Source organism: Novosphingobium sp. GW821-FHT09E05 (assembly GCF_059416165.1).
Genome location: NZ_JBWKOQ010000004.1, coordinates 288,357 through 345,715 on the forward strand (window position 1 = coordinate 288,357; position 57,359 = coordinate 345,715).

The 57,359-nt window shown below is 65.8% G+C and carries 51 protein-coding genes (2 of these 51 cut by a window edge); 22 read left to right on the top strand and 29 right to left on the bottom strand.

The window, feature by feature from the left end:
• Positions 1-306 carry the 3' end of an L-serine ammonia-lyase gene (locus tag AC07M9_RS17245; RefSeq protein WP_494885364.1) on the top strand. 1,071 nt of this gene lie to the left of the window's left edge, so the window shows 306 of its 1,377 coding nt (coding positions 1,072-1,377); its start codon lies off the left edge, out of view; it ends in the stop codon at positions 304-306.
• Positions 307-727: 421 nt separating this feature from the next.
• Here AC07M9_RS17245 and AC07M9_RS17250 read toward each other — a convergent pair whose 3' ends face one another.
• From AC07M9_RS17250 to AC07M9_RS17295, 10 genes are all read right to left on the bottom strand, one after another.
• Positions 728-1,231: a DUF892 family protein gene (locus tag AC07M9_RS17250; protein ID WP_494885365.1), complete on the bottom strand. Its 504-nt coding sequence runs from the start codon at positions 1,229-1,231 to the stop codon at positions 728-730.
• A 311-nt stretch (positions 1,232-1,542) separates the two neighbouring features.
• Positions 1,543-1,713, bottom strand: a complete 171-nt coding sequence (locus AC07M9_RS17255) for a hypothetical protein (protein WP_494885366.1) — start codon at positions 1,711-1,713, stop codon at positions 1,543-1,545.
• Between the two features lie 134 nt (positions 1,714-1,847).
• On the bottom strand, positions 1,848-2,990 hold the full coding sequence (locus tag AC07M9_RS17260; RefSeq protein ID WP_494885368.1) for a class I SAM-dependent methyltransferase: 1,143 nt from the start codon (positions 2,988-2,990) through the stop codon (positions 1,848-1,850).
• Complete coding sequence (locus tag AC07M9_RS17265) at positions 2,987-3,841, bottom strand: isocitrate lyase/PEP mutase family protein (protein WP_494885369.1); 855 nt, start codon at positions 3,839-3,841, stop codon at positions 2,987-2,989. Before AC07M9_RS17265 ends, AC07M9_RS17260 begins: the two co-directional genes overlap by 4 nt.
• Before the next feature lie 35 nt (positions 3,842-3,876).
• Positions 3,877-4,515, bottom strand: coding sequence for an isochorismatase family protein (locus AC07M9_RS17270; RefSeq protein ID WP_494885371.1), 639 nt, complete (start codon positions 4,513-4,515; stop codon positions 3,877-3,879).
• Entirely contained in the window at positions 4,516-5,115 is a 600-nt protein-coding gene (gene leuD / locus AC07M9_RS17275; protein ID WP_494885373.1) for a 3-isopropylmalate dehydratase small subunit, read from the bottom strand.
• On the bottom strand, positions 5,112-6,521 hold the full coding sequence (leuC, locus tag AC07M9_RS17280) for a 3-isopropylmalate dehydratase large subunit (RefSeq protein WP_494885375.1): 1,410 nt from the start codon (positions 6,519-6,521) through the stop codon (positions 5,112-5,114). The genes leuD and leuC overlap by 4 nt, the downstream gene beginning before the upstream one ends.
• Entirely contained in the window at positions 6,518-7,465 is a 948-nt protein-coding gene (locus AC07M9_RS17285; RefSeq protein ID WP_494885377.1) for a 3-hydroxyacyl-CoA dehydrogenase, read from the bottom strand. Before AC07M9_RS17285 ends, leuC begins: the two co-directional genes overlap by 4 nt.
• Positions 7,466-7,490: 25 nt before the next feature.
• The gene (locus tag AC07M9_RS17290) at positions 7,491-8,930 is read right to left on the bottom strand and encodes an aldehyde dehydrogenase family protein (protein WP_494885379.1); all 1,440 of its coding nucleotides are present in this window, start codon (positions 8,928-8,930) and stop codon (positions 7,491-7,493) included.
• The gene (locus tag AC07M9_RS17295; protein WP_494885381.1) at positions 8,927-10,339 is read right to left on the bottom strand and encodes an MFS transporter; all 1,413 of its coding nucleotides are present in this window, start codon (positions 10,337-10,339) and stop codon (positions 8,927-8,929) included. Before AC07M9_RS17295 ends, AC07M9_RS17290 begins: the two co-directional genes overlap by 4 nt.
• Positions 10,340-10,504: 165 nt before the next feature.
• Between AC07M9_RS17295 and AC07M9_RS17300 the strand changes: the two genes are divergently transcribed.
• Together AC07M9_RS17300 and AC07M9_RS17305 are read left to right on the top strand one after the other, a co-directional pair.
• Entirely contained in the window at positions 10,505-11,941 is a 1,437-nt protein-coding gene (locus tag AC07M9_RS17300; protein WP_494885383.1) for an aldehyde dehydrogenase family protein, read from the top strand.
• A 61-nt stretch (positions 11,942-12,002) separates the two neighbouring features.
• Positions 12,003-12,713, top strand: a complete 711-nt coding sequence (locus AC07M9_RS17305; protein ID WP_494885385.1) for a hypothetical protein — start codon at positions 12,003-12,005, stop codon at positions 12,711-12,713.
• A 77-nt stretch (positions 12,714-12,790) separates the two neighbouring features.
• Here the strand turns inward: AC07M9_RS17305 and AC07M9_RS17310 are convergent, their stop codons facing one another.
• Both AC07M9_RS17310 and AC07M9_RS17315 read right to left on the bottom strand, forming a co-directional pair.
• Positions 12,791-13,504, bottom strand: a complete 714-nt coding sequence (locus tag AC07M9_RS17310) for a hypothetical protein (protein ID WP_494885387.1) — start codon at positions 13,502-13,504, stop codon at positions 12,791-12,793.
• Between the two features lie 62 nt (positions 13,505-13,566).
• A complete protein-coding gene (locus tag AC07M9_RS17315) occupies positions 13,567-14,289 on the bottom strand; it encodes a hypothetical protein (protein WP_494885389.1) in 723 nt (240 codons plus the stop codon).
• A 467-nt stretch (positions 14,290-14,756) separates the two neighbouring features.
• On the opposite strand from AC07M9_RS17315, the gene AC07M9_RS17320 reads away from it, so the two are divergent.
• Positions 14,757-15,737 carry a LysR family transcriptional regulator gene (locus tag AC07M9_RS17320; RefSeq protein WP_494885390.1) on the top strand — a complete coding sequence of 327 codons (981 nt, stop codon included), beginning with the start codon at positions 14,757-14,759 and terminating at the stop codon, positions 15,735-15,737.
• 42 nt (positions 15,738-15,779) lie between these two features.
• On the opposite strand, the gene AC07M9_RS17325 is transcribed toward AC07M9_RS17320, so the two are convergent.
• Complete coding sequence (locus AC07M9_RS17325) at positions 15,780-17,213, bottom strand: FAD-dependent oxidoreductase (RefSeq protein WP_494885391.1); 1,434 nt, start codon at positions 17,211-17,213, stop codon at positions 15,780-15,782.
• Between the two features lie 636 nt (positions 17,214-17,849).
• On the opposite strand from AC07M9_RS17325, the gene AC07M9_RS17330 reads away from it, so the two are divergent.
• From AC07M9_RS17330 to AC07M9_RS17380, 11 genes are all read left to right on the top strand, one after another.
• Positions 17,850-20,186 carry a TonB-dependent receptor gene (locus AC07M9_RS17330; RefSeq protein ID WP_494885476.1) on the top strand — a complete coding sequence of 779 codons (2,337 nt, stop codon included), beginning with the start codon at positions 17,850-17,852 and terminating at the stop codon, positions 20,184-20,186.
• A 301-nt stretch (positions 20,187-20,487) separates the two neighbouring features.
• Complete coding sequence (locus AC07M9_RS17335; RefSeq protein WP_494885393.1) at positions 20,488-22,128, top strand: hydantoinase B/oxoprolinase family protein; 1,641 nt, start codon at positions 20,488-20,490, stop codon at positions 22,126-22,128.
• Positions 22,125-24,320, top strand: coding sequence for a hydantoinase/oxoprolinase family protein (locus AC07M9_RS17340; RefSeq protein WP_494885395.1), 2,196 nt, complete (start codon positions 22,125-22,127; stop codon positions 24,318-24,320). The genes AC07M9_RS17335 and AC07M9_RS17340 overlap by 4 nt, the downstream gene beginning before the upstream one ends.
• A 22-nt stretch (positions 24,321-24,342) precedes the next feature.
• Positions 24,343-24,744 (top strand): RidA family protein, encoded by a 402-nt coding sequence (locus AC07M9_RS17345; RefSeq protein ID WP_494885397.1) that lies wholly within the window; start codon positions 24,343-24,345, stop codon positions 24,742-24,744.
• A 3-nt stretch (positions 24,745-24,747) separates the two neighbouring features.
• Entirely contained in the window at positions 24,748-25,584 is an 837-nt protein-coding gene (locus AC07M9_RS17350; RefSeq protein ID WP_494885399.1) for an SDR family NAD(P)-dependent oxidoreductase, read from the top strand.
• A 17-nt stretch (positions 25,585-25,601) separates the two neighbouring features.
• Positions 25,602-26,015 (top strand): GlcG/HbpS family heme-binding protein, encoded by a 414-nt coding sequence (locus tag AC07M9_RS17355; protein WP_494885401.1) that lies wholly within the window; start codon positions 25,602-25,604, stop codon positions 26,013-26,015.
• A 69-nt stretch (positions 26,016-26,084) separates the two neighbouring features.
• The gene (gene rutA, locus AC07M9_RS17360; protein ID WP_494885403.1) at positions 26,085-27,149 is read left to right on the top strand and encodes a pyrimidine utilization protein A; all 1,065 of its coding nucleotides are present in this window, start codon (positions 26,085-26,087) and stop codon (positions 27,147-27,149) included.
• 35 nt (positions 27,150-27,184) lie between these two features.
• Complete coding sequence (locus AC07M9_RS17365) at positions 27,185-28,150, top strand: 2-hydroxyacid dehydrogenase (protein WP_494885405.1); 966 nt, start codon at positions 27,185-27,187, stop codon at positions 28,148-28,150.
• An 8-nt stretch (positions 28,151-28,158) separates the two neighbouring features.
• Entirely contained in the window at positions 28,159-29,658 is a 1,500-nt protein-coding gene (locus AC07M9_RS17370; RefSeq protein ID WP_494885407.1) for an NAD-dependent succinate-semialdehyde dehydrogenase, read from the top strand.
• A 17-nt stretch (positions 29,659-29,675) separates the two neighbouring features.
• Complete coding sequence (locus AC07M9_RS17375) at positions 29,676-30,425, top strand: SDR family oxidoreductase (protein ID WP_494885408.1); 750 nt, start codon at positions 29,676-29,678, stop codon at positions 30,423-30,425.
• On the top strand, positions 30,422-31,495 hold the full coding sequence (locus tag AC07M9_RS17380) for a tartrate dehydrogenase (protein ID WP_494885409.1): 1,074 nt from the start codon (positions 30,422-30,424) through the stop codon (positions 31,493-31,495). Before AC07M9_RS17375 ends, AC07M9_RS17380 begins: the two co-directional genes overlap by 4 nt.
• 53 nt (positions 31,496-31,548) lie before the next feature.
• Here AC07M9_RS17380 and AC07M9_RS17385 read toward each other — a convergent pair whose 3' ends face one another.
• Positions 31,549-32,721, bottom strand: coding sequence for an FAD-dependent monooxygenase (locus tag AC07M9_RS17385; RefSeq protein ID WP_494885410.1), 1,173 nt, complete (start codon positions 32,719-32,721; stop codon positions 31,549-31,551).
• A 341-nt stretch (positions 32,722-33,062) separates the two neighbouring features.
• Between AC07M9_RS17385 and AC07M9_RS17390 the strand changes: the two genes are divergently transcribed.
• The 3 genes from AC07M9_RS17390 to hisD all read left to right on the top strand — a co-directional run bounded on the left by AC07M9_RS17390 (position 33,063) and on the right by hisD (position 36,001).
• Positions 33,063-34,238, top strand: coding sequence for a class I SAM-dependent methyltransferase (locus AC07M9_RS17390; protein ID WP_494885411.1), 1,176 nt, complete (start codon positions 33,063-33,065; stop codon positions 34,236-34,238).
• A complete protein-coding gene (locus AC07M9_RS17395; RefSeq protein WP_494885412.1) occupies positions 34,235-34,606 on the top strand; it encodes a hypothetical protein in 372 nt (123 codons plus the stop codon). The genes AC07M9_RS17390 and AC07M9_RS17395 overlap by 4 nt, the downstream gene beginning before the upstream one ends.
• Positions 34,607-34,669: 63 nt before the next feature.
• Complete coding sequence (gene hisD, locus AC07M9_RS17400; RefSeq protein ID WP_494885478.1) at positions 34,670-36,001, top strand: histidinol dehydrogenase; 1,332 nt, start codon at positions 34,670-34,672, stop codon at positions 35,999-36,001.
• Between the two features lie 22 nt (positions 36,002-36,023).
• Here the strand turns inward: hisD and AC07M9_RS17405 are convergent, their stop codons facing one another.
• The 12 genes from AC07M9_RS17405 to AC07M9_RS17460 all read right to left on the bottom strand — a co-directional run bounded on the left by AC07M9_RS17405 (position 36,024) and on the right by AC07M9_RS17460 (position 49,900).
• Positions 36,024-36,956, bottom strand: coding sequence for a metallophosphoesterase family protein (locus AC07M9_RS17405; RefSeq protein ID WP_494885413.1), 933 nt, complete (start codon positions 36,954-36,956; stop codon positions 36,024-36,026).
• Positions 36,957-37,013: 57 nt separating this feature from the next.
• Positions 37,014-39,500 (bottom strand): TonB-dependent receptor, encoded by a 2,487-nt coding sequence (locus AC07M9_RS17410; RefSeq protein WP_494885414.1) that lies wholly within the window; start codon positions 39,498-39,500, stop codon positions 37,014-37,016.
• Between the two features lie 94 nt (positions 39,501-39,594).
• Positions 39,595-40,563: a FecR family protein gene (locus AC07M9_RS17415; RefSeq protein ID WP_494885416.1), complete on the bottom strand. Its 969-nt coding sequence runs from the start codon at positions 40,561-40,563 to the stop codon at positions 39,595-39,597.
• On the bottom strand, positions 40,521-41,060 hold the full coding sequence (locus AC07M9_RS17420; protein ID WP_494885418.1) for an RNA polymerase sigma factor: 540 nt from the start codon (positions 41,058-41,060) through the stop codon (positions 40,521-40,523). Before AC07M9_RS17420 ends, AC07M9_RS17415 begins: the two co-directional genes overlap by 43 nt.
• Positions 41,061-41,251: 191 nt before the next feature.
• Positions 41,252-42,097 carry a glycosyltransferase family 2 protein gene (locus tag AC07M9_RS17425; protein WP_494885419.1) on the bottom strand — a complete coding sequence of 282 codons (846 nt, stop codon included), beginning with the start codon at positions 42,095-42,097 and terminating at the stop codon, positions 41,252-41,254.
• Positions 42,094-42,681, bottom strand: a complete 588-nt coding sequence (locus AC07M9_RS17430) for an SAM-dependent methyltransferase (protein ID WP_494885421.1) — start codon at positions 42,679-42,681, stop codon at positions 42,094-42,096. The genes AC07M9_RS17425 and AC07M9_RS17430 overlap by 4 nt, the downstream gene beginning before the upstream one ends.
• A complete protein-coding gene (locus AC07M9_RS17435; RefSeq protein ID WP_494885422.1) occupies positions 42,678-43,352 on the bottom strand; it encodes a PIG-L deacetylase family protein in 675 nt (224 codons plus the stop codon). Before AC07M9_RS17435 ends, AC07M9_RS17430 begins: the two co-directional genes overlap by 4 nt.
• The gene (locus AC07M9_RS17440; RefSeq protein ID WP_494885424.1) at positions 43,352-44,482 is read right to left on the bottom strand and encodes an acyl-CoA dehydrogenase family protein; all 1,131 of its coding nucleotides are present in this window, start codon (positions 44,480-44,482) and stop codon (positions 43,352-43,354) included. The genes AC07M9_RS17435 and AC07M9_RS17440 overlap by 1 nt, the downstream gene beginning before the upstream one ends.
• The gene (locus AC07M9_RS17445) at positions 44,479-45,522 is read right to left on the bottom strand and encodes a glycosyltransferase (protein ID WP_494885426.1); all 1,044 of its coding nucleotides are present in this window, start codon (positions 45,520-45,522) and stop codon (positions 44,479-44,481) included. Before AC07M9_RS17445 ends, AC07M9_RS17440 begins: the two co-directional genes overlap by 4 nt.
• On the bottom strand, positions 45,519-46,451 hold the full coding sequence (locus tag AC07M9_RS17450; protein ID WP_494885428.1) for a glycosyltransferase family 2 protein: 933 nt from the start codon (positions 46,449-46,451) through the stop codon (positions 45,519-45,521). The genes AC07M9_RS17445 and AC07M9_RS17450 overlap by 4 nt, the downstream gene beginning before the upstream one ends.
• Before the next feature lie 10 nt (positions 46,452-46,461).
• Positions 46,462-47,592 carry a glycosyltransferase family 4 protein gene (locus AC07M9_RS17455; protein WP_494885480.1) on the bottom strand — a complete coding sequence of 377 codons (1,131 nt, stop codon included), beginning with the start codon at positions 47,590-47,592 and terminating at the stop codon, positions 46,462-46,464.
• An 85-nt stretch (positions 47,593-47,677) separates the two neighbouring features.
• Entirely contained in the window at positions 47,678-49,900 is a 2,223-nt protein-coding gene (locus AC07M9_RS17460; RefSeq protein WP_494885430.1) for a catalase, read from the bottom strand.
• 243 nt (positions 49,901-50,143) lie between these two features.
• On the opposite strand from AC07M9_RS17460, the gene AC07M9_RS17465 reads away from it, so the two are divergent.
• A complete protein-coding gene (locus AC07M9_RS17465; protein ID WP_494885432.1) occupies positions 50,144-50,911 on the top strand; it encodes a Crp/Fnr family transcriptional regulator in 768 nt (255 codons plus the stop codon).
• 443 nt (positions 50,912-51,354) lie between these two features.
• Here AC07M9_RS17465 and AC07M9_RS17470 read toward each other — a convergent pair whose 3' ends face one another.
• The 3 genes from AC07M9_RS17470 to AC07M9_RS17480 form a co-directional block, all read right to left on the bottom strand.
• Positions 51,355-51,603: a hypothetical protein gene (locus AC07M9_RS17470; RefSeq protein ID WP_494885434.1), complete on the bottom strand. Its 249-nt coding sequence runs from the start codon at positions 51,601-51,603 to the stop codon at positions 51,355-51,357.
• Between the two features lie 202 nt (positions 51,604-51,805).
• On the bottom strand, positions 51,806-52,102 hold the full coding sequence (locus AC07M9_RS17475) for a putative quinol monooxygenase (RefSeq protein ID WP_494885436.1): 297 nt from the start codon (positions 52,100-52,102) through the stop codon (positions 51,806-51,808).
• 70 nt (positions 52,103-52,172) lie between these two features.
• Entirely contained in the window at positions 52,173-52,973 is an 801-nt protein-coding gene (locus AC07M9_RS17480) for a type 1 glutamine amidotransferase domain-containing protein (RefSeq protein WP_494885437.1), read from the bottom strand.
• Positions 52,974-53,088: 115 nt separating this feature from the next.
• On the opposite strand from AC07M9_RS17480, the gene AC07M9_RS17485 reads away from it, so the two are divergent.
• The 3 genes from AC07M9_RS17485 to AC07M9_RS17495 all read left to right on the top strand — a co-directional run.
• Positions 53,089-54,000: a LysR family transcriptional regulator gene (locus tag AC07M9_RS17485; protein ID WP_494885439.1), complete on the top strand. Its 912-nt coding sequence runs from the start codon at positions 53,089-53,091 to the stop codon at positions 53,998-54,000.
• A gap of 424 nt (positions 54,001-54,424) precedes the next feature.
• On the top strand, positions 54,425-56,800 hold the full coding sequence (locus AC07M9_RS17490; protein ID WP_494885441.1) for a TonB-dependent receptor: 2,376 nt from the start codon (positions 54,425-54,427) through the stop codon (positions 56,798-56,800).
• A 19-nt stretch (positions 56,801-56,819) separates the two neighbouring features.
• A protein-coding gene (locus tag AC07M9_RS17495) for an alpha/beta fold hydrolase (RefSeq protein WP_494885443.1) crosses the window boundary here: on the top strand, positions 56,820-57,359 show its 5' portion. It continues 384 nt past the right edge of the window; the window shows 540 of its 924 coding nt (coding positions 1-540); its start codon is at positions 56,820-56,822; the stop codon falls past the right edge of the window.

The window sequence follows — 57,359 nt, forward strand, 5'->3', positions numbered from 1 at the left end:
CTCGCCGCGGTGATGGGCGGCTCGAACGCGCAGATCGAGAACGCGGCGGAAATCGGCATGGAGCATAACCTCGGCCTCACCTGCGACCCCATCGGCGGCCTCGTCCAGATCCCCTGCATCGAACGCAACGCCATGGGCGCGGTCAAGGCGATCGACGCGGCCCGGCTCGCGCTGAGCGGTGACGGGCAGCACTATGTCAGCCTCGATCACGTCATCGACACCATGCGCCGCACCGGACGCGACATGAAGCAAAGCTACAAGGAAACCTCGCTCGGCGGCCTGGCGATCTACGCGCCGGCCTGTTGAGGCAAGCCTCAAAACTCCAGCACATTGCGCCGGAACAATGGCGCTTTTCGAACAAGGCTGCGTCGTGGAGGCCAAGTTGTGCGGTGACGTCGCGCACGGCGTCTGCTCCGTCGACTTCCAAATGACACGTTACGGACTCATACGGCATCTGATGAGCCGCAGCGTGCGCGAGGCCGATCGAGGTCTCGTCCCCGAAGATCGCGATCGGCCCCGAAAGCCGGTCCAGGTCGAGCGACGATCGCGGGCCGAATACGTTGCATGCATTGCCGGGCTCCACGGTGCGCAGCCACGCGCTTCTCGGCCCATCGCCATGCGCATAGCCCAGGATACAGGCGCGGCCGGTCGCGGCACTATCCCAGTTCTCGCCTTTATGCCCCCGCCCCACGCCGTGGGGACGGTGGAGCGGAGGGCGGGAAAGAAGTCAGGCCGTTTCTGCCTGAAGGTTGACCGAACTTTCTGCCAGTTTAGTCATATATTCGTCGCCGCCGTAAATATCCTTGGTGGCGTCGCGCAGCTTGTTATTGTCGTCCTTCAATCCCAGCGCTGCGGCAAAGGCAGCTGCGGTTCCAAACCCAGCTATGCCATAATGGCTCATGCGTTGGTACTGAGCGATGATCAGAACGTCGAGCACTGGCCCTTTGGCAGGCCCTTCCTCGAGGACATGTTTCTTCGCCTCGGTCACGAGACCTTCCATCCCCTTGCAATGCTCCTTGGACACTTTCTCGCCTTGCCCGGCGATCAGCTCCTTCAACACGGCCGTGTGCTGGGTGATACCGACATGCGACTTGGCCAGCATATCCTTGACTGCCGGGTCGCTCGCCTTGGTCGTTAATTTCTTCACGACCTTGAGCATCTGATCGTTGGCAGACCACAAATCTTTCAACTCATCAATGTAAACATCGCTCAGATTTTCAGGGGTCGACATGGCGATTCTCCAATACCAGAGCGGCACGCTCTCAGCTGGCGATGAAAGCCATACACCTTCCGTAAGGTTCCAATTTCCGACCTTCACTATAAAGATAATTATTTTTAAATTTCTTAAACTTAACCTGAATTATTTTATATTATCAATAATAGGCCAATTTAGTACATCGGGAAGAGATCGATGCCGCCGTTACCAGACGATCGCGCGTGCTGTTTTAGGCATCCCCTCCCGCCAGTGCTCGGCCATAATGGCATCGCCTTTAGCTCGTCCGTTCAACGGCTTTTGGGACCGTGGAACGGTGTCGCCGCCATTCAGGCATTTTCTTCAAGGAAAGGCTGCAGGACAGACTGAATCAGTCGCTCGCGATCGATTTTACGTTCCGCCTCCTGAGCCGAGGACAATGCAAGCCGATCTATTTCATCCGCCATGTTTCTCCCCTCGCGCGTCAGAATGATCTCAATCGAGTCGATCCTGTCCCGCATGACGGACATCTCCATCGTGAGAGTAACCACTGCGCGGAGCAGATGGTCAACGGCAGGAGTTTCGAGAAACGTGAGATTGCGCGGCGTGGACGGAGGTCCGGAAGGCCATCGAGGGTCTTGCGTGCCGACCGGTTTCACCATGGCTTGCGGCCTCCGAAGAAGAAGTACGTTGCCGCACCGGAAGATTCGTATGCCGTGAAAAGCGTTTCGCGATCAAACCCGGCTTTGGCCAGTTCGGACGCCATGTCGAGATCGACGAAACCGGTCCAGAATGGCTCGCCATTGTGCTGTACCTGCCAGTCATTCGTCGCCTGCTTCACCAGTTCGGTGCGATGCGCGTGATACGGAATGTCCAGATGCAGAATCAGCCCCCCGGGGCGTAGCAGACGCCAGCATTCCTTCAGGATCGGGCCGACCTGTGCTTCCGAGGTTTCGTGGAACATGATGATGGACGTGACGAGGTCGAAGCTCTCATCGGGAAAACCCGTCGAGGCGGCGTCGCATTCGTGAAATTGGATGGCCAGCCCGGCGCTTTCCGCGCTGCCGTGGGCATAACGCAAAAGCGGCCGGGCGCAGTCTAGGCCCACCACCCGGGCGTCCGGGAACAGGCGCTTGTAGGCCTGGGTCTGGTCGCCCGTCGCGCAGCCCATGTCTAGGATCGCGGACGGGATGAGATCGGGCGCCCGGCGTCGAGCCACCTCGATCATGAAACGGCCCATCGAACCGTCTTCGTTCGCCTTGTTCGCAGACATGCCCTTGGCGCCGCGATACAGCTCGAGCGCGCCGGTGTAATTGAGCCCCTGCTCGATGTCGTCGGCCCTTCTCTCGCGCCAGTATCCGCCGGGTTGACGATGAATTTCGGTCGTGCTGACGGGCGCGCGAACCACCAGGCTTTCAGCGAGATGAAGACTGCCCCCACTGGGGCGGGTGTCGCGCAGGTTCCGGAATGCGGCGAGCCGGTCTTCGAGCAGGCGGTCAGTGGTCTCCTGAACCGCATCCCACATCAGGTTCTGGCTATGGTGGGTAAGCGTCGCCCAGAGCCGGAAAAGCGGATCCTTTTCCAGCGCCGCCACCGCCTCCTCGCGATTGGAAGGCCGGGCGCCCGTCGCAAAGCCATAGGCCGGTGCCGCCACCTGCTCGAATTGCCTGGCCAGGGCAGCTTCCACCTCGAAGTTCACAAACCGCTTGAGGCTCCCGACGAAGGCCTGACGCGCGGCTTCGTCGTGATCGGGCGTGAATGCCAGACGATCGATCCTGCTCGCTTCGAGCGAAGTCATTTGGCCCACTTCCTCTCGAACTCCCAGACCTCCTCGAAGCCGATGAGCGAGCAGAATTCCTTGAAATTGAAGATGTCCGCGGGTTCGCCGATGCCGTTGTGCTTGAGGTCGAGAAGCGCCTTTTCGACCGCACGGCTCGCCACCAGGCTGGTCATCGCCGGATAGATCGCGAAGGCAAAACCGATCTCCGCCAGAACCGACGACACCGGCACCGGGGTCAGTCCCCCATTGGCCATGTTGGCGACGATAGGCACGCCGAACGCGGAACAGGTGGTGCGCATCTCTTCCTCGCTGGTCAGCGCTTCTGGGAACAGCACGTCGGCGCCGGCCTTCGCATAGGCCTCCAGCCGCCGCATGACGCCGTCCATGCCCTCGCTTTGCCGGCAGTCCGTGCGCGCGATGACGAGGAAATCCTCGGAAGTGCGCGCCTCTACCGCGACCTTGATCTTCTCGACCATGTCCTCGGTCGATATCACGCGCTTGTACGGCGTATGCCCGCACTTCTTGGGAAATTCCTGATCCTCGATCTGGATCGCGGTTACGCCCGCCGCTTCATACCCCTTGACCGTGTGATGGACGTTGAGCAGCCCGCCGTAGCCGGTATCGGCATCGGCAATGACCGCCGCGTTGCTCGTGCGCACCAGCGTTTCCATGCGATTGCGCATTTCGGTGAAGGTGGCGATGCCTGCGTCGGGCAGTCCCCAGGCGGACGCGGTGAGCCAATAGCCGGTGCCGTAGACGAGATCGAACTCAACCTTGTTGGCGATGACCGCCGTGATCATGTCCTGGATGCCGGGCACAACGAAGAAATTGCCGCTTGCCAGCTTTTGTCGAAGGATGGGACTTGCCATGGGGACTTCCTGGGATCGTGAATGAGAGGGGCCGGTCAGGCCGGCGGACGCGAAAGTGCCGCGAGGTAGGCGATCGTCTCCGCCTCGCTGACGACGTCGGCGTACTTGGCTTCCATGTCGAAGAGGTTGGCGCGGTGCGGATCGGGATGACGGTCGCCGCAGGCTTCCTCGACCACCATCGTGCGGAAGCCGTGCTGCATCGAATCGACGCAGGTCGCGCGGATGCAGCCGCTGGTGGTCACGCCGGTGAGCAGCACGGTATCGCGGCCCATCGCCGTCAGCGTGGCGGCGAGTGACGTGCCGAAGAAGGCGCTGGCATATTGCTTGGAAACGACGAGTTCTTCCTCGCGGGGTTCGAGCCCGCTGGGCCAGGCGGCCATCGGATTACCCCGCGTGAAATAGCGCATCGGCTTCGACTTCTCGAAGAAGCGGCCGCCGTCGATACCGCTGGGATGCAGCACGACGTTGGTGAGTATGACCGGGATGCCTGCGGCGGCGGCGGCCTCGCGCACGCGGAGCGCCGATGCCAGGGCCTCCTCGACGCCGGCATAGAGATCGCACGATGGATCGAAATAGCCCTGGACGAAATCGACGAGCAGCAGTGCGGGCCGTTCGCCAAAGCCAACACGGCGGCCATAGGCGCGCTTGTAGTTGTCCGTCAGGTCGTCGCTCATTTACAGGTTCTCGTATAGCCAGGGTTGGAGTTGGTGCTGGCGCGCCTCGAAGGTGAGGATCACATCCCGTTCGTTGGCGAGAATGCCGTCGATCTCATCGAGCCCGCTCAGCAGCCGCTGCCGTGTTGCCGGCGGGATGGCCAAGCGGATCGGCAGGTCGGGGCCGCGAATCTCCTGCGCCTCGAGATCGACCGTGACGCTGCCCGCCGCAGCGATCCGCTCGATTTCCGCGCGTGGCAGCGGCAGCGCCAGCATGCCGTTGCGAAGGGCGTTGGCGGCGAATATCTCGCCAAAGGAAACGGCGATCACGCAGCGAATGCCGAAATCGTCCAGCGCCCAGACCGCCTGTTCGCGGCTCGATCCGGTGCCGAAATCCTCTCCGGCAAGCAGGATCTGCGCCCCGGCCAGTGTGGGATCGTCAAAGACCGACCCCGGTATGGGCGCCCCTTCCGCCGTGAACCGGCGATCGCGGAACAGGCAATCGCGCAGTCCTTCGCGCTGCATCAGCAGGAGGAATCGCGCCGGGAAGATCAGGTCGGTGTCGACCCTGTCCTCCATCAGCGGAAGGACCTGCGAAGTTATCCGGCGCAGCGGGGTCATCGGACCAGCTCGCGCACGTCGGTCAGCCGGCCGGTGACGGCGGCGGCAGCAGCCATGCCCGGGCTCATCAGGTGCGTTCGCGCGCGTGGGCCCTGCCGGCCTTCGAAATTGCGATTGGAGGTCGAGGCACAGCGCTCGCCCGGCCCGACCATGTCGCCGTTCATCCCGACGCACATCGAGCACCCCGCTTCGCGCCACTCGAACCCGGCGGACCGGAAGATGTCGTCTAGCCCCTCTTCTTCCGCCTGCTTCTTCACGGCGGTAGAGCCCGGCACGACGATGGCCCGAACACGGGCCGCGACCTGCCGGCCGTGCGCGACCTTTGCCGCCTCCCGCAGATCCTCGATCCGCCCGTTCGTACAAGAACCGATGAAGACGCGGTCGATCGCGATGTCGCCAAGCAGCATGCCAGCGTCCAGCCCCATGTAGTCCAGCGCGCGCGCAATCCGCCTGCGCTCTCCTTTGGTAACAGTGTCCGCCGGATCAGGCACATGCCCGTCGATCGGCAGCGCATCCTGCGGACTGGTGCCCCAAGTGACCTGGGGCGCGAGCGCCGAGACGTCGAACGTCACCGTCCGATCGTAGCGCGCCTCAGGGTCCGACGGCAGGGTCCGCCAATAGGCCAGCGCCTGCGCGAAAGTCTCGCCCTGCGGCGCTCTTTCGGTGTGTTCCAGCCAGGCGAAGGTCGTCTCGTCGGGCGCGACCAGCCCCACCCTAGCCCCTGCCTCGATCGTCATGTTGCACAAGGTCATGCGCGCCGCCATCGACATGGCCGCGATTGCGGGACCTCGGTATTCGACCGCATAACCGGTGGCGAAGCCGATGCCATGCCGCCCGATCAGCGCGAGTGCGATGTCCTTCGCCCCCGCCCCGGGCGGCAGCGTGCCGGCCAGGCGGACCTCCATCGTCGCCGCGCGCTGTTGCACGATCGTCTGCGTGGCCAGCACCGTGGCGCAATCGCTGGCACCGATGCCGAAGGCCAGCGCGCCGAATGCGCCGTGGGTCGAGGTGTGGCTGTCACCGCACACGAGCGTCGTGCCAGGCAGAGTGAAGCCCAGTTCCGGCCCGATGACATGGACGATGCCTTGCCGCCGGTCATCGAGATCGATGTGCTCGATGCCGAAATCGTGCGCGTTGACGCGCAGAGCCTCGATCTGTGCCCGGGCCGCCGGTTCGGCCATGGCGAGGTCGCGCGACGTTGTCGGGACCGCGTGATCGGGCAGCGCGAGGTTCGTCGCGGGACGCCACGGCATCCGTCCGGCCGCGCGCAGACCGGCAAAGGACTGGTGTGTGCTGGTCTCCTGAAGCAGGTGGCGGTCGACATAGATCAGCGCCGTGCCATCGCCGTAGTCGCGCACGACGTGCGTATCCCACAGCTTTTCGTAGAGGGTGCGCGCTTTCGTCATAGAGCTTCCTCCCGGCGCTGCGCCGCCAGTTCCAGCAATCGCCGGTTCCGCCATGCCGACCGCGCGGCCAGTTCGCTTCCGGGCAGCGCCCCCCGCCGCTGCGTCGCGGCGCGCGCAACCGTGCCCTCGGACCAGTCGGGCGCCATCCCGCGCGAGCGGCCGATCGAACTATAGAGCGGCGCCAGCCGCCGCGCATAGTCGGCGATGCCGCCGGGCGCATTGAGGTCGATCGTCTCGAACGGCCCCATGAACGACCACCGCGTTCCCAGACCGTGCGAGACCGCCAGGTCGATGTCCGCGACGTTGGCATAGCCCTCGCCGAACAGCGTCCAGGCCTCGTTGAGCAGCGCGCCCTGCAGGCGGTTGAGAATGAAGCCCTCGATCTCGCGCGTCACCGTGATCGGGGCCTGGCCGATTGCGGTCATCAGGTCACGGATGACCGGCACGAGCGCCATGTCGGACCACGGTGCCGGAACGATCTCGACCAGCGGGACCAGATGGGGCGGATTGACCGGATGAACCACCAAGAAGCGCTCGCGGTTGCGCAGTTCCTCGGTGAAGGCCGAGGCGAGGATGCCGGAGGTGGAACTGCCTACCATGGCATTCGGCGGCAGGCAGGCGTCGATCGCGGCGCAGGCGCCGCGCTTCACGTCGATGCGCTCGAAGACAGACTCCTGCACATATGCGGCCGCGCCGACCGCATCCTCGATCCGTTCGCAGGTGACGATCCGGGTCAGAGCGGCTTCCACGTCGTCACACAGACCTGCCGTTGCCATGGCCGCCAGTTCACACGCAGCAAGATCGAGCGCCCGGACACGCGCTGCGGGGTCGGCGTCGAACAGCCGCACCTCGCGGCCCGAGAGTGCGAAGAGGATCGCCCAGCCCGTGCCGATGAGGCCGCTGCCCACCACGGCAACGGTCTTTATGTCGTCAACCGTCGTCATTCCAGTTCCCCGGCCCATCCGCTCATCACCCGGCCTGCTTAAGGGCGTGGATGACCTGCATGCGCATCGCGCTGCGCACACCGTGGTCCGCATAATCGACGCCCATCCCGGAGGCCTTGATCTGGGGGAAGGGCAATGCGGTGTCGAAGGCGCCGTGCTGGTTCACCCAGCCGGTGCCCACGGCAAGGCGAGCCGCGATCTCGTTGCCCCGCGCGATGTCGGTCGTCCAGATAGATCCCGTCAGCCCATAGGGACCGCCGTTGATGCGCGCGATGACGGTATCGAGATCGTCGTATGCGACGACCGGGATGATCGGCCCGAACTGCTCTTCATCGACGATTCGGGCCCCGTCCGACAGTCCCGCGATCACGGTCGGCGGATAGAAATAGCCCGCGCGATCGAGGGACATGCCACCACACAGTATCTGGCCCCCGGCCGCCCTTGCGTCGTCCACGAAAGCCCGGATTTTTTCAAGCTGCGCCTTGTTCTGGATGGGCCCCATATCGACCTCGGGGTCAAGCCCGGAGCCGATGCGAATGGCCGTCGCGGCGGCCACCAGTTGCGCGCAGACCTCGTCATGCATCGCGGCGGGCACGTAGACCCGCTTGATCGCCGCGCAGAACTGCCCGCGATTGGCCAGCGCCGTGGCGACGATCGCCGCCACGAGCGCCGGCACGGAACCATCAGGCATCAGGATCGCGGCGTCGTTACCGCCCAGTTCGAGCGTGACCGGCCGCAGAAATTCGCTGGACTGCCGGGCGATGGCCACCCCGGTGGCGGTCGATCCCGTGAACGAGACCTTGTCGATGCCTGAATGCGCCACCAGCGCCGCACCGACCGACCGCCCCCCGCCGATGACGTTCAAGACCCCGGCCGGCAGGACATCGCGAGCCAGGCGTCCGATCTCCAGCGTCGTGAGCGGGGTGAATTCCGAGGGTTTGAGCACGACGGTGTTGCCGCCGATCAGGGCATTGGCGACCTTCTGGAAACCGAGCCCGACCGGATAGTTCCAGGGCCCGATCGCGGCGACCACACCCAGCGGGCTCCAGCGCTGGGTGACCATACGCGTCGCATCGTCGATCAGGACCGCGTCTGGAATGCGAACGGAGGCGAGCAGGCGCAGGCTGGCGGCAGCATCGACGATAGCGGGCAGAGCCGCCGCAGCGGTCATGCCCTGCTCCATGGTCAGCAGCGTCGCCAGATAGGGCGCGTTGTCGTCCATCACGGCGGTAAGACGGCGGATGTGGTGTTCGCGCTCATCCCAGCTCAGCGCAGCCCAGGCCGGTTGCGCCTGCCGCGCGGCAGCGATGGCCCGGTCCACGTCTTCCGGCGACGCCACCGGGCTGCGCTGGAACGCCTCCCCGGTCGCAGGATCGATCACGTCCTCGAAAGCCGTGGCGACGGGCTGTCCGTCGATCGTCTGGGTAAAACCGACAGCGCGAATGCGCTCGACGAAGTCGTTCATGTCTGGGGGATCTCTTGCAGGGATTCCATGCCGGCGTGATAAGGGCCGAGGCGCGAGAGCAGGATGCTGGCGACCGCAAAGGTGCCGACGAAGAAATACAGCGCCGGCGCATGGCTGTGGAAGATGTCCGCCGACAATGAGGTCAGCAGCGGCGCAAAGCCGGATCCGGTCGCGAAGAAGGCGTATATCCAGCCGAAATTCTCCGCATAGGCGCGCGTACCCAGATAGCGGGGAATGAGGTAGGCGATGAAGTTGACTTCGGCGCCGACGACCATGCCGATGGTCATCGTGGCGAAGGTCGCCTGCCAGCCGGTGGCGCCCATCGCGAGCATTGTCGTGCCGATCATGGGAAATAGCGCGAAGATAGCAGCGACATAAGGCGCGAACATGCGGTCCATGAGATAGCCGGCCATGGGCGGCCCCAGGATGAGCGCTATGCCCAGCGCGCCCTGCGCGACGACGGCCTCATCCGCCGGGACGCCGTTACTGGTCAGGATGGGGAAGAGCTGGAGCATCACGCCGCCCGTGCCGAGCGACATCACGAAGAACACCAGCGCCATCTTCCAGAAGACGGGCCGCGCTCGCGATTCCCTGGCCGTATAGCCCAGGGCGGGGGAAGCGGGTGCGGCGGCGTTCGGTGCGGAGCGGGTCCCGTCCGCCCCCACCGCCAAGGGACGGCCGTCCTGCGCCAACCCCTTGCTTTCGGGCTTGTCGTGCAGCCACACGAACAGGATCGGCGCGACGACGAAGAGGCTGACCAGACCCAGGCTGGCGAAAGCGGCGCGCCAGCCGAGCCATTCGATCATGTACTGGGTCCAGGCGGAGGCGATCGCGCCGCCGATGCCCACGCCCGCCACCGCCGTGCCGAAGGCCTGCCCGCGAAACTCGGAAAACCACTGACCGATCACCCGGGAGAACGCCACCGACGAGATCCCGGCCCCGGCCAGCTGCATGATGCCGAACAGGACATAGAACCATAGCAGCGAGGCAGGGAGCCAATAGAGACAGAACAGGAAGAGGCCCAGCACCACGGTGGAGGCGATCGCGAACATGCGCACGTTGAAACGGTCGAACAGGCGGCCAGCGAACGGGGAGGTGACGATCACGATCAACGCACCGATCGTGAGCGCGCTCGCATACTGCGTCTGGGTCCAGCCGAATTCCTGCGTGATCGGCCGCTGGAATATCGAGAAGGCGAAGGACATGATGACTGTCGGCCCCCAGGCCAGAGCAGCCATCGCCGCCAGGGTCAGCCCCCGCGTGTTTCTCGGCATCGCGGCGATGACCAGCACGGCCAGCGCGGTTGCAATAACCGCGCTGCGGAGAATCGCCGGCACGAGGAAGACTGTCACCGCGATCGCGAGCGACAAAGCGGCGAGTTTCTTATCGCGTCGGGGACGGTTCTGCATGACCGCGAGTACATCCCACGGCTCGATGCATGTCAAGTTTGTATTGACACTTTTACATAAAAACCAAATTATGTTTGCGTATTTTATGATCCGCAGGCGCGGGCGAGGTGTGGGCAATCCGTTCCATCACCGCCCGCTTCGAACCAGGGACATCGGAAAAACGTCATGAGCGACCATGTGGAAACCATCCTCCGGGCCAGCTTCACGCAGACGATCGGCGGTGCCCCCGTCGCGACCGCGTTCGAAGATGTCCTCGACCCGGCGCGGGGCAAGCCGTTCCAGCAAAGCCCCGTCGCCAGCGATGCCGAAGTGGGCATGGCCGTCGCGGCGGCGCGGCGCGCCCAGCCGGGCTGGGCGGCGCTGAGCTGGGACGAGCGCGCCCGCCTGATCCACGCCCTCGCCGACGTGATCGAGGACAACATCGAATACCTGATGACCCTGCAGACGATGGAGCAGGGCATGCCGCTGGCGACCGCCCGCATCTGCATCACGCTGGGCACGGCGAGCATGCGGACCTTCGCGGCGATCCGGGTCGAGGACCGCGTCTTGGTCGACGATGCAAGCCGGCAGGTGGTCGAGACATGGCATCCGCTGGGCGTGGTCGCGGCGATATCGCCCTGGAACTTTCCCATCGCGCTCGGCTTCCAGAAGGTCGGCAATGCACTGATCGGCGGCAACACGGTGGTGCTCAAGCCATCCGAGCTGACCCCGCTCACGACACTTGAGATCGGCCGCCTGGCCCGCGCGGTGCTTCCGCCCGGGGTGCTCAACGTAATCGGCGGCGGGCGTGCCTCGGGCGCGGCGCTGGTTGCCCATCCCGGCGTGGACAAGGTCTCCTTCACCGGCTCCACCGCGACCGGCGTCGCCATAGCGCGCGAATCCGGCGGCCACCTGCGTCCGGTGACGCTGGAACTGGGCGGCAACGACGCGGCGATCCTGCTCGACGACGGCTCGGTCGACGCGCTCGTCGCGATGATCGTCGAGAAGTCGCTCGCCAATCGCGGGCAGTATTGCGCCGCGGTCAAGCGGGTTTACGTCCCCACCGCCCGGCACGACGAATTCTGCAAGGCCCTGGTCCGCGCGGTGGAAACGATCCGCATCGGCAACGGACTCGATCCCGAAACCGAAATGGGGCCGATCCAGAACAGGATCCAGTTCGACAAGATCTGCCGCTATGTCGACGGCGCGAGGCTCGCCGGCGGGCGCATCCTGACCGGCGGCGCGCCCCTCGAGGGCGAGGGCTATTACTATCCCCCCACCGTGATCGCCGGGCTCTCCGACGGCGCCGAAATCGTCGATGAAGAGCAGTTCGGCCCGATCATGCCCGTCATCGCCTACGACTCCCTCGACGACGTGATCGACCGGGTCAACGCCGGCCCGTACGGCCTGACCGGTTCGTTCTGGACCTCGGATATCCCGCGCGGCATCGCGCTCGCCTCGCGGCTCGCGGTCGGCACGGGGTGGGTCAACCAGCACGGCAATTTCGACCTGAACCTGCCCTTCCCGCTCATCAAGGCGTCGGGCATGGGCTTCGATTTCGCCGACCACGGGGTCAAGGGCGCGATGCGGATGCAGGTCATCCATGCGGTGAAGACCGTCTGATCGCTCGCGCGGCGGCGCCGCCCATTCTCGTCGAAACGGAGTGTCTCGAATGAACGTCAGAATGACGGTAGGATCGTATATCATGCGGCCTTTGGACAATCCCGAAAGCACCCTGTTCTGGGAGACGTTCATCGTGACGTCCAATCCCGACGGCAGCCGTACGGCGCAGACCATGGGGCGTTTTCCCGGCAACATCATGGTGCGCTACGTGACGCAGAGCGTCGCGGCGGATTTCACGCCGATCGACGGTTTCGTGCGGGTTTTCACCGACCGCGTCTATCAGGGCGCGATGGTGCGCCATGTGACCGGCGGCACGGTGACCTCGCTGGTGCTGCCGCCCGACGGCGGGCCGATCGACACCGCCGAGATCGCACTGGACACGCCCGATATGATGCTGAGCTATCACCCCTCGGCCGTCGAAGGGTGGAAGCTGCAGAAGCTCGACCATTCGCACAGCGAGCCGCAGATGCTGCATTATCTGTCCAGTTCATTGACCTGGAACGGCGGCACGATCGGGCACGGCGGGGTGGCGGACATGCCGGTCCGCTATCTGGGCGAGGACGAGGTGACGGTCCCCGCCGGGACGTTCCCGTGCCGCCACTACGTCTGGAGCACCGGCAAGCTCGACGGCGACCTCGAGATATGGTCGACCGGCGAAGACCAGATCGTCGCCAAGATGAACGGCCCGCATCGCGGTTTCTCGTGGGAACTGGACAGCTATTCCATGACCGAGTTCGGCGACGCGATGGAATACCCCTTCCACGACAAATAAGGGCACGTTAGCGCCGCATTAGCGCTGCAACAGGACATGGACGGCGGGGGCGGCCCAACCGGCGCCCCCGCCCCCTGTCAGCACTCGAATTCGCGCACGTCGTCGAATTCGGTCACTTCATAGGTTTCCAGCTCATAGCGCAGCCGCTTGGCGCTGCCGTCCATGCGCACGACGATCTCGTCGATCCCGGTCGTGTAGATGTCGAGGTCGCCGTCGAAGGCGAGCGTGTGCCAGACGTAGTGGTGGCACGGGAAGGTCCCGGCCGGCGTCGTGATCTCCTCCTCGCCGAGATATTCGACCTGGCATTCGAGCGGGATCGCGTGCTCCAGCGTGCCGCCGTTCCAGGTGTGCGAGACCGTCAGCAGATGCATCGTCTGCGGGCCCCTGATCGACCGGTCGATCTTCTGCAGCTTCCAGCTTTCGACCGAGCTGGGGTGATAGCCCAGCACCGTGTCGGGGTGTGCGAACGGGATCGTCGCCTGGTCGATCGGCGCGCCGTTCGGCGGCATCAGCATCGAGGTGAGCGTGCCGTCCACGACGCGGCGCACCAGCATGCCCTGGAACACGTTGTCGATGTAGAGCCGCGAGACGCCGTCGACGGGGGTGAAATCGGCGGACACCGTCTGGGTGACGTGGCGCACGACCTGCGTGCCCGGGAAACGCGACAGCGTCTGCGCCGTCCGGCTGCCGTCGGGATTGTGGCTGATGGTGAAGGTCTCCCAGTCATGCCGCTCCTCGAGCTTGTCGAGCGAGCAGATGATGTGAGTGCCGATGGTCCGTGTCAGGGGCATGGTATGTCCTTTCGAAGTGGGCGCGAGGGACGGCAGCGACGCGCTGGCCGTGCCTTCGCCGGTCAGTCGTGAAGCGCGAGTTCGGGCACGTCGCCGAAGACGGTTTCGGTGTAGCTGGACAGCTCGTAGCGGAACGGCCGGCGATCGCCGTCCATCCGGGCGCAGATCGCGTTGTCGCCGGTCAGCCAGAGCTGCAGGTCGCCGTCCATGTGCGCGCCGGTATGCCAGACGTAGCGGTGGCACCGGAACGTGCCGGCGGCGGTCGTGATCTCTTCCTCGCCCATGTATTCGACCAGCATCTCGCCCTTCTTGCCGTGGTCGAGCGTGTGGCCGTTCCACGTCATCGACACGGTGAACAGGCGCAGTGTCTGCGGACCCTGCACGGTGCGGTCGAGCTTCATCAGCTTCCAGCCCTCGGCCGTGGTCGGATGGTAGCCGAGCACCATGTCGGGGCCGTCGAGGTCGAAGGTCTGGAAATCGACGCCCTCGTCGCCGGCCGGCAGGCGGATCGAGACGAGCTTGTCGCCTTCGACGCGGCGCACGAGCCCGCCCTTGTACACGTTGTCGACGTAGAGGCGGACGAACCCGTCGATCGGGGTGAAGTCCGGGGAGACCGTCTGGGTAACGTGGCGAACGACCGAACAGCCCGGAAACCGCGACATCGTCTGCGAGGTCCGGCTGCCATCGGGGTTGGTCGTGACGATGAAGTCTTCCCAGCTGACCTGCTCGGCCGGATCGTCGAGCGAGCACATTATGTAGGAACCGACTACGCGGGTCAGGGACATGTCGTGATACTCCTTCTGGACTTGAGAGGGACACGCCCGGCCGGTCTGGAAATCGGCGGGCCGTTCGGGCAGGACATCGCGTGGGAAGCCGGTTGGAGATGCGGACGATGCGCAGTGCCGCGCCCGGGGTGGAAGACGATACGGGGCGGGGCGAAGCACCGCCTTTCGGCATCTTATCCATAATTATTTTGTTTTTCTACGGATAAAGCAATATTTTATTGCTTAGACGCAGCCGTCGCCCACAGGGGATAAGCCATGGTCGCCGTCGCCGGCGCGATCGGGATTCGCGTGGGCCGCCCATGCCGATATGCCCCGCGCCGCCGCACCCCTCGCCTGCGGGGAAAATTGCCCCGACGTTGATCGCGGCCGGAATGTCTGGCTTGGGAAGTTCCCGGCTTTGCTGATAGAGATGCCACACAAGCATCGGCCGATCATGATCGCGATCGCTCGAAACAAGGGTGCACGGAATGGATTTTGACAACATTTCCCGGTTTGTCGCGGTTGTCGACAACGGCAGCTTCGCGGCTGCCGCACGGATCCTGGAGATCACGCCGCAGGCGCTTTCCACCTCGATCGCCAAGCTGGAGAAATCGCTGGGCGTGACGCTGTTCGACCGTGAGCGCGGCGGCATCACGCGCCCCACGGAATTCGGCAATGCGTTCCTGCCGCATGCGCGCTTCATGATGGCGGCCGAGCGGCGCGCGGTCGAGGAAGTCCATGCCCGGCGCGACGCGCGCAGCGGCTGGGTCCGGCTCGGCGTCGGCGAAAGCATAGCCGGCGCGCCGATCGCCCGGGCCATCGCCCGCCTGCGCGAGACCGCTCCCGATGCCCGCATCGCCGTCGTCGAGGGCTATACCCAGGACCTGCTCGCGCGGCTCGACGCCGGTGAGTTCGACCTCGTCGCCGGTGCGCCCGACAATGCCCGGACGCCCCGGCAGAACCTCGTGCAGACCCTGCTCTACGGCTCGCGCGACGTCATCATCGCGCGCCGCGAGCATCCGCTGGCCGGCAAGCGCAACGTCACGCTCGAGGACATGCAGGACTATACCTGGATGCTGTCGCATTCCCGCCGCGACAGTTACGAAGTGACGGTGGCGACGTATGCCCAGCACGGCCTGCGCCCGCCCGGCCATGTGCTCTATTCGGACTCGGCGACCGTCGGCCTCGAACTGCTGGCCAACGACGACTACCTGCTGTTCGTCTCGCGCGATATCTGCTGGCCGCGGCTCGGCACCGAGCATGCGCCCTTCGTGATGATCGACGCGCCGCTGCCGCTGATCGAGCGCCAGGCCTGCCTGCTGTACCGTTCCGACTATCCGCTGAGCGCGATGGCCGACCAGCTTCGCGCGCACATCATCGCCGAGATCGCGGCGAGCGAAGGTGACGGCGGCATGCGCCTGCTGCCCCCCGCGCCCAAGGCCAGACGCGTGCGCGCCAAGGTCGCCTGACCGGCCGCGTGACGGGCTGCGGCCAGGCGCCTGCGGCCGGTGTCAGGCGGCGCCGGTCTTCCCGGCCGCAGCCTCGCCGAGCCGGAGGCCCAGCAAGCGCCCGAAGGTCATCGCCGGCGTGACGCTCATCCCGCCGACGAAGGCGTGGCCGCAGGTGGAGCCGAGCCCGACGATCTCGCCCGCCGCATAGAGGTTGGGGATGGGCGCCCCGTCGCCGCCGAGAACGCGCAGCGCCCCGTCGATCCTGAGCCCGGCGAACGAGGTGATGCTCCACCCGACATGCCGCACCGCATGGAACGGCGCCGTGCCGACCGGCAGCGGGCGATGCTCGCGCCCCGTCGGATCGGGCGTGCCGTCGGCAATGCCGGCGTTGTAGGCCGCGATCGCCTGCCCCAGCGTGTCCGGATCGACCTTCATGGCCTCGGCCAGTCCGGCGAGCGTATCGGCCCGGCAATAGCCCGGCAGGCTCTCGAAGCGGTGGGCGACGGCCTCGCCGGGGATCGTGAAGAACGGCGGCGCCTGTGTGCGGATCGCTTCGTCGTACACGGCCCAGAAGGTCATGTCCGGCAATTCGAACAGGGCATGTTCGCGCGCGTCGATGCTCGAATCGTCCTCGCGCATGAAGCGCCGTCCCTTGCTGTCGACATAGACTTCCCAGGGGGCCCGGTCCTGCGGGGTGGTGCGGGTGGCGGGGGCATAGCCGCCGTTGGCTTCGGGGTCCTCGACACCGGCGAAACCGGGCAGAAACTTCTCCTGGTTGACGATCTCGCCCCCCGCTGCGACTGCCGCGAGCAGGCCGTCGCCCTGCCCGTGGCGCCAGCCGCCGCCCCACAACGGCCGGCCCGAACTGAGCTGGCTGAACAGCGGGGCGTTGGCGGTGTAGCCGCCGGTGGCGAGCACGACCGCGCCGGCCGTCACCACGACCTCCTCGCCTTCGCGCAGGATGACGGCGCCGGCGACCGCCCCCTCGCCATCGGTCGACAGGCGCAGCATCCGCGCGTTCAGCCAGGTCTCGACCCGGCCCGAACGCTCCGCATCGGCATAGGGCGGCGCGAGCACGGCAAGGACGGCCTTGCCGCCGTCTTCGGCCCAGTAGGTGCGCGCGACTTGATAGGGTTCGTGGTCCCAGGTAATCACCGGATGGCCGGGCAGCGGCGCGTAGCCCAGGTCGGTCAGCCAGTCGAAGGTCGGCCCGGCATTGTCGACCGCCAGGCGGACGATCTCTGGATTGGCCGTGCCCCTGCTGATGCGCATGACGTCGTCGTAATGCATCTGCGGCGTGTCGTGGATGCCCCTCTCCGCCTGGAGCCGCGTACCCGCGGCGCTCATCTGCCCGCTCGAGAGGTGGAACGAGCCGCCCACCTTGTCGGCGACTTCCACCACGAGAACGCGCGCGCCCTGCTGGCCGGCGAAGATCGCGGCCGGCATCCCGGCCGCGCCGGCACCGAGGATGAGGATGTCGTACTCTGGGGTCATCGCAAGTCTTCCTGCTACGGGGGGCGTCTTCGGCGCGATCTGCCCGCCCGGCGCTTGGCGACAGGGCGGGACCGCGACGGCCACGGCTCGTTCGTTCAAAAAGGCCGGCCGGCGGCAAGCCGTCGCGCCGCGCGTCCAAGATGCCTTTCTAGAGACGGGGGGCGGCCGCTTGCAACAGTCAATTTCTGTTTATGTTCGATCTGTAATCATAATTATTGGATTATCTGCGATTCGTTCGGCGCTGCCGCAGCGCACCGAAAACACCATAGATTTCGTCTATGCCCCTACCCCGGATCGGACCCCCTACCCTGCCGGAAAAGCGGTCACGCCAGACCGCCACTCTGCGCTGAAAGGCGCAGTTTTACGCCGTTCCCCACTGCTTGCCCATCGACGCGAGAACAGGTCGCTGAGCCGATTTTTGGGCGCGTGAGTGGAACAGATTATTTTTGTGTTTAACGATAAACGATCTAGTCGCGTTTGTTTTTGTATGTCATCAATCCTCAACATAGCGCCGCAGAAGCGTGGATCGAAAGTTTCTCGGGGCCACCAGGGCCCGTTTTCTCACATCAGGGGGGTTTCATGACTTGCAGGTCCTATAAGCGGATACTTCTTGCAACTTTGGCGAGCAGCGTGGCCATGCCCGCCTTCGGCACTGCCGCAATGGCTGCGGATGCCGATGCGGCGGTGGCGGACGATGCCGCCGGCCCGGCTGCACGCGGCCCCACCGACAGTCTCGGCGACATCGTCGTCACCGCCCGCAAGCGCAAGGAAAGCGCGCTCGACGTGCCTGTCGCGCTCTCGGCGCTGTCGCAGGAAGATCTCGCCAAGCTCAACGTCAAGACCATCGAGGACCTCGTCCAGGTCTCGCCCGGCGTGGTGATCAACAACGCCACGACCGGCGCCGCGCGCTCCGACCGCAGCAAGAGCGCGGTCATCATCCGCGGCATGGCACCGACCGTGGGCAACCAGACCACCTCGATCTTCGTCAACGGCGTGACCGTCGCCGACGGCGCGGTCACCGGCATCTTCGACCTCGAGCGCAGCGAAGTGCTCAAGGGCCCGCAGAGCGCCTACTTCGGCCGCCAGACCTTCGCCGGCGCGATCAACCTCATCACCGCCGCGCCGACCGACTACTGGCGCGGCTACGTCAGCGGCACGGGCGCCAGCGGCAACTACTTCGACATGAACGGCGCGATCGGCGGCCCGATCGTCGCCAACCTGCTCTCGTTCCGTGCCAGCGCCCGCTACTACACCCGCGACGGCACCTGGAAGAACGAGGCCGAACCCGGCAACACCCTTGGCGACCAGAGCACCCGCAGCGCCTCGCTCACGCTCAAGTTCACGCCCACCGAGACGCTGACGATCACCGGGTTCGTCGCCGGCGCCAACGACCACGACGGCGTCGGCCCGACCGGCGTGATCGACACGTCGCAGTCGAACTGCACCCTGCCGGCGGGCGCCACCTATTTCTGCGGGACCCTTCCGGGCCTGCTTCCCGGCAACCCCTCGGCGATGACCCAGGTGACCGCCGGCATCCAGGACATGCAGGAGAACTACACCTCGCTGCTGCCGCAAAGCCAGACGGCGCACACCTTCGGGCTGAAGCGCATGACCCGGCACTTCCACGCCGCGGTCGACTGGGAAATGCCCGGCGGCCAGACCGTGTCGAGCCTCACCGGCTGGAACAAGAACCACTGGAGCACGCTCTACCCGCTCAACGGCCGCGCTTCGCCCTACGAGGCGGTGAACACCGGCTATCCGTTCCTGCCGATGACCGACTGGCCGATCTCGATCGAGCGCAAGCAGAACGATTTCTCGCAGGAAATTCGCATCGCCTCGGGACAGGACCAGGCGTTCCGCTGGCTCGTCGGCGGCAGCTACCTCTACCAGAAGCAGCATGAGCGCTTTGCCCAGCTCTACTACCTGACCGGCCTGTACGGCGGGGATTCAGGCATCGCCGAAAGCAAGACGGTGGGCGGCTTCCTCGGCCTGCAGTACGATGTCAGCAGCAGCCTGACCATCAACGCCGACGCCCGGTATCAGAGCGACAAGCTCATCAGCCGGGACGGCATCACCAACGAGATCGGCTACCAGAAGTCGTATTCCTCGTTCATGCCGCGCGTCAGCGTCCAGTACAAGCCGAACGCGGACACGATGGTCTACGCCACTTATTCCAAGGGCGTGAACCCGGGCCTGGGCCGCGATCCGCTGCTCTCGGTTCCCGAGGCCCAGCGGCCGGTGCTCGAAGCGATGGGCATCACCCACGGCGTCGAGCCCGAAACGCTCGACAACTTCGAAGTCGGCTTCAAGGGCAAGCTGTTCGACGGCAAGCTCGTGATCTCGGGCGATATCTACTACGATATCTGGACCGACAAGATCACCGAGACCACGCTGCTCATCCCGCAGCCGAACGCCGTGCCGCTGCAGGTGCTGCTCTATACCAACCTCGGCAAGGCGGTGCTGAAAGGCGTCGAACTCGACGCGACCGCGCAGCCGGTCGACAATCTGGTCATCCGTCTGGCCGGCGCGCTCAACGACAGCAGGATCGAATACGGCTCCTGCGCGATCTGCAAGACCCAGACCGGGTCCGACAATGCCGATGGCAACCAGCTAGGGCTGACTTCGCGCTGGAGCGCGCAAGGTTCGGTGGAGTACACGCAGCCGACCGGCTGGAAGGACTTCACCGCGTTCATCCGTCCCGACTTCTTCTACAAGTCGGGCATGTACGAGAGCGACGGCAACTACGCGAAGAGCAGGCCGCAGTTCGTGGTCAACTTCCGGGGCGGCGTGCGCTCCGACAACATGACCATCGAGGCGTTCATGACCAACGCCTTCAACAACAAGGCCTACACCAGCCTGCTGCCCGACTGGCAGCTCGACAATCCGTCGGAGAACTTCGCCCACTACAACACCGTCTACGTCGGCCTGCCGCCGCTGCGGACCTACGGACTGAAGGTGACCTACAGCTTCTGAAGCACGTCCGATCGAGTACCGCGCCCCGGTCCGCCCCTTCAGGGCAGGCCGGGGCGTCTCGTTTCGGGCTCGAGCTAATATCCAAAATAATTGGTGTTATAGAATATATAAGCAGTTTTTATTGACTTCATTCGAGCGCGTGATAACCCTTGGTCAGACCGGAGCGGCAGAGCCAGACCCCATGTCGACCTCGCCTCCGCAGTGAGCAGCCCAGGCTGCGCTTTTCTGGAAGACCGTTCGCGATGCCTTACGCATTTCTTCGATTCATGCCGCCGAAGCGCCTTGCCGGAACCCCCGGCCGATGAGCGAGGCTCCCGCCCCCGTCCGCCTGCCGGAAGACATCGACCCGATCCGGCTCGAGGTCATCAAGAACGCGCTCCTGGCGATGACCGAGGAACAGGGCGTCGCGCTCTACCGCGCCGCCTATTCCACCAACATCAAGACCCGGCGCGACTATTCGTGCTCGTTCCTCGACCGCGACCTGCGCGGCGTCGCGCAGGCGCTGGCGCAGCCTTCGCACCTGGCGGCGATGAAGTTCGCGATCCCCGCCGCGATCGAGATGTACGGCCGGGACAGGCTGCTGCCGGGTGACGGCATCCTGTCGAACATCCCGCACCTGGGCTCGACCCACCTCAACGACATCGCGCTGATCTCCCCGTTCTTCTGGGAAGGTGAACTGTTCGGGTTCTTCGTGAACTTCGCGCACCACGTCGATGTCGGCGGCGCCGCGCCCGGCAGCCTGGCGATGGGCAGCGAGATCTACCAGGAAGGCGTGGTCATCCCGCCGATCCGCTTCGTGCGCGAGGGCGAGATCGACCAGGCCTGCTTCGACCTGCTGCGCTGGAACGTGCGCTCGGGCCGCGAGGTCGGCGGCGACCTCGGCGCGCAGCTCGCCTCTAACAACGTCGGCGCCATGCGCCTCACCGAACTGCTCGAACGCCACGGCGGCGCGCAGATCACGCGCTATATCGACGCCCTGCTCGACTATACCGAGAACCGCTCGCGCCAGGCGCTGCAGCGCATTCCCGAGGGCGAGTACAGCGCGGTCAGCTATCTCGATCCCGATCCCTACAATCCCGAGCCCACCAAGGTCGCGCTCAGGCTGACCGCGCGCGAAGGGCGCGTCACCGTCGATCTCACGGGATCGGCGGACCAGTTGCCGAACTCGCTCAACGGGACCATCGGCGTCACCTTCGCGGGCGTCGCCTATGCGCTGCGCTGCCTGCTCGACGACGATATCCCGGTGAACGACGGGTTCTACCGCTCGTTCGACCTGATCGCGCCCGAGGGCACGGTCGCCAACGCGCGCTTCCCCGCGGGCGTGATCGCCGGCACCGAGATCGGGCTGCGCTGCGTCGACATGATATTCCGGGCGCTGAGCGAGGTCCTGCCCGAGGATGTCGTCGCCTGCTGCAAGGGCAGCCTGATGCAGGTCGCCTTCGGCGCCTTCGACCCGCGCCGGGGCGAGAACATCGCCTATTACGAGACGATCGGCGGCGGCGAAGGCGCACGCGCGCACCGCGACGGCCAGAGCGCGCTCCAGACGCATATCCAGAACACCGAGAACGCGCCGATCGAGGAACTCGAGGCCTCCTATCCCGTGCGCATCGCCCACTACGGCCTGAGGCCGGGCTCGGGCGGCGCGGGGGAACACGCCGGCGGCCGCGGCATCCGGCGCGACTTCCTGTTCCCGCACGGCCCCGCCCGCTTCACCATCCTCGCCGACCGCTGCCACGAAGCGCCCTGGGGTCTCGCCGGGGGCGAGGCCGGAGCGCGCGCCGAATTCGTCGTAATCCGCGACGGCGTCGCCACCGAAGTCGGCTCGCGCGTCGTGGTCGACGTCGGCAAGGGCGACATCGTCAGCATCCGCTCGCCCGGCGGGGGCGGCTTCGGGACACCGGCCGCGCGCACCGACAGCCAGCCGAACGGAGCCATCGCATGACCTCGCCGACACTTGGGCAAACCCTGGGGCACATTCCCGGCCAGCACCCCGGCCACCACCGCGTCGCCATCGACATCGGCGGCACCTTCACCGACTGCGTGGTCGTCGACGAGCGCTCGGGCCAACTCGAGGTCATCAAGGTGCCCTCGACCCCGGCCGACCCCTCGGTCGGTTTCCTGAACGCCCTCGACCGGGTCGTCGGCCAGCACGGCGTCGCGGCCTCCGACATTTCGCTCGTGATGCATGCCACGACCGTCGCCACCAATGCGATTCTCGAAGGCAAGCTGGCCCGCACCGCCTTCGTCGTCACGCGCGGCTTCGCCGACCTGCTCGACATCGCCCGCCAGATCCGCCCGCGCCTCTACGACCTCGATGCGATGAAGCCGGTGCCGCTGGTGCCGCGCGAACTGTGCTTCGAAGTGAGCGAGCGGCTCGACAGCGACGGCGCCGTGGTCGAACCGCTGTCGCTCGCGGACATCGATGCCGCGATCGAAGCCATCGCCGAGGCCGGCGTCGAGACGGTGGTCGTCTGCCTGCTCCATTCCTATCTCAACCCCCGGCACGAACTGCTCGTCGCCGAGCGCATCCGCGCAGGCCTGCCCGACCTGTTCGTTTCCGCCTCCAGCGAGGTCTGCCCGCAGATGGGCGAATATGCCCGCGCCTGCACGGCGCTGGTCAACGCCGGGCTGGTACCGCACGTCAGCGGCTATTTCCGCCGCATCTCGGCCGCGCTCGACGCGCTGGGCATCACCGCATCGCTCAACGTGATGAAGTCCGACGGCGGCCTGATGCCGGTCGAACTCGTCGTCGGGCTGCCGATGGAGATCATCGAATCCGGCCCGGCGGCAGGCGTGATCGGGGTGGCGGAACTCGCCCGCCGCCTCGACTTCCCGCGCGTCGTCTGCTTCGACATGGGCGGCACGACCGCCAAGGCCGGCCTGCTGATCGACGGCGAACCTATCCTGACCCCCAGCTTCGAGGTCGGCTCGCACGCCGTCGCCGGCGACAAGGGACGCGGCAGCGGCTATCCGATCCGCGCGCCGATGGTCGATCTCGTCGAGGTCGGCGCCGGCGGCGGCAGCATCGCCTGGATCGATTCCGGCGGCATCCTGCGCGTGGGCCCGCAAAGCGCGGGCGCCAACCCTGGCCCGGCCTGCTACGGCAAGGGCGCCACCGCGCCGACCGTCACCGATGCCAACGTCGCGCTCGGCCGGATAGACCCGGACTACTTCCTTGGCGGCGAGATCACGCTCGACCGCGCCGCCGCCTGGAAAGCCATCGACGAGACCCTTGCCCGGCCGCTCGGGATCAGCGTTCCGGCTGCCGCGCTGGGCATTCTGGAAGTCGCCAATGCCACCATGCTGAGCGCGCTGCGCATGGTCAGCGTCCAGCGCGGCTTCGATCCGCGCGGCTTCACCATGGTCTGCACCGGCGGCGCGGCCGGGCTCCAGACCGACGTGCTGATGAAGCAGCTGGGCGTGGCCGCCACGCTGCTGCCGCCCTCGCCCGGCGTCGGCACGGCGCGCGGCATGCTGTTCGCCGACGTGCGCCGCGAATTTCGCGCGACGCACTTCGCCCGCCTCGACAAGGCTGATATCGACACGGCCCAGGGCGTGATCGACGAGTTGACGACGCGCGCGCGCAGCGCCTTCGCCACCATCGCCGCGCCCGGCGCGATCGAGCTGAGCTATGCCGGCGAGGTCCGCTTCCTCGGCCAGTCGCACCAGTTCCTGATCGGCATCCCCGGGGGCCGCATCGGCGTCGGAGAGGTCGGGCAACTGGCTGCCGCCTTCCGCGCCGCGCATACGCGGATGTACGGCTTCGCCTCCGAGACCGAGCCGGTCGAACTGGTCGAGCTGGTCGTCACCGCGACCTCTCCGCTGTCCAAGCCCCGCGTCGCGCGGCTGGAGCCGGGTGACGGCGCCGGAACCCAGGCCCTCAAGGGCACCCGCGAAGTGTGGTTCGCCCCCGATGCTCCGGCCGCCACCGCGATCTACGCGCGCGCGCGGCTGGGCGCGGGCGACACGATCACGGGCCCGGCGATCGTCGAGGCGCCGGATTCGACCATCCTCGTGGGCATCGGCAGCCGCGCGCTCATCGACGAAAACGGCAACATCATCATCTCGGTGGACGACGCCGCCCCCGCCGATCCCGGCCCGCGCGTCGCGGCCGCCGCCCTCCCCGTCTCCTGATCCAACAACCGGAAGCCCAACCATGATCGAAATCGTCACGACCGACAAAGCCTTCCGCCCGCCCGCGTCGATCCCGATCTCGCAGGCGATCAAGGCCAACGGCTTCATCTTCCTGATGGGCGTGGGACCGCGCGACGCGGTGACCGCACAGATGGTCGGCACCGAGATCCGGGAGCAGACCCACCAGACGATCCGCAACGTCAAGGCGATCCTCGAGGCGGCCGGCGCCGGGCTCGAGCACGTCGTGCGCGTCACCAGCCTCATCACCGACCGCGATCAGTTCGATGGCTTCAACGCGGTGTTCGACGAATATTTCGCCGACATCCGCCCGGCGCGCTCGACTTTCGTGATCTCGGGCTTCCGTCCGGTGGACATGCTCATGGAGCTGGAAGTCACCGCCGTCGACCCCAGCTGGAAGGGCTGAGCGATGTACGAAAGTCTCAAGGGCAAGGTCGCGATCGTCACCGGCTCGGGGCGATCAAAGGGCCTTGGCGAAGCCATGGCCAAGCGCCTCGCCGCCGAGGGCGCGAAAGTCATCGTCCATGACCTGGGCCAGGCGGGCGATCGCTTCGCCCCCGCGCACGGCGTCGGCACCGCCAGCGAAGTGGAACAGCGCGTCGCCGAGATCCGCGCGGCCGGCGGCACTGCCGAAGCCTTCACTGCCGACCTGCGCAAGGAAGCCGACGTCGAGGCGCTGGTCGCCTTCGCGGTCGAGAAATTCGGCCGCCTCGACATCTTCATCAACAACGCCGGGGTGGGCTACCTGTTTGGCCCGCTGGTCGACATGGCCGAAGACGAATGGGACACCGTGCTCGACGTCAACCTGCGGGGCTGCTTCTTCGGCATGAAGCATGCCGCACGGCAGATGATAGCGCAGGGCCAGGGCGGCCGGATCATCTCGATCGCCAGCCTCGCCGGCAAATCTGCGGTGCTCTACACCAGCGCCTATACCGCCTCGAAGCACGGCCTTATCGGCCTGACCCGGACCGCCGCGCTCGAACTCGGGCCGCACGGGATAACCGTCAACGCCATCTGCCCGAACCACGTCACCACCGGGCTCGGCGCCTGGCAGAACGACTTCAGCTCGGGCGCGAAGGGCCAGTCGCTGAACGACTACATGGCGAAGATGACCGCGGGCGTCCCGCTCGGCCGCGTCGGCCTGCCGGAGGATACCGCCAAGGCGGCGGCGTTCCTGTGCTCCGACGAGGGTAGCTACATCACCGGCGAGGCGATGAACGTCTCGGGCGGCGAAGAATACCACTGATCGCGAAAGGACGCCCGATGCTCACCGAGAAGAACATCAGCCAGGCCCTGGCCAGCAAGGCCATCGCGGCGGCGGCCGAGGCCTGCGCCGCCCGGGGCAAGGCCGCCATATTCACCGTGCTGGACCGCCGCGGCGAACTGGTCGCATTCCTGCGGCAGGACGGCGCCAACTTCGCATCGCTCCGGGTCTCGCAGAACAAGGCCTACACAGCGGCGCGCCTCGGCATACCCTCGCGCGCGATCGGCGACGCCTCGCGCGCGCAGGGTGACGAGCTGGCGAACTTCGGCGACCCGCGCTTCACTTACTGGCCCGGCGGCCTGCCGATCCTCTTCGACGGCGAATGCGTCGGCGCGATCGGCATCAGCGGGCTCACCAACGACGAGGACGAGGATCTCGCCCGGATCGCCCTGGCGGCGATCGGCTGCGCCTGACCCTTCCTAATTCGACTATCCGCGGGCCGACCGAGACCCGCGCAACCGGAGGCTACTATGGATATTGGCGTGTTCATCCCCATCGGGAGCAACGGCTGGCTGATCTCGACGACCTCGCCCCAGTACCGTCCGAGCTGGGAGCTCAACCGCGACGTCGTGGTCAAGGCCGAAAAGTACGGCTTGGACTTCGCGCTCTCGATGACCAAGCTGCGCGGGTTCGGCGGCAAGAGCGAGTTCTGGGATCACGCCATGGACTCGTTCACGCTCATGGCGGGCTTGGCGGCGGTCACCAGCAGGATCAAGCTGTTCGCATCGACGGCGGTGCTGACCCTGGCGCCGGCCATCGTCGCGCGCATGGCGGCGACGATCGACGACATCTCGGGCGGCCGCTTCGGGGTCAACATCGTCTCCGGCTGGCAGCAGGCCGAGTTCGCGCAGATGGGCCTGTGGCCCGGCGAGGCGCACTTCGCCAAGCGCTACGAATACTGCGCCGAATACGTGCAGGTGATGAACGACCTGTGGGCTGAGGGCACCTGCGATCTCGACGGTGAGTTCTTCACCATGACGGACTGCAAGCTGAGCCCACGCCCCTCCTCCAAGATCGAAATCGTCTGCGCCGGGCAGAGCGGCGGCGGCATGGCGTTCGCGGCGCAGTACGGCGACTACAACTTCTGCATGGCCTCGGGCGTCAACACGCCCACGGCGAACTCCGCCAGTGTCGCCCGCCTTGCCGAAGCCGCCGCGAAGACCGGCCGCGACGTCGGCGCCTACGTATTGTTCATGGTCATCGCCGACGAGACCGACGAGGCGGCGATGGCCAAGTGGAAGCTCTACAACGAAGGCGCCGACCCCGACGCCCTCTCGTGGATGTTCGAACAGGCCGGGGCCGACAAGAACGCCGATTCCGGTTCGACCGCCGCGACGCTCCAGATTCCGGAAGGCGCGGTCAACACCAACATGGGCACGCTGGTCGGTTCCTACGAAAGCGTCGCGCGGATGCTGGACGAGGCCGCGCAGGTCGCCGGCGTCAAGGGCATCATGCTCTGCTTCGATGACTACACCACCGCGATCGACGCCTTCGGGCAGCGCATCCAGCCGTTGATGAAGTGCCGCGAGCACATGGTCGCGGCCTGATCCGCAGCGTCAAGGCATAACCGGCGAGAGCGAGCATGACGATGAGGGAGAGTGCCTATCTGGCGCGCCGGTTCACGCCGGCGGTCGAGCGGGCGATCGCCGAGAGGTTCACGGTGGTGCGCCATGACGGCGATTCCCCGGTCCCGGCCGAAGTGCTGGCGCGGGAGGCGGCGGGCTGCGCGCACCTGTTCGTCTCCACCACCGAGTGCGTGACCGCGCAGGTCATCGCCGCACTCTCGCCGTCGCTGAAGACGATCGCCACGCTCTCCGTCGGGTACGACCATATCGACCTCGCCGCCGCCCGGGCACACGGGATCGCCGTGCTGGTGACCCCCGACGTCCTCAGCGACGCCTGCGCCGAACTCGGGATGCTGCTGATCCTGGCGGCGACGCGCCGCGCGCACGAAGCCGACACGCTGGTCCGCTCGGGCGCATGGAGCGGCTTCGCGCCGACGCTCCTGCTGGGACGCGGCCTGGTCGGGCGCAGGCTCGGCATACTCGGCATGGGGCGGATCGGACGCGGCGTGGCGGCGCGGGCGCGCGCCTTCGGCATGACCTGCCATTACCACAACCGCTCGCGCCTGACCGCCGACCTGGAACAGGGCGCGGTCTACCATGCCGCCGCCGAAGCGCTGCTCGCCCGGAGCGACGTCCTGTGCATCTGCGTGCCGGGCGGCCGCGAACTCGACCGCTTTCTCGACGCGGCGCGGATCGCGCTGCTGCCCGCGCAGGCGATCGTCGTCAATTTGTCGCGCGGGGACGTGGTGGACGACGAGGCGCTGGTCGAAGCGCTCACCAGCGGCCGCGTCTTCGCCGCCGGCCTCGACGTGTTCCGCGGCGAACCGGCGATCGACCCGCGCTACGCGGCCCTGCCCAACGTCTTCCTCACGCCGCACATCGGCAGCGCCACGATCGAGACGCGCGATGCCATGGGCATGCTGCTGATCGACGGCATCGACGCCCTCGCGCGCGGGGAAACCCCTTCCAACCAACTTTGCTGAGGTCCCACATGACGGTTTCCGAACTCGAAAACCCGGCCGCCGAAGCGGCGCGTGCGCTGGGCCTCGCTGATCCCGACCTGCTGCGCCAGGCATGCCTTGTCGGCGGCGAATGGATCGCGCCGGACGCGCCGGGCATCGCCGTCGTCTCCCCCGCCGACGGTCGCACGCTGGCGACCGTCCCGAACCTCGGCCGCGAAGACGTGCAGCGCGCCATCGCCGCCGCCAGGGCCGCGCTGGAGGATTGGCGCACGCGCACCGCGCGCGAGCGTTCGACCCTGCTGCGCCGCTGGTTCGACCTGACGATGGCCGTCCAGGCCGATCTCGCCCGCCTGCTCACGCTCGAACAGGGCAAGCCATTGACCGAGGCCATGGGCGAGATCGCCTACGGCGCCTCCTTCCTCGAATGGTTTTCCGAGGAGGCACGGCGCGCCTATGGCGATATCATCCCCTCCAACAAGCCGAACCAGCGGCTCGTCGTCGTCAAGGAGCCGATCGGCGTCGTCGCGGCGATCACGCCCTGGAACTTCCCCAACGCCATGATAACCCGCAAGGCGGGCGCGGCGCTGGCGGCGGGCTGCACGATCGTCATCAAGCCTGCCTCCGCGACGCCGCTTTCGGCGCTGGCGCTGGCGCGGCTTGCAGAGCGGGCCGGCATTCCCGCCGGCGTGGTGAACGTCGTCACTGGCTCGGCGCGCGTGATCGGCCTCGAGCTGACCACCAACCCCGACGTGCGCAAGATCAGCTTCACCGGATCGACCGAAGTCGGCCGCGTGCTGCTGGAGCAGAGCGCCTCGACGATCAAGAAGGTCTCGATGGAGCTGGGCGGCAACGCGCCTTTCATCGTGTTCGACGATGCCGACCTTGCCGCGGCCGTCGACGGCGTGATCGCCTCCAAGTTCCGCAACGCCGGCCAGACCTGCGTCTGCGCCAATCGCATCTACGTTCAGGACGGCATCTATGAAGCCTTCGCCGCTCGGCTGGTCGAGGCCGTGCGCGCCCTGCCGATCGGCGACGGCCTGGAGCCCGGCGTCGCCATCGGCCCGCTGATCGACGAGACGGCGGTGGCCAAGGTCGAGGAACATATCATCGACGCCCTAGCGCAGGGCGCCGGCATCGCGCTGGGCGGATCGCGCCACGCGCTCGGCGGCAACTTCTTCGAGCCGACCATCCTGACCGAAGTCGTCGCAGACACCCTGCTGATGAACGAAGAGACCTTCGGCCCCGTCGCGCCGCTGATCCGCTTCGCCAGCGAGGACGAAGTGATCGCCCGCGCCAACGACACCGAGTTCGGGCTCGCGTCCTACTTCTACACGCGCGACCTCGCCCGTGCCTGGCGGGTCGCGGGCCGGCTCGAGTACGGCATGGTCGGCGTCAACGAAGGCCTGATATCGACCGAAGTCGCCCCGTTCGGCGGCATCAAGCAGTCGGGTCTCGGCCGGGAAGGCTCTCTCTACGGGATCGAGGATTACCTGGAGACCAAATTCCTCTGCATGGGCAATCTGGCCTGACAACCAAAGGACATAGCATGGATTTTTCGGGCAAGACCGTCGTCGTCACCGGCGCTGGAGGCGGCTTCGGTGAGGGTATCGCGCAGCGCTTCGCCGGGTTCGGCGCCAATGTGGTGGCCGCCGACATGCGGGAGGATGCCGTTGCTGCCGTGGCGCGCGCCATCGGTTCCAACGCCATTGCCGTCGCCGCCGACATCACGCAGACTGCCGATGTCGCCGCCGTTGCCAGGGCGGCGGTGGAACGTTTCGGCGGGGTGGACATCGTCATCAACAATGCCGGCATCACCCACAAGAACAGCCCGATGCTCGATATCGACGAGGCAATGTTCGACCGGGTCTTCGCGGTCAACGTCAAGAGCATCTACCTCTCGGCCGTCCATTTCGTGCCGCTGATGCGTGCCCGCGGCGGCGGCGCCTTCGTCAACATCGCCTCGACCGCCGGCCTGCGCCCGCGTCCGGGCCTGACCTGGTACAACGGCTCGAAGGGGGCGGCGATCACGCTGACCAAGTCGATGGCGGTGGAACTCGCGCCGGAAGGCATCCGCGTCAATGCGATCAACCCGGTCATGGGCGCGACCGGCATGCTACAGAACCTGCTGCCGGGCGAGGACAGCGAAGAAGTCCGCGCCCGCATCATCGCCACGATCCCGCTCGGCCGCTTCAGCCTGCCGCGCGACATCGCCAATGCGGCGACATTCCTGGCCTCGCCGGAATCCGACCTCATCACCGGCGCCTGCCTGGAAGTCGACGGCGGGCGCTGCATATGAGCGCGCGCGCCTATTCGATCGCGGTCATCCCGGGCGACGGCATCGGGCGCGAGGTCGTGCCGGAAGGCCTGGGCGTCCTCGACGCCGCCGCCGCGCGCTTCGGTTTCCAGCTCTACTACACGCACTTCGACTGGAGCTGCGAGACCTATCACCGCACCGGGCGCATGATGCCGGAGGACGGCATCGCGCAGCTGGCGCCGCATGACGCGATCTTCCTGGGCGCGGTGGGCTATCCCGGCGTGCCCGATCACGTTTCGCTGTGGGGGCTGCTGATCCCGATCCGGCGCGAGTTCGAGCAGTACGTCAACCTGCGGCCGGTGCGGCTCCTGCCCGGCGTGGTCTCGCCGCTGCGCGACGTCGAGCCGGGCGACATCGACTTCTGGGTAGTGCGCGAGAATTCCGAAGGCGAGTATTCGCAGCTCGGCGGTCGCCACGCCGAAGGCACCGACGAGGAATACGTCACGCAGGAAGCCGTCTTCACCCGGCGCGGCACCGATCGCATCCTGCGCTATGCCTTCGAACTGGCCCGCAGCCTCGGCCGAACCCATGTGACCTCGGCGACCAAGTCCAACGGCATCTACCATTCGATGCCGTTCTGGGACGAGCGCTTCGCCCTGATCGCCGCCGACTATCCCGAGATCGACGCCGACCAGTACCATATCGACATCCTCGCCGCGCGCTTCGTGATGAGCCCCCAGCGCTTCTCGGTGGTGGTCGGATCGAACCTGTTCGGCGACATCCTGAGCGACCTGGGCCCCGGCATCACCGGCACCATCGCGATGGCGCCGTCGGCGAACATCAATCCCGAGCGCAAGTGGCCCTCGATGTTCGAACCGGTCCACGGCTCTGCCCCCGACATCGCCGGCCGGGGCATCGCCAATCCGATCGGCCAGATCTGGTCGGCGGCGATGATGCTCGATCATCTCGGCGAAGCGCAGGCGGCCGCGGCCGTGCTCGGTGCGCTGGAGACGGTCCTGGGCCGCAGCGATGCTCCGCGCACGCCGGACCTTGGCGGCAGCGCATCGACGGCGCAGCTCGGAGCCGCGATCGCCGCACTGGTCACGGGCTGACGCTTTACCGAAGGTGTCCGCCCGGCAGGACGGATCGCCCGGATCGCGCCGCGCTATTGCAGCGGCGCGATCCGGGGATCGTAGTTGTAGATTTCCCAGTCATGCAGCGGCTCGGTGATGACGTCGAGGACGTTGCCGCCCATGAACACGCCGCCCAGCCGGCGGGATTCGAGGACGGCGAAGCCCGCGCGCTCCACCCGCGCGCGCTCGTAGACGGCGAGGGCTTCGACCGGATCGCCAACCGCGGTCAGCGCGCGGCCGAGCACGACGCCGTCTTCCATCGCGATCGCCGCGCCGATCCCGTAGTACGGCAGCATCGGATGCGCGGCATCGCCCAGCAGAGCGACCCGGCCATCGACCCACTCGGCGATGGGATCACGGTCGAGCAGCGGCCACTTGAACAGCGTGCCTTCGGGAATGCAGTGGATCAGGTCGATCAGATCGCGGTGCCAGCCCTGCAACTGCTCGGCGAGTTCGTGGTTGGTGGAGGGTGTCGACCAGCCGTCGCGCGCGTGCACATCGGTCTTGATGAGGGCGACGCAGTTCAGCATCGACCCCTGCCGCACCAGGTAGTGCATGAAGTGGGCGGTCGGACCGAAGTGGGTCGCGATCTTCATGCCACCGAGGAGATCGCTGACGAGGTCGACCGGCGTCAGCGCTCGCCATGCGACGGCGCCGGTGTGATTGGGCTCCTTGTCGCCGTGCAGGATGGCGCGGATGCGCGACCGCAGGCCGTCGGCCCCGATCAGGATCGCCCCGGCAATCTCGCGCCCGTCGGCGAGGCGAACCACCACGCCGTTCGCGTCCTGGGTGAAATCGTCGACCCTGGCGTCGGTCAGGATGTCCACGCCCGCGCGCTGGCAACCTTCGAGAAGCAGGCGGTGCATGTCGGCACGGTGCGTTACGCGGGGAACGAAAAACTCCGGTGCGCCGTCTTCCCTGGCATCGGGAACGGGCACCACGCGGGTGTAGAACACCTCGCCGGACGAATAGTGGATGAGCGGCGTCTCGCCGACGGCATCGCTCATCGCCAGCGTTTCAGCCTCGAGGCCAAGCGCGTCCATCGCCGCGATCCCGGGAGCCGTAATGGTAAGTCCCGCCCCTGCCGTGCTGAGAAAATGCGGTGCCCGCTCGAGCACGGTCACGGAATAGCCGGCACGGCGTGCGGCGAGCGCGGCGCTCAAGCCGCCCAGGCCTGCTCCGGCAATGAGGATGCGATCAGTCATGCGAATTCCTTGAAGGCAGCGCGGCATTTGTTGGCGGGAACCTCGCCGAAGCCTGTTCCCGCGTTTCTCCGGGGGGCGTCGAACGAGTCCCCGAACGGGCGCGACGCGCCGTTCAGAAAATGCATCTTGATCCCTTCCGGAAATTGGATTGCCCTCGAATAACACCGGCCTAGATTGTCTTTTTGAAAAAATAAACAAAAAAATGTTGCAGATCGGCGGGGCCCAATTTAGGCAGGGATGGCGGCTGGATCGGGCTTCGACACGCATTGCGGCGCTTGGCTTTCAGCCATTCCGGCAAACGCGCGTGCCTGGGCGCCCCGCCTCAATTCGGAGAACAGCTTATGCCCGTGCCCCTGCAACATGGCCTCAAGTTCGACCACGCCCGGGATTCGCAGGCGCGCCAGGATTTCGTGATCGGCCTGCGCCGGTATGTGCTGAACGATCTTGCCGCAGCGATGCGCCGCCGCTTCGACGACCAGGTCGCGCCGGCGTTCGAACGGCGCAGCGGCCGGCCCTTCGCCCACCAGGACGAGATTCACGAGGCGATGACCGGCAACACCACGTTCAAGTTCTACAGCGCCGCGCGCTACAATGCACAGGAGATGTCCTGGCGCTCGGTCATTCCCGAAGTCGCGGCGCATCTTGGCGAGCTGGAAGCCAGGGCCGATGCGCTGGACGGCGGCACGGGCGGCAGCCTGGAGCTGGACCCCTCGCTCGAACTGCCCCGCAACGTCAGCGAACTCGATGTCCACCTAATGCCCGGCGGATACGAATCGCAGCACCCGCTGCTCGCCGGTGCGGTCTACGACAACGGCCTCACCGTCTTCAGCGCCGGCCTGTTCGGGCCGCACATCGACGACATCGGCCAGTCGTTCTCGCATTACGTGAAGGACCGCTTCCCCGATTTCGAGCCGCGCGCCATCGTCGACTGCGGCTGCACGGTCGGCCACAATTCAGTCCCGTGGAAACAGACGTTCCCGCAGGCCGAAGTGCACGGCATCGACGTCGCCGCGGCTTCGGTGAGCTATGCCCACGCGCGGGCGGAAAGCATGGGCGTGCCGGTCCACTTCCACCAGATGGACGCGACCGGGATGCAATTCGCGGACGAGAGCATGGACCTGATCGTTTCCGCGCAGTTCCTCCACGAACTCTCGATCAAGGACACGCGCAAGTATCTCGCGGAATGCCACCGGGTGCTGCGTCCGGGCGGCATGGTCATCACGATGGAACTGGCGCCGGCTCGCTACATGGCGGCTTACGACTGCTTCTATCTGGACTGGGACTCCTACTACAACCGCGAGCCGTTCTACCGTGCGTTCCGCAATGCCGACGCGGCGGAACTGGGCGCGGGCGCCGGGTTCGACCGGGACAGGTACTTCGAGTTCATGGTCCCGCAGTACACCAAAACCGATCCCGAGGCGTTCCGCCGGCAGGTCTTCGAGCCGGTATCGTTCGACAGCTATTCGGGACAGCTGCGCGATTCCATCAGCTACTTCGGGTTTGGACTGGTCAAGTGAGCGGGATCGACAAGAGCATGAATGCAGAAGCACTGGGCCTCCTGAAGCGCCAGGCGGCGCGCCGGCCCGAATTCTTCGACGAGCGCGGGATGGACCAGCTTTTCAGTGTCGTGATCGAGCTGGCGGCCGAAGTCTGGGTGCTGCGTGAGCGCCTCTACGCGCACGAGGCGGTCTCCCTCGAAGCAGGTGTGCCGGTCGGCAGGAAGATCGAGGCGTGGCAGGCCTCGGAGGAACAGCGCCAGGAGCTCGCCGAAATGCGGCACCAGATGTTCCAGAGCCTGTTCCGCACGATCGACACGGGCGCACCGCCGGTATCCGATGACGGCGAGACCGCCGATCCGACGCCTCCCGGAACACGACCTAAGTAGCAGTTGCGGCCCGATGAACTCGCCCGCATGGACGTGCGGACGAGGAACGATGGAGTGGATGAAATGGCAAACTGGCTCAAGCGCGGCGCGACCGCGGAAGCGAAATCCGACCGCGACCGGCAAGTGCGCGACACGGTGGAAGGCATCCTCGCCGACATCGAGGCCCGCGGCGACGCGGCGGTGCGCGACCTGTCCATCCGCTTCGACAAGTGGGACCGCGACAGCTACCGTCTGACCGAAGCCGAGATCCAGGCCTGCATCGACACCTTGTCGCCCCAGGACGTAAAGGACATCGAGTTCGCCCAGGCGCAGGTCCGCAATTTCGCGCAGATCCAGCGCGATTCGATGAAGGACGTCGAAGTCGAGACGCTCCCCGGCGTCGTGCTTGGCCACAAGAACCTGCCCCTGAACGCCGCCGGCTGCTATGTGCCGGGCGGCAAGTATCCGCTGCTCGCCTCGGCGCACATGTCGGTCATCACCGCCAAGGTGGCGGGGGTACGCCGCGTCGTCACCTGCGCGCCGCCGTTCCAGGGTAAGCCCGCGCCAGCGATCGTGGCGGCGCAGGCGATGGCCGGTGCGGACGAGATCTATTGCCTGGGCGGCATCCAGGCGGTCGCCGCCATGGGCCTCGGCACACAGTCCATCGCGCCGGTCGACATCCTCGTCGGCCCCGGCAACGCCTTCGTCGCCGAGGCCAAGCGCCAGCTCTTCGGCCGCGTCGGCATCGACCTGTTCGCCGGTCCTACCGAAACGCTGGTGATCGCCGACGAGATCGGCTGCGACGGCGAGCTGGCCGCGACCGACCTGCTCGGCCAGGCAGAACATGGGCCCGATAGCCCGGCCGTTCTGCTGACCACGTCGGAGAAGCTGGCGCACGAGACCATGCGGTGGGTCGAAAGGCTGCTCGACGTGCTTCCCACCGCCGAACATGCGCGCAAGGCCTGGGAAACCTACGGCGAGGTGATCGTCGCGCAGGACGATGCCGAGATGGTGCGCATCGCCGACGAAATAGCGTCCGAACACGTCCAGGTGATGACCCGCGATCCGGACTATTTCCTGCAGCACATGACCAATTACGGCGCCCTGTTCCTCGGCGCGCGGACCAATGTCAGCTTCGGCGACAAGGTGATCGGCACCAACCACACTTTGCCGACCAAGAAGGCCTCGCGCTATACCGGCGGGCTCTGGGTGGGCAAGTTCATCAAGACCTGCACCTATCAGAAGATCCTGACCGACGAGGCGTCCGCATTGATCGGCGAATACTGTTCGCGCCTTTGCGGGCTCGAAGGCTTCGCCGGCCACGGCGAACAGGCCAACATCCGCGTACGCCGTTATGGCCACCGCGAGGTGCCCTATGCCGGAACCGCCGAACCGAGCCCCGCCACGGCGGTGTAGTCACCCCGTTTCTGGGCATCGGTCAGATCGGGACGTCATCGCGGTAGGGCGTGGCAAAGCCGTAAGTGACGTACTCGCTCGACACGTTCTGTCCATCGATCAGGATCTCGGTGTAGCCTTCCGGTGTGCCCAGGAAGGACCCGCGCCAGTCCGCCCCGGCTACGGCGCCGGTCGAGATGAACCGGATCCCGTTCAGTTCGATCCGTTCGTAGACGTGACTGTGCCCCTGCAGCACGGCCAGGACGTTGTAGTCCTTCAGTATCCGCAGGACTTCGCGGCCGTTGGTCACGAACGTCCAGTTGTGCGGCGTGTCGAGCCAGGACACCGGCTCGTAGCACTGCATCGCCGTGAGCAGGGGAATATGCGTCACCACGACGATGCGCTGCCCCTTGGGCTGGGCCGAAAGGTCGGCGCGAAGCCATTCGAGTTGCCCGCCATCGACGCGGCCCTCGTAGTTGCGGTCTGCGGTGATGCCCACCGAATCCAGCACGACGAAATGCACGCCCTTGTGATCGAACGCATAATGCCGGGGGCCGAAGCGATCGATGTAGAACTGCTTGCCGTACCCGGGTTCGTCCGGCGCGATGCCGCTTCTGGGAAAGACTCCCAGGCAATCGTGATTGCCCAGGACATGCCGCACCGGCTTGCGCAAATGCGCCCGTTCGGTGCGTTGGTAGAGATCCATCAGCATCTCGGCGCGTGTGCGATCCGTCTCCAGCGCGTCCTCGATATGGTCACCGCCATGGATCACGAAGTCCGCCGCGCTGGCCGATACCTGTTCGAAGCACATCGCACAGGCCCGGTCCGCGTCCAGTTCCGGCCGGATGTGCGTGTCGCTGAGGAAGACGAAGCGGAAGCGCTCCGCCGACGCCTTGGCGATCCCGGGCGCCGCGCTGGCGCAGACCGGCGCCAGTGCGGTGCCAAGGGCGCCCTTCAGTATAGATCGGCGATCCATGTCAGGTATTCCCCCCGGCTCCGGGGGGGCGCGGCGCCCCCTCGGCAGAATGGATGTTCAGAAGTGCAGGCCGACGGTCGCGAAGACCTGTCGCGGCGCGGCGGGCTGGAGCGTGGTGTACGTGCCGTTCGAGTCCGAAGTCACGAAACCCGCAGTGCCGGTCGAGGCAATGTAGTGCTTGTCGAACAGGTTGGTCACGTTGACCTGAAGGTCGATCGCGCTGCTGAAGCGATAACCTGCCGAAAGGTTCACGTTGACCGCTCCTGGCAGAACCGCGTCGTTGAGATAGCTGTAGTACCGACGGCTGCGGTAGTGCGCCGAAAGCTGGCCCCACAGCTTGCCGTCATCGTAGTTCAGTTCCGCACTGGCGACGTGTTTGGGCGAAGCGACGACCTGCTTGCCCTTGGTGGCGATCACCGCGCTGCCCTCCGGCTGGACGTTGTCGTCGTAGGTCGCGTCGTTGAAGGCATAGCTGCCATATACCGTCCAGTTCGGTGCGAACTTCCAGTTGCCCGCAGCCTCGACGCCGCGCGACGAAACGCTGCCGACGTTCTGCAGCACGTTCTGGTTGCCAACGATCACTGCGCTGATCGATGACGCCAGCAGGCGATTGGTGAACTTCACGTAGTATCCGGTCAGTGACAGCTGCAGCGCACGATTGTGGAAGCGGTAGCCGGCCTCGAACGTGTTGGTCATCTCGGGCTTCAGATCCTTGCGGATATAGTCGAAGCCTGCCTGCGAACTGCTGGAATAAGGTCCGGCGGAGGTGGAAGCGACGAAAGCCGACATGTTGCGGGTGTAGTCGCCGAACAACTCGTTGTTCGCATCCAGCGTGTAGAGCGCGCCGGCGGTCGGCAGGAACCAGTTCTTCGCCTGAATGGAACCGTCGATCGGCTTGGTGCTGACGATGCTGTGCGCCTTGCTGGTGGAAACCACCCCCTTCACGCCCGCATTCAGGCGCAGCGCGTCGGTCGCCTGCCAGGTGTCGCTGATGTCCAGTTGCAGCGTGTCGGTGGCATATTCGTTCTGATAGTTGGTGTGGAACGGATTGCTGTAGAACTGCTGGAATTCGTCCGGCGCCTCGCCTGCCTGCAAACCGTAAAGGTAGGAGGCCTGGTTGAAGGCGTTGTGTTCATACCACACGCCGCCCTCGATCCGGTGATCGCCCGCCGTGAACTTCAGGCGCGAGGTCACGCCCTTCCGGTTGATGTCATAGCGGTTCGCGGAAACCGAGATCGGCGATCCGCCGTAGGCTTCGGGCGTCGGATCGTAAGGATCGGCCCATGTGCCGATGCCCTTGTCGAGATGGATGTAGCCGGTGGTCACACCGGAAAGGCGCGTTCCAAGCTGGTATTCCAGCTTTTCATAGGCCAGAAGGTCGCGGCGAACGCCGCCACCCTGATAGACCGCGTCGTCGGCATTGACGTAAGGCGCGGGCGGCGTGCCGCCGTTCTGGACGATCGTGGCCAGCTGCTCCGCCAGCGCATAAGTCGGAACATTGTCGAAATCCCAGCCGTACTGCTTGATCTTCGCGAGCGAGGTGTCGTTGTAGTCGTCCTCCGTGCGGTGGATCAGGTCGAGAAACGTGGTCGAGGTGACGCTGTCACCCAGCGGCTGGACATATTTGGCGTTCAGCTGGTCCTGCACCTGCTTCCCCCAGCCGCGCCACTTGCCCTGCCGGTCGTGCGCGTATGAGACGGCGAGGCGGCCGCCCCAAGGCAGGCCGCCGCTGTTCATCCTCACGAAAGAACGCCACGAGTTTTCGCTGCCGTAGCTCTGCTGAAGGTCGATGCCGAACCTGGAAGTCGGATCGATGGAGGTGAAATCCACCGTACCGCCGATGTTGCTGGTGGACGCGGTGCCCAGCGCACCGCTGCCTTGCGACAATGTGGCGCTACCGTTGTTCTCGCTCAGCAGCGCGCGGTTGATGGAAAGGCCGTTGTTGTTGCGGTACTGCATGTTGCCCAGCGGCACACCGTCGAGGGTATAGCCCATCTGGTCGGTGATGAAGCCGCGGATCGACAGCTGCGTGGCGGCCTCATACGTGCCGTGCGCATCGGAGGAATCGAAGTTCACGCCCGGCAGGCGCCCCAGCGAACGCAGCGGCGAAGTGCCGGGTGCCGCTTTCTCCATCGCTTGGGCCGACACGGTCTGGACCTGGCGCGATTCACCCTGACCCAGCACGACGATATCCTGCCCGGCCTCGGCGTCCGCCGCCGCGACCGGAGCGGGATCGCGCGCGTCCGAAGTGGCCGCCTTGAGCGAAATCATGCCGGCGGTCTCACTGGCAATGACAAGACCCTGCCCCGCGATCAGGCGGCGGAGCGCTTCGGTGCGGCTGTACCGCCCGGTCAGCCCGGCGATGCGGCGGTTGGCCACGGCATCATAGGGAAACACGACGTGGACACCGGCCTGATGCGCGAACTGGTTGAGCGCGGTGGCGGTATCGGTGGCCTTGATGTCGAACTCGATCGTCCCCTGCGCGAAGGCGGCAGCGGGCATCGCGGCCACCACGATGGCGGTCGTCGTCAGGTACTTGTACATGGAAAATCCCTGCTGGATGCAAATGTCGGGGCAAGGATGGATGAGCCGGGAAAAACCGCTACTCGCAGGCGGGATTTTTCTGCGATCGGGGAAGTCAGGTGGGGGTCAGGACGATGTTCCCGTCCGCGCCGGCCGTCGCTTTCACGCCGAACGATGTCCGCAGCGCCTGGAGAAATTCACTGGCATCCGTCGTCGCGAACGTGCCGCCGATGCGCAGGCGCGACAGGCCTGGATCGCCGATCACGATCTTTTGGGCACGATAGCGGTTCATTTCCGAAAGCGCGTAATCCAGGCTCTCGCCGTTCAGCACCAGCGTATCGCGCTGCCATGCGGTGATGCGGTTTAGGTCGGGACCGATATCGGGATCGCGCGGGCGCACACTGGCCTGCCCTGCCGTCGCCAGTGCGACTTCGCCCGGCGCGAAGACCCCGCCGCCCTCGCCCAGCCTGCCCTGCCCGGACAGTACGGCCAGTTCGCAGCTCGATCCGCGCAGACGGGCGTTGTAGGCGCCCGAGGCCAGATGGAAAGTGCCCCCCGGCGTCACCAGGCTCAGGCGATGCGCTGCCGCCAGCCGGATCGCGATCTCACCGCGCTCCAGCCACAGGCGCACGGGCGCTCCGTCTTTCCAGTATATGCTGCTATCGGTATTGAGGTCGACCGAGAATGCCGGATTTTCCGAAACCGTGCGGCGTTCGCCAATGGCGGTATCAGCTTTGTTGCGCGCCGCGGCGCGCATGGCGAAACCCCCTCCGGCCACCGCGACCGCCCCCATCGCCAGCGCCGCACGCAGCACGCGCCTGCGACCCGGCTTGGCGGTTTCGATCGGCACGAAGGCCTGGGGCATCGCCGCCGGCGCAAGGTCACCGGGTACGAGGCGAAGCTCGTTCATGTCCTGCCAAGTCACGGCCACCTCGGCAAACGCGACCGCATGGCGCACGTCCGCATCCCGCCACGCCTCGAACGCGCCGCGGTCCGCTGTCCCGGCGTCGAGCGCGGCCAGCCACCCGGCCGCGATGTCGGTCAGGTCAGTGGCAGACGTAAGGGTGTCGGGACCGTCGGACAAACTTCCTCCGCTTGGGCAGCACGCTCGCGGCGCGCTTTCGTGATGAGGGCAAGCCCCTTAGCGATATGCTTTTCCACGGTCGATAGCGAGATACAAAGTTCTTCGGCGATGTGGGAAGGCGGTAGCTGCTGGATCTTGCGCATATGCACTACCCGGCCGCACTGTGGAGGCAACTCATTGATGAGGCGCAGCAAAAGCTGAAGCTCCGACCTTCCGGAAGTTACGGCGAAGGCATCCGGAGCGGGATCGGCCACTTCCAGCATCTCCATCGAGGCTAGGAAATCGATGCGCACCACGTTCGCGCGGCGCAGGCGTTCGAGGGCCAGATTGTGCACGATCATCAGGACGAAGCCACGCGGCGCGGTGATCGCCTTGTAGTCAGGCGTGGCAAGGACGCGGGCATAAGCCTCCTGCACCAGATCGTCCGCCTCTTCGCGCCCGCAAAAATGCGCCGCCCGCGCGCGATAGGCCGCCGAATGGGGCAGCACTTCGCTCATGAACCAGCGATCTATGTCACGTAGCCAACTCAAGGCGCACTCCGGTTTGCCCGGTGTGCCCTAGGGGCCCGATTTTACAGTTTAGGGACATGTCCCGATGTTTGCCATGTCCCAGGTTCGCCGGAGCCGCCGCGCCCTTCGAAACGCCCCCCGCTTCGGCAGGGGCAATTGCTTCATCACTGCAAGAGTTCTCAAAATGTTCGGGACGTGATGGCCAGCGTTATTTCCCGTGACGTGGGATACCGCATGACTTCGAGCTGCTCATCGGTCCACCGGATCAACCCTGCTGCTTCGAATGCCGCCAGCCAGCCCTCCATCGGCCATTTCCCCCATTTCGCCCGAAACGTGGCGGCATTGCGCATGATGTCGGCAAAGTGCTGGAGCGGAGGATCCAACGTCTCGTGGTGCTGGTGGAATGCCCCCGGTCCCCCCATGAACAGTAATGGCAACTTCGCCTCACGCGCGCGAAAACCAAAATCGGTATCCTCCCCGCCATAGCCGGTGAACGCCTCGTCAAATCCTCCTAGATCGCGGAAGAGCTGGCGCGAAATGCCGAAGGTCAGCGACCAGAACAGTCCCGCTTCCTCGATCCGGCGAACTCCGCTGGCGGGAAACCGGCGCACGGGATGACCTGCCGACCGTGCGAGCAGATCGGCTTCCTGCCACGTCCCGCGGGCGTCATCGGCCCCGAGGTAGCGCACCTGCGCGCACACCAGCGCTGCCTGTGCCTCCAATACCTCGATCATGGCGCCGATGAGGCCGCGCATGGGGATGCAATCGACATCGAGGAACAGCAGTAGGTCGCCGGTAGCACTCTGCGCAGCCAGATTGCGGGCGGCTGCCAGCGGCAACCCTTCGCCATCGAGCCGCACGATACGGGCCGGAAAGGGCATCTCGCCCAGTTCGATCGGCGGCTCGCTTCCCATGTCCACGGCGATGAATTCGCTCGGCATCTCCTCGCTCCGCCGCAGGCCTTCGACCAATTGCGCCAGATGCCCGGGGCGGTTCTTGACGATGGTGAGTACGCTCAGGCTCATGGCCGGCGTCGCCAGAGATCGAGGCGGTATTCGGGACGCCGTTGCGCCAAGACGATCTCGACCCCGTCGCCAAGAGCGGCCCGCAACGCCTCCACCGCACCATCGCCGCCTTGCGGGTAGTCGGTTTCACCGGTCCAGTGAACCAGGATTACATCGCCGCCCTCCGCCATATGTCTCCGCAGCCAGGCGCCGGCCCGCCGGATGTCGCCATCGTCCCAGTAGTAGGCCACTTCCGAAAGGACGACGAGGTCGAAGGCATCTTCCGGCGCCTGCCCGGGAAAGACCATGTTGGCGAAAGCGACCTGTCCGAACGGAGCGCATCGCGCTCGTGCCGCACGGAGCGCCGTGGAACTCACGTCTATCGCCAGCAGCTTTTCGCAAAGCGGCGCCAGGAGTTGCGTGAGCACGCCTTTAGCACAGCCGATCTCGAACGCGCTGGAATAAGTCCGCCCGCCAAGCGCTCGGATCGTTTGCGCGTATTTCGCTTGCTCGTAGGCGCTACTTTCAAGGTCCCAGGGGTCGTGGGTGCCTTGGAACATCGTTTCGAAATATGCAGGGCCAAGACTGGCTTCATGGCGGGTCATGACGATCTCTCGATGAACAGAATGTCGGACGCCGGCATACGCTGCTTGTCCTTGGGAAGCCGGAAGCCGGGGCCGTGGGAGGCGGTCAACTGGCTGCGATGAGAGCGCAGGGCATGGCGGCGGCGTCCCACCGGCATCGGCCGTGTACGAACCGCACGATAGCGGCCCGGCGCCGGAACCTCTCCCCACACACGGTACTCCGCAACCGCCAGCCGGCGCTTGGCCTGTCTCTGGACCGCATAGCCGATTTGCGCGGCCGCGACATGATCGCAGTGGGGTTCATCCAGAGCCGTGACGGCGATCGCATCGACTCTCTGGCGCCGGCACAGCGCTGCCACCCGCGCAACAGTGCGGGCGAAAGCGGGGCTTGCGGGTGCCGCCGGAACAGCGTCCTTCCAGCCCAGATGAAGCGGGGGACGGCGGCGGCTTCCGGTCAGCCGAAACAAAGCGGTCGCCGCTTCGCGCCGTCTCGTCGCGATCAGCCGTCCGGTGCCCCCTGCCGGCGTCTCATGCGAGCCCGACCCGTCGGTCAGATAGACCAGCCCGGCGAATTGTCCCGCCGCTGCAGCCTGGGCGATCAGCGCGCCCGCTCCCAGTGTCTCGTCGTCGGCATGAGGGGCGAGCACCAGCCAGCGCAAGCGCCGCCAGGGCTTGTCGGACAAGGATGCCATCACCACAGCGCGTCCTTTTCACCCCAGGCATCGTGATCGAGCCACGTCTTCGCCGCCTCGTCGCGGGCATGGTCCGGGCCGGACTGCCGAAGATAGAGCGAAAGATCGCGGATGATCTTGTCGATGCGCTGGCCGTCCATGGCGCTGCGGGTGCCGACGATCCTTGCCGCCAGTTCCATCACATCCAGCGCAGCACGCTCGACGATTCCGCGCGTAAGCCGCGCGAAGTCGGGGCCGTCGATGTCATCGCGTGCCGCACGCAAGGCACACTCGCGCACCCACAGGTACGCCGTGCGCGTTGCCGCCACGCAATCGGCGAACTTGGCGCGCCGAAGCGGATCGCCGCGCGCTTCGTCGGACATGGCGAGGCGCGTCTCGCCGAGCAATCCCTCAATGCCGCCAAGCTGCACCGCAGTGAAGCGCCAGGCACCGGTGGTGAAGCGGGGATCGCGGTCGTAGTCTCCGGGCAGGCCGAGCAGGTCCGCCGGATCGACGCGGATACCGGTGAGGTCGTAAAGCCCGCTGGTGGTCGCCCGCATTCCGCGGACGCGCCATTGCGAGACATCGGCACGGGAGGCATCATCGGCGGCGACGATCACGAGTTGGCGCTCGCAGCCGGCCATCTGCGCGGTCACGACGGCGTGGGTGAGGCCGCCGGCTCCGCTGGCGAAGGACTTGCCGCCGGCTAGCACGCTGGCGCCATTGTCGCCGGGTTCGATGCGCAGGCCGGGTTGGGGCTCGGTGGCCCATACGCCGTAGAACGAGCCTGCCTGCAAGTCGCGACCAAGTCGGGTCTGCTGGTCGGGCGAGCCATACCAGTCGTACAGCGCCATGGCGTTGACGTGGCCTTCATAGAGCCGCCCAAGGCTGAGGTCCGCCCGGCCGACGATGCGCAGCACATCGAACAGCGCGAAGTGGTGCGCTGTGGTATGTGCAAATGCGCTGCCGCCGCTGGCACGCGGGGCGAAATCGCGATGCAGACCGGCAGCGGCAAGGCAACGCATGCTTTCGACGGGAAACACCGGCGCGGCATCGTAACGCGCGCCGAACTCGGCCAGGCGCGGTGCGATCGAGGCGGCGCGCGCGGCGGGGCTGTAGAGGTCGGTCTCGGCGCGGGGGAAAGGTGTCAAGCGGTCTGCTCCTGGCGGAAGATGGCGGCGGCGGCATGGGCGGCCAGCCATATCGCCGCCTTTCGCGCGCCTTGCATGTCGTGCAGTGCGCGGCGGGGTGCGGCGGGGAGCACCAGCGCGGCAGCGATCGTCCCGGGCCACGCCTCGCTGTCCGGCCAGGCGGGCACGACGATCGCGGCGCCCAGTGCGTGGAGGCGGCTGGCAGTTGTTCGCTGTTCGTCGAAGGGTCGTTCCTCGGGTATGCACACGAAGGGCCGGTCGGCTGCCATGACCGCGCCGACGAGACCGTCGCCCGCCGCTCCGACGACCAGCGCGGCACAGGCGATCTCGCGCTCGGGCGCATCGACCCAGCCGGCGAAGACGAGGTTGGGCGGGACATCGGCGGGGGCGAGTGCCGGGCCGATCACCCGCCATTGCCATTGCGGGCAGGCCTTGGCGGCGCGGACCAGAAGCGTTCCATCGCCTGGCTTTCCCCCGCGTCCGAACACCACAAGTATCCGGCGAGCGACCGGAATTCCGGCTATAGCGTCAGCGGTGATGCCCGGCAGATACGTGGTCTTGCCACGGACCCACTCCGGCGTCGATGGCGCTTCCAGCGCCGGGGGAAAAGGGGCCAACAGCGCCGACGCGCCTCGCCAGGCATCGAGGTGGGCGGTATCGGTGCGCTTGCCGTTCAGGCGCACGCATATCGTCGGCACAGAGGCCAGCCGGGCCAGCATCGCCACTTCAACCGAAACGTCGACGACCATCAGCGCCGGCATGGCGGCGGCAATCCAGCCGGCGATGCGCGCCACGCGATCCCGCACGCCTTCATGATCGAGCGGCGCGTAATGGAGCGCATCGGGTCGGAAACCCGCGGCGTCGAGACCGTCGAAGCGCCCGGATGAAGACCGGTCGTCGGGCAAGTCGATGCCCGCCGCGCCGATACCTGTACCCAGCAGCACAACCGGCCATTCGCCGGCGCGGGCGATGGCATCGGCGCGCGCGCGATGGCCGGCGCCGTGGTGATGGACGTAGTAGCCGATCGGGCGCCCTCTCACGACGCAAAGTCCGGTGACGCGACATCCAGTTCCATGTCGTGCGGCATGGGATCGAGCAACGGCTCCTGACGGGCGATCAGCGCCTGTCCATCGGGCTGGCTACGCAGACTGCGCCGCCACGCGGCGCGTTCTCGCCAGTGCGCGAAATTCGGCGCGCGAGGTCGCTCACCGCGCTCCGCCATGGCGAACAGTTCCTGCATGGCCAGCGCCATGCCGTCCTGCGCCCGGCCGTCGCGGCGCGGGGACACCCGGGTGAACACATCCGCCGGATGCGACAGCCGACCGCCGAGCGCCAGCGCGGCGTTCACCAGTGCGCGGTCCTCACCAGTACGCAGCAGGGGCACGCCGCCGCAGGCGCGGTAAAGGACTGCGGTGATGGCGAGCGAGGCGCCGGTGTGATCGCCATGACGCGGCGCCGGATCCCACGGCAGCGGATCAAGCGCATCTTCGAAAGCACGCACGTCATGCCAATAGCGGTCCCAGGCCGCCCTCAGGCGCAGGACTTCAGCGGGTAGCGGTTCGGTTTCTTCGATCTCGATTCGGCCGCCGACAATGTCCGCGCCGCGCGCCAAAGCCCGGGCGATGTTTGCGAGCCAATCAGGTGGAGGCCGGGTGTCGGCATCGGTGCTGACCAGCGCCCCGGACTTCGCGGCCGACAGCAAAGCCAATCCGCTATCCATCGCCCTACGCCGAGCCGAGCCCGCATGCGCCTGCTCGGGTGCGAACGTCACATCGTGCACATCAAGCAACAGCCGCCCGGCGTGGCGCTGGCCGGCAGCTTCGATGACCGCAAGGCTATCATCGCTGGTGTTGTTGACCGCAATGGCCACGACGATGGGCGCGGACCAGGTCTGTCCTGCCAGCGCATCGAGCAGGACGGGCAGCCGCTCCGCCTCGTTCCGGGCCGGAACACAGACGCACAGGTCCATTGTGCGACCTTCAGACATGCAACTCTGCGCCTCGGAGCGGAAGGGCGTAGGCCGGGTCGATCGCCGCAAGCTCGCGCGCATCGAGGCCTCGCGTCGCGATCCGGCGGTGGTAGAGCGCCTCGTAGGCATCGACCATGCATCCGGCATCGCAGGCGCGTTCCGCCCGTGTCCGGCAAGCGCGCCGATCGAGATCGAGCGCGGCAAGCCCGGCGCTCGCCAGCGATCCGACATCGTCAGGTATCGCCAGTACGCCGCAGGAGGCGTCAAGAATTTCCGGGATTGCCCCGCGTGCGAACGCCGCTACGGGCACGCCGCAGGCCAGCGCCTCGGCGACGACCAGGCCATAGGGCTCGTCCCATAGAGGCGTGCACAGGAACGCCCGCGCGCCCCCGACCAGTCGCGCCAGTTGCCTATGCGCCAGATGACCGACATGGGCCGTTCCCGCACCCAATTCCGGCTCGATCCGCGAGCGGTAGTAGTCCTGGTCGAGAATGGGCCCGGCAATGCGCAGAGGCAGGCCGATACGACGCGCCGCTTCGATAGCGAAATGCAGGCCCTTTTCCGGAACGATGCGCCCATACCACACCAGATAGCCCGCCGGATCGGGCCGAGGATGAAAGGCGAATTTGTCGAGGTCGATGCCGTTGAGGATAACCTCTTCAGTGTTGGCGACATGGGCCCACAGCGCTGCGACCGATTGCGAAACGGCGACGAACGCATGATTATCGGCCGAGCACAGTCGGATGCCGCTTTCCAGCCAGCAGAACGGCGGCGTGTGCAAGGTGGTGACCATCGGCATGGGCAGGGCATCGGCCAGCGTGACCGGCAGATAATGCAGCGAGTTGTTGTGAATCACGTCGAAAGCGCGGTGCCGCAAGTCGTTCATCAGACTGAGGTAGGCATGATGCTCGCGGAAGAAGACGACATCTGTGGCTTCGGCCGTACCGACATCGTTGAGCGCGGTTTGGCTGCAGATCGGCTCAAGCCCAAGTCCGCGCTCGGAGCCGGACGAGGCAAACACCGTCACCGCATGGCCGCGATCGCGCAAGGCTCGGGCCAGGAGGTGCGTGTGCATTTCCAGTCCGCCTGCAAAGGGCTCGACGATGGGGTGCTTGAGGTGGGCGATGATGCCGATGCGCAGGCGCCGTTCCTTTGGCGAATCGGCGCGCGGGACCGGAGACGGCGGCAAGCCGCCTCCGGAGTAACGCGCGGCAAATATCGGCGGATCAGGCGGCGGGCCGTGCATCCAGATCCACCTCCAGCTCGCGCGGCCAATGGCGCAAGGTACGGCAGGCTTCGAGGAAAGCAGCTGCGTCCTTGCCATTCGCCAACGGCAGGCAGGCATCGTCGAGATCCTCGGCGATGCCTGCTTTCACGAACAGCGCCTGTACCTCGGCAGTGAAGCCGATGAACTTGCAATGCGAGAAGGCATCGGTGACGAAGTCCTTCGCGGCAGCATCGATCGCCAGCAGCGCGGCGCCTTCCTGCGATGCCAGGATTGCAACGGCGTCGAACAGTACGGAGGGCCCTCCATCGATCTTCTGCTTGGCAGCGACGGTGGTTCCGTCCGACAAGGTCACGCCGGCGATCTTGGGTGCGATCACCTCATAGACGGCGCCTTCGGCCTCGACCGCCTTGAGCAACGCCGTGAAGACGGCGGCGTCAGCGCCGTCGGTCAGCAGGATACCCAGCTTGCGCCCCTTGAAGTCGGCCGGGCCGTTCTTGACGATGCTCAGCTTGTCCGAAGCCGGCAGATCGGTGATAGGGGCAGACGCTGCGACCGCGGCATCCGGGACAGCGAGACCCAACCCGTCCGCCACCGTCGCGGCAAGACCCGCGTCGATATTGACCAGATGCGAGACGGTGCGCGAGCGGATGTCGGGCCGCTCGACCTTCGACAGCTCGAACACCAGTGCATCGCCAATGTGCTTCTGCTCGATCCCCGTCTGGCTGACGAAGAACTGGCGCGCCTGGCTGTAATGGTCAGCGAAGCTCTCGGAACGGACCCGCTGCTTGGGACCATCGGCTTGCTCTGCAAAGCTGGTGAAGCCGCGCACCGGGTCTTCGCGCGGGCCTCCCTGCGTCGGCCCCCAGCTGTTGGGCTCGTAGTTCACGCGGCCCTTGGGGTTGTGCATCGCCATGTGCCCGTCCTGCTGGAAATGGGCCATGGGGCACTTTGGCGCGTTAATCGGGATATGCGTGAAGTTGGGACCGCCCAGGCGCTTGATCTGAGTGTCGAGGTACGAGAAATTGCGCCCCTGCAGCAGCGGATCGTTGGAGAAATCGATGCCGGGCGGCACGTTCTGGGTGCAGAAGGCGACCTGCTCAGTCTCGGCGAAGAAATTCTCGACCACCCGGTCGAGGACCAGGCGGCCCACTACGCGGATCGGCACCAGTTCCTCGGGGATCAGCTTGGTGGCGTCGAGCACGTCGAAGTCGAAGCTGTCGGCGAAGGCATCGTCGAACAGCTGGACCCCCAGTTCCCATTCGGGGAAATTGCCTGAGTTGATCGCATCCCACAAGTCGCGGCGGTGGAAGTCGGGATCGGCCCCGTTGATCTTGACCGCCTCGTTCCACATCACCGACTGCAGGCCCTGCTTGGGCTTCCAATGGAACTTGACGAACGTGGACTTGCCATCGGCATCGACGAGCCGGAAGGTGTGGACCCCGAAGCCTTCCATCGTGCGGAACGAACGCGGGATGGCGCGGTCGGACATGGTCCACATGACCATGTGGAAGCTCTCGGGCGTCAGGCTGATGAAGTCCCAGAAATTGTCATGCGCCGTCTGGGCCTGCGGGAAGGCGCGGTCGGGCTCGGGCTTGGCTGCATGGATCAGGTCGGGGAACTTCATCGCATCCTGGATGAAGAACACCGGGATGTTGTTGCCGACGAGGTCCCAGTTGCCTTCCTTCGTGTAGAGCTTGACTGCAAAGCCGCGCACATCCCGGGCCAGATCGACCGACCCTTTGGATCCGGCCACCGTCGAGAACCGCACGAAGGCGGGTGTACGCTCACCGACCCGCTGGAAGACGTCGGCGCGGCTGACGTCGGAGAGGCTGTCGGTCAACTCGAAAAAGCCGTGGGCGCCGTAGCCGCGGGCATGGACCACGCGCTCGGGGATGCGTTCATGGTCGAAGTGGAACATCTTCTCGCGAAAATGGAAATCTTCGAGCAACGTCGGGCCGCGCGCGCCTTGCTTGAGGCTATTCTGGTCGTCGGCGACCGGAATACCCTGTTGCGTCGTGAGGACAGCGACATCGCCTGCTGCCACTTGATGCGTTTCACCGCCCGCCCCCTGGGATTGGGCGTAAGTAAACGACAGGTCCGCGTCTCCCGGGACCGGCGAGGCCTTCTGTGGAGATTCGCCTCCCACATCAGCGCTCGCCGGTACTGGCGGCGTGAGCTTTTCGGATGATTTCGCGCGCGGCTTGGTTGGCGTCTTGGCCATGTGGCTTTCCTTTCGGTCAAAAGTCATGAGGCAGGGTTGCGCCAGCTCGTCGGCGGCACACGAATGGAGGCATCCGGCAACTAGTGTGACAGTAACAAGGGCCGTGATCGTTCAGTTGCGCGCGATCCGCCAATATTAACCTGCATCAGCACGTTTATGGCCGCAGCCTGTGAAACACGCGCTTTAGCGAGGGGTTAGGCTGGGATCGAAGCCCGTTCACCGACGCCAGCAAGGGACGATCCCGTGTTTACTGACCGCTTCCTCCGATACAAACGCGGCGTCAGTCTCTCGCGCGAAGAGCGTGCCACACTGGACGCTTCGATTGCGGAAGTGCAGACGCTCGACGCACGCAAGATCGTCGTGCGCGCGGGCGTGGAACTGGATCACAGCACCTTGCTGATCGAGGGCATCCTTTCTCGCTATATCGACGATCGAAAGGGCCTGAGGCAGTTGGTGGCGATTCACGTGGCGGGCGATTTCGTCGATCTCCACGCCTATCCCCTGAAGGTCCTCGACCACGACGTAGCGACCATGACTGCGGCAACCGTCGCAATCGTGCCGCACTCCTCCCTGGATGCCATTATCGCCGAACGCCCAGAGCTCGGCCGCAAGCTGTGGTTTTCCACGCTCATCGATGCGGCGATCCACCGGGCATGGCTGTTCCGCCTCGGTCGTCTCGATGCAATGGGGCGGGTGGCGCATTTTCTGTGCGAGACGAACGCCAGGCTCATGTCAGCCGGGCTCAGCGACGGCCGTCGGTTCGCGCTGGGCCTTACCCAAACCGACCTGGCCGAGATCTGCGGCCTTACCAATATTCACGTCAACCGGGTCCTGAGGCAGATGCGCGAGGAGGGTCTGTGCGTGTTCCGCTCGTCGCTTGTCGAGATACCCGATCCAGGACGCTTGGCTACGCGGGGACAGTTCGACCCTGCCTATCTCTACATCGACGATACGCAGTCACTGTCCCCCGAAGCGAAAGAGCCTTTTCATGACGACACCATCATCACCTAACGCACCTCAACCCCGATCCGATGCCGGAATAGCGAGCGCCGAAGACGGGCTGGTCGTGCTCGACGGGCCCAACGGCGTGGCAGTCACAATGACTGCCACGGCCGCTGCTCAGACCGGCCGCAACCTCATTGAGGCATCGCTCATCGCTAACCGACAGGTAGTGGATAGGGACGGGCGTTGATTGCCGCCGAGACGTGATCCATGTCGCACTCACTCGTGGCACTGACGAGCGCGGGATCATTCTGCTGTCCTTGACCGACGGAGGGCTGGCGCACCGCGATCGCTTTGTGGCGACTGAGACGAGGCGGCGCGGCATTCCATTGGCAAGTACGCTGGGCGGCGGCAATGGCGCGGACCGCGGAGCCGTGTCCTCGAGGCACGCGCGCACGATCCTCGTCCTTTCCGCAACGATCGACCCGAGGGATGCCACCTGATCCGCGGGCTTACTGGGCGGCCTTCTCGGCATTGAGCCGCTCGACAAGTTTTTCGATCTCGTCGGGATTGAGAACCCAGGTGCGGGTCTTGCGGCCTTCGCGGAACACGGGCTGCGTCAGCAGGATGCGCGCCTGCTCCTTGGCGAAAGGCTTGAAGAGCGAGAAGTGCATCACGCATTCGAGCATCAATCCGATGACCGGCGTCTTGCCATCCAGATCGATCAGTGTTGCGGGCTGGTCCCAGGGAATGTTCATCATAGATCGCGCCTATCGCGGGTTATGACGGAAGCAAAGGCCCAATGCCGTCACCCGCGTTATCTTCAAATGCCACGAACGCCTGACGTCCGTCCGGTCAGCCGGCGAGCCTTGTCGCTCGTAGGTCGATCGTCTGATTCTGCGTGAAGGGGCGGGCCTAGAGTGCGGCACCGATCCAATGCTTCATGTGATGCATCACAAATCCTCACGTCGCGGAAACCGGATCGAGGACGAAGGCGGTCCGCTCTGCGAGGTCATTGATCACGGCGAGATACGCCTGGAAATGCGGCGTCGCGCGGTGTGCCGCGACGGCGGCGCCGTCCACGTAAAGCTCGTCAAGGACGAAGCGGCCAGGCTCGCTCTGGTCCTGCCAGAGATCGTAGCGCAGATTGCCAGGTTCCGCCCGGCTGGAGTCGAGCATACCGTCGAGCAGGATACGCAGCCGATCGGCGGCACCGGAACGGGCTGTAAGAACGGCGACAACTTTCACGGGAGTAAGCATGGTGTTGATCCTTATGGGAGGGTGGAAGAGAGTGGGCCCATCCGAAGGGCGCCGCCCGTCATGCGTGTGCTCATGCAGCAGCAGCGGAGCGGCCGAGCGCCTCGATCAGCGCCTTTGCGAGCGCGTGATCGGAGGCAGGGTTCTGCCCCGTGATCAGCTCGCGATCGACAACAACATGGGACGCGAAGTCACTCGGCGTGACCGAGACGTTGCCGCCGGCAATCCGCAACGCCTTCGGCATATCGAAGTAGAGTTCGCCCTTCAGCAGATGCTGCTCGGCGATCTTCTCCTCGCTCGCCGAGAAGACGGTCATCCGATAGCCAGCGTAGATCCAGCCTTCGGCCAAGTCGGCTGCCTTCGCCTCGTCGCCTTCGATCAGCGCCGCCCTGAACGCGGGCGCATCGGCGAGAGCCGCTGCGATGACGACCGGACCGTGGCAGAGCAGCGCGGTCGGCTTCCCAGTCGTATGGAAGTGGCGCAGGATGGCACCGGCATCGGGATCTTGCATCAGATCGACCACCGGCGCGTGGCCACCAGGGACAAAGACGCCAGCATAGCCGTCGAGACCGCCTTCGATGACAGACCGTAGTGTGCGCACATCATTCATGGCAGCGTGGTCGTCGAAGAAGCGTGAGGCCCGATCATATGCAGCCTGATCGCCGCCGAAATGCTCGACTTTGTCGGAGACTTCATCGATGTGCGGCTTGGTTCCCTTGGGCGCGGCGAGCACGACGTCGTAGCCGGCGTCGATCAATGCCAGTGCGGGAACCGTCGTCTCGTTGAGGTACTGGCCGATCGTGGCGGTGCCGCCGCCGCGCAGCTCGATCTGCGTCGCGTTGGATCCGAGGATGAGTATTTTCGCCTTGGTCATCTGAGCCTCTGTTGTTTTGCAGCATTCGCTGCCGACGAGAGGGAGATGGGGCATCCTGATATATTCCAGAAGTTTATAATCTTGATATCAGATATTCGCTCAGCGATATGGCTGAATGCGCTACGATCTTAATCTGCTGCCGATCTTCGTTGCCTTGATGGAAGAGCGCAGCGTCACGCGCGCGGCTGAGCGCGTAGGTATGACGCAACCAGCGCTCTCCAATGCTCTGTCGCGCTTGCGGCTGATGTTGCAGGACCAGCTCTTCATCCGCGAACGCTATGGTATCCAGCCGACTCCGGTTGCGCTCGAGCTCGCACCCGCAATTGCCGACGCGCTGGCGCGGCTCGACGACGCAGTGCTCGGTCAACAGGGGTTCGATCCCGCCCAGGCCGAGCGGCTTTTCACCATCGCGCCGAACGGGTACGTCGAGTTCGTGCTGGTGCCGGCGATCGTTGCCCGACTGCAGCAGGTCGCGCCCGGCATCAAGCTGCGTTTGACGCCCTATGGCAACGACCTCGGCGAGACCGGTGTCGTGTCCGGTACGACTGCAATGGTGCTCGGCCGCATCGTCGATCCACCAGACAATCTTGTTGTCCAGCACCTGATGAACGAGGGGTTCGCTTGCGCCGTGCGAGCGGATCATCCCGAGATCGGCGACGCCATGACGCGCGAACAGTTCGAGACGTTGAAGCACGTCAACATCATGCCACCTGGCCGAATGCGGGCCGGCCTCTTCCAGGCGTTGGCGCAGCAGCAGCTCAAGCGCGACGTTGCCATTTCCGTGACCAACTTCTTCGCGGTCGCCGAGATGGTCGCGGTGACCAATTACTGCGCGACGTTGCCTTCGCTCATCTGCCGGCGGCTGATGCAGGACCCGCGGCTAAAGATCCTGCCCTCACCCGTCGATCTCGGCAGCTTCCCTGTCGAGATGGCTTGGCACGTCCGCTACCGACATGACCCGGCTCACAGCTGGTTGAGAGCACTGATCCAGGAGGTTGCGCTGGAGCTTAAAAGCGACGCCGACTGATCGCGCCCGAATATGGTGCGGGGCGGTGCTTGATCGCTTCGATGACCGACAACAACGGCCTATCCGGGATCTGCGCAGGGCCGAGTTCCGAATGGGGTGAGCTTTTCTACATATGCCGGAAACGCATCGCCGCACGTGATGCGCACCTGCAAGGTGGCCTGTCGGGCGGCATGGATGCAATCAAGACTTTAGTCCTGACAATGAAACCTTCAGTTGCCGTTAAATCTCAACCCTGTAGGTAGACATCGCGTTCGGCCACCGCTCTTGCATGCCGACGCATTCGCCGAGGCGTCATCGCCAGGCCGTCATCCATGCACGCTCAAGGGTCATACGGATCCGTGCGTTCCCGTTGAGCCTTCGGCCCAACGGCGCTTTGACGTGTGCTCATCCGAATACTTCGATCTAGATCCTCAAGGGGGAACCAATGTCGCGCGTCCAATTGCTGTCGTCGATCCTGTTCAGTGTGTCTACGGCCGCTTTGACCAACGCCTGCCCCGCATGGGCCGCTGAAGAAGCGCCGCAGGCCGGCGTAGAGCCGGGCATCCGGGGCGACGGCGAAATTCTCGTCACTGCCCGTCGGCGCGAAGAAAGGGCCCAGGACGTGCCCATTTCGCTGAGCACCGTCGATGGTCGCGCGCTGCTGGCGACCGGCTACAGCAACCTCACGCAGGTCGCGAACCTGACGCCCAGCCTCAACATCCGCGGCACCAATGCGCGCAACACCTACCTCAACATCCGCGGCCTGGGGTCCAATTCGACCCAGAACGACGGTCTCGAGATCGGCGTGGGAGTCTATGTCGACGACGTCTATTACGGCCGCGTGGGCTCGTCGCAGTTCGATCTCATCGACCTCGAGCGCATCGAGGTCCTGCGTGGCCCCCAGGGTACGCTGTTCGGCAAGAACACGACTGCCGGCGCGATCAACATTTCCACTCGCGAGCCCAGCTTCACGCCGGAATTCCGCGGCGAAATCTCGATCGGCGAGAACGGTTACCGGCAGTTGCGCGCCAGCGGCAGCACCGCGATCGTTCCCGATCTCCTCGCGGTGCGCCTGACCGCTTCGCGCACCCTCGAGGACGGCTACTTCCACAACGCCTACAACGACCGCAGCCTGGGCGACAGCAAGAACACCTCGCTGCGCGGACAACTGCTGTTCACACCCTCGGCAACGGTCAAGGTCAAGCTGATCGGCGACTACTCCAAGCAGTCCGCATCGGGCAACGGCAGCGCGTGGCTGGGCTACTTCACCAAGTACGACAACGGCGCGACGATCGCCAACAACATCATCGATCGCACCACCCGGCTCGGCTACGCCCAGCCCGGCGCCTATGGCGATCCGTTCGCTCGCGTGACCAGCGTCGACGCCCCGACCACCTCGGTCATGAGCAGCGGCGGCGTGTCGGGGAAGGTCGACGTCGATCTCGATTGGGCGATGCTGACCTCGATCACGGCCTACCGCTACTGGAACTGGCAACCGCACAATGACAGCGACGGCACCGCGCTCGACATCAATCCGGTGGGCGGCACCGCCAATCGCCAGCGGCAGTTCAGCCAGGAAGTGCGCCTAGCCTCGCAAGGGACGCGCCGGATCGACTATGTCCTGGGCGCCTATTACTTCCACCAGGTCATCCACGCGCTGAGCGAGTATCAGCTCGGTGCCGATTATGCCGCCTGGAACAACCCCACCGCCAACCGCACCCTCGCCAACTACGCCTACACCGGCTTCCAGGCGGATTCCGCCGCCGAACCCAAGACCGACAGCTATGCCGCCTTCGGCCAGGCAACGTGGCACGCAACGGACGCATTGAGCGTGACAGGCGGCCTGCGCTTTACCCACGAGGAGCGCCGGGCCAGCTACGACCAGTACACCGTGGCGGGCAACGACCTGTCGGTTCTGAGCACGACCGACCGGGCAACCGCGCAGGCGCTGCGCGATGCGATCTATCCCGCCACCAGCTATTCGCGCGCGGTCAGCGACAACGCCCTGACCGGCCAGATCAACCTTTCCTACAAGGTGGCGCCCGACATCCTCGTCTTCGCGAGCTACGCCCGGGGCGTGAAGTCAGGCGGCGTCAATGTCGGCCAGCTTCCTGCCGGGGTTTCGGGCATAGTCGATCCCGAAAAGGTGAATGCCTACGAAGTGGGCCTCAAGTCGCAGTTCTGGGACCGCAAGATCACCGCCAACCTCTCCGGCTTCTGGACCGACGTGGAGGACTACCAGGCCGCCATCGCCGAGCAGATCGGCACCACGACCTCCTACCGCCGCTACATCTCCAACATTCCTGGCGTGCGCTCGCGCGGCTTCGAGGCCGACCTCGCGTTTGCTCCCACGCGGCAACTGCGGCTTTCGGCCTCGCTGGCGTATACGGACACAGTCTACACCTCGTACCCCAACGCGCAGGCGGCAGCGGAGAACCGCAACCTTAGCCAGGTGCAGGATCTGAGCGGCGCGCAACTCACCAACATTCCCAAGTTCACGTATGCCCTGGCCGCCGACTATTCGATCCCGGTCCAACTCGTCGGCGACGACGATGTCTATCTGCGCGCGGACTTCAACCACCGCTCGTCCTTCACCACCGACGACACCAATTCCCGCTATGCGCGGGTCCCCGGGTACGGCGTGCTGAACGCCCGCGTCGGACTGCGCATCCAGGACTCGCGCTGGGACCTGTCGGTGTGGGCGCGTAACCTGCTCGACAAGAACTACTACACCTCGATGTCGGCGGCGACGACGGGCCTGATCACCGGCCAGATCGGCAATCCCCGTCAGATCGGCGCCACCTTGCGCGCGAACTTCTGAACCGGAGGAATTGTCGACCATGGCTCTCGTCCGCTGGGCATTGCCTGCCCTTCTTGCCGCATTCCTCCTTCCCGGCGCCGCCAGTGCGGTCCCGGGCAAGGCCACGCGCTGCCGGTCCGTACCGGCCGGCGTCGACATACCGGCGCCGGGTGCGGTGCGCGTGCACGTCCGCACCATCGGCAAGGGCCGGCCGATCCTGTTCATCCCGTCGCTGGCACGCGGTGCCGCCGATTTCGATGACGTAGCGGCGCGCCTGGCGAAGCAGGGCTACATGGCCATTCTTCCCGACCCACGCGGAACGGGCAAGACAGAAGGCCCGCCACCGACCTCGCTGTTCGACCTGGCCGACGACGCGCAGGCCGCCGCACACGCTCTGTGCGACGGACCGGTAGACGTCGTTGGCCATGCCTTCGGAAACCGCGTAGCGCGCGCCTTCGCGACATCGAGCCCCGCCAGCGTCAGGAACGTGGTCCTGCTTGCCGGAGGCGGCAAGGCGGCTCCCCTGCCCCAGGTCGGCGATTCCATCGCCGTGTCCGCCGCGCAGGGCGTGCGCTCCGAT

What these genes read in the sequence shown, in the direction of transcription:
- AC07M9_RS17250 (WP_494885365.1), bottom strand. Translation starts at nt 1,231, where the DNA reads ATGTCGACCCCTGAAAATCTGAGCGATGTTTACATTGATGAGTTGAAA.
- AC07M9_RS17255 (WP_494885366.1), bottom strand. Translation starts at nt 1,713, where the DNA reads ATGCGGGACAGGATCGACTCGATTGAGATCATTCTGACGCGCGAGGGG.
- AC07M9_RS17260 (WP_494885368.1), bottom strand. Translation starts at nt 2,990, where the DNA reads ATGACTTCGCTCGAAGCGAGCAGGATCGATCGTCTGGCATTCACGCCC.
- AC07M9_RS17265 (WP_494885369.1), bottom strand. Translation starts at nt 3,841, where the DNA reads ATGGCAAGTCCCATCCTTCGACAAAAGCTGGCAAGCGGCAATTTCTTC.
- AC07M9_RS17270 (WP_494885371.1), bottom strand. Translation starts at nt 4,515, where the DNA reads ATGAGCGACGACCTGACGGACAACTACAAGCGCGCCTATGGCCGCCGT.
- leuD (WP_494885373.1), bottom strand. Translation starts at nt 5,115, where the DNA reads ATGACCCCGCTGCGCCGGATAACTTCGCAGGTCCTTCCGCTGATGGAG.
- leuC (WP_494885375.1), bottom strand. Translation starts at nt 6,521, where the DNA reads ATGACGAAAGCGCGCACCCTCTACGAAAAGCTGTGGGATACGCACGTC.
- AC07M9_RS17285 (WP_494885377.1), bottom strand. Translation starts at nt 7,465, where the DNA reads ATGACGACGGTTGACGACATAAAGACCGTTGCCGTGGTGGGCAGCGGC.
- AC07M9_RS17290 (WP_494885379.1), bottom strand. Translation starts at nt 8,930, where the DNA reads ATGAACGACTTCGTCGAGCGCATTCGCGCTGTCGGTTTTACCCAGACG.
- AC07M9_RS17295 (WP_494885381.1), bottom strand. Translation starts at nt 10,339, where the DNA reads ATGCAGAACCGTCCCCGACGCGATAAGAAACTCGCCGCTTTGTCGCTC.
- AC07M9_RS17300 (WP_494885383.1), top strand. Translation starts at nt 10,505, where the DNA reads ATGAGCGACCATGTGGAAACCATCCTCCGGGCCAGCTTCACGCAGACG.
- AC07M9_RS17305 (WP_494885385.1), top strand. Translation starts at nt 12,003, where the DNA reads ATGACGGTAGGATCGTATATCATGCGGCCTTTGGACAATCCCGAAAGC.
- AC07M9_RS17310 (WP_494885387.1), bottom strand. Translation starts at nt 13,504, where the DNA reads ATGCCCCTGACACGGACCATCGGCACTCACATCATCTGCTCGCTCGAC.
- AC07M9_RS17315 (WP_494885389.1), bottom strand. Translation starts at nt 14,289, where the DNA reads ATGTCCCTGACCCGCGTAGTCGGTTCCTACATAATGTGCTCGCTCGAC.
- AC07M9_RS17320 (WP_494885390.1), top strand. Translation starts at nt 14,757, where the DNA reads ATGGATTTTGACAACATTTCCCGGTTTGTCGCGGTTGTCGACAACGGC.
- AC07M9_RS17325 (WP_494885391.1), bottom strand. Translation starts at nt 17,213, where the DNA reads ATGACCCCAGAGTACGACATCCTCATCCTCGGTGCCGGCGCGGCCGGG.
- AC07M9_RS17330 (WP_494885476.1), top strand. Translation starts at nt 17,850, where the DNA reads ATGCCCGCCTTCGGCACTGCCGCAATGGCTGCGGATGCCGATGCGGCG.
- AC07M9_RS17335 (WP_494885393.1), top strand. Translation starts at nt 20,488, where the DNA reads ATGAGCGAGGCTCCCGCCCCCGTCCGCCTGCCGGAAGACATCGACCCG.
- AC07M9_RS17340 (WP_494885395.1), top strand. Translation starts at nt 22,125, where the DNA reads ATGACCTCGCCGACACTTGGGCAAACCCTGGGGCACATTCCCGGCCAG.
- AC07M9_RS17345 (WP_494885397.1), top strand. Translation starts at nt 24,343, where the DNA reads ATGATCGAAATCGTCACGACCGACAAAGCCTTCCGCCCGCCCGCGTCG.
- AC07M9_RS17350 (WP_494885399.1), top strand. Translation starts at nt 24,748, where the DNA reads ATGTACGAAAGTCTCAAGGGCAAGGTCGCGATCGTCACCGGCTCGGGG.
- AC07M9_RS17355 (WP_494885401.1), top strand. Translation starts at nt 25,602, where the DNA reads ATGCTCACCGAGAAGAACATCAGCCAGGCCCTGGCCAGCAAGGCCATC.
- AC07M9_RS17365 (WP_494885405.1), top strand. Translation starts at nt 27,185, where the DNA reads ATGACGATGAGGGAGAGTGCCTATCTGGCGCGCCGGTTCACGCCGGCG.
- AC07M9_RS17370 (WP_494885407.1), top strand. Translation starts at nt 28,159, where the DNA reads ATGACGGTTTCCGAACTCGAAAACCCGGCCGCCGAAGCGGCGCGTGCG.
- AC07M9_RS17375 (WP_494885408.1), top strand. Translation starts at nt 29,676, where the DNA reads ATGGATTTTTCGGGCAAGACCGTCGTCGTCACCGGCGCTGGAGGCGGC.
- AC07M9_RS17380 (WP_494885409.1), top strand. Translation starts at nt 30,422, where the DNA reads ATGAGCGCGCGCGCCTATTCGATCGCGGTCATCCCGGGCGACGGCATC.
- AC07M9_RS17385 (WP_494885410.1), bottom strand. Translation starts at nt 32,721, where the DNA reads ATGACTGATCGCATCCTCATTGCCGGAGCAGGCCTGGGCGGCTTGAGC.
- AC07M9_RS17390 (WP_494885411.1), top strand. Translation starts at nt 33,063, where the DNA reads ATGCCCGTGCCCCTGCAACATGGCCTCAAGTTCGACCACGCCCGGGAT.
- hisD (WP_494885478.1), top strand. Translation starts at nt 34,670, where the DNA reads ATGGCAAACTGGCTCAAGCGCGGCGCGACCGCGGAAGCGAAATCCGAC.
- AC07M9_RS17405 (WP_494885413.1), bottom strand. Translation starts at nt 36,956, where the DNA reads ATGGATCGCCGATCTATACTGAAGGGCGCCCTTGGCACCGCACTGGCG.
- AC07M9_RS17410 (WP_494885414.1), bottom strand. Translation starts at nt 39,500, where the DNA reads ATGTACAAGTACCTGACGACGACCGCCATCGTGGTGGCCGCGATGCCC.
- AC07M9_RS17420 (WP_494885418.1), bottom strand. Translation starts at nt 41,060, where the DNA reads ATGAGCGAAGTGCTGCCCCATTCGGCGGCCTATCGCGCGCGGGCGGCG.
- AC07M9_RS17425 (WP_494885419.1), bottom strand. Translation starts at nt 42,097, where the DNA reads ATGAGCCTGAGCGTACTCACCATCGTCAAGAACCGCCCCGGGCATCTG.
- AC07M9_RS17430 (WP_494885421.1), bottom strand. Translation starts at nt 42,681, where the DNA reads ATGACCCGCCATGAAGCCAGTCTTGGCCCTGCATATTTCGAAACGATG.
- AC07M9_RS17435 (WP_494885422.1), bottom strand. Translation starts at nt 43,352, where the DNA reads ATGGCATCCTTGTCCGACAAGCCCTGGCGGCGCTTGCGCTGGCTGGTG.
- AC07M9_RS17450 (WP_494885428.1), bottom strand. Translation starts at nt 46,451, where the DNA reads ATGGACCTGTGCGTCTGTGTTCCGGCCCGGAACGAGGCGGAGCGGCTG.
- AC07M9_RS17460 (WP_494885430.1), bottom strand. Translation starts at nt 49,900, where the DNA reads ATGGCCAAGACGCCAACCAAGCCGCGCGCGAAATCATCCGAAAAGCTC.
- AC07M9_RS17470 (WP_494885434.1), bottom strand. Translation starts at nt 51,603, where the DNA reads ATGATGAACATTCCCTGGGACCAGCCCGCAACACTGATCGATCTGGAT.
- AC07M9_RS17475 (WP_494885436.1), bottom strand. Translation starts at nt 52,102, where the DNA reads ATGCTTACTCCCGTGAAAGTTGTCGCCGTTCTTACAGCCCGTTCCGGT.
- AC07M9_RS17480 (WP_494885437.1), bottom strand. Translation starts at nt 52,973, where the DNA reads ATGACCAAGGCGAAAATACTCATCCTCGGATCCAACGCGACGCAGATC.
- AC07M9_RS17485 (WP_494885439.1), top strand. Translation starts at nt 53,089, where the DNA reads ATGCGCTACGATCTTAATCTGCTGCCGATCTTCGTTGCCTTGATGGAA.
- AC07M9_RS17490 (WP_494885441.1), top strand. Translation starts at nt 54,425, where the DNA reads ATGTCGCGCGTCCAATTGCTGTCGTCGATCCTGTTCAGTGTGTCTACG.